Annotated in this window: 45 protein-coding genes, 1 tRNA gene and 1 other RNA gene; 34 read left to right on the top strand and 13 right to left on the bottom strand. The window is 50.2% G+C overall.

Annotated elements, in window-relative coordinates; all coding sequences use genetic code 11:
• Nucleotides 1–123: 123 nt before the first annotated feature.
• Both FH968_RS20255 and FH968_RS20250 read left to right on the top strand, forming a co-directional pair.
• Nucleotides 124–200 (top strand) — tRNA-Pro (locus tag FH968_RS20255).
• Between the two features lie 37 nt (nt 201–237).
• A non-coding RNA gene (locus FH968_RS20250) (RtT sRNA) lies at nt 238–369 on the top strand.
• A 577-nt stretch (nt 370–946) separates the two neighbouring features.
• Here the strand turns inward: FH968_RS20250 and hemY are convergent.
• The 4 genes from hemY to hemC all read right to left on the bottom strand — a co-directional run bounded on the left by hemY (nt 947) and on the right by hemC (nt 5,146).
• Nucleotides 947–2,143, bottom strand: a complete 1,197-nt coding sequence (gene hemY / locus FH968_RS20245; protein WP_139882697.1) for a protoheme IX biogenesis protein HemY — start codon at nt 2,141–2,143, stop codon at nt 947–949.
• A gap of 2 nt (nt 2,144–2,145) precedes the next feature.
• Complete coding sequence (hemX, locus tag FH968_RS20240; protein WP_139882695.1) at nt 2,146–3,321, bottom strand: uroporphyrinogen-III C-methyltransferase; 1,176 nt, start codon at nt 3,319–3,321, stop codon at nt 2,146–2,148.
• Nucleotides 3,322–3,467: 146 nt separating this feature from the next.
• Nucleotides 3,468–4,208, bottom strand: a complete 741-nt coding sequence (gene hemD / locus FH968_RS20230; RefSeq protein WP_139882693.1) for a uroporphyrinogen-III synthase — start codon at nt 4,206–4,208, stop codon at nt 3,468–3,470.
• On the bottom strand, nt 4,205–5,146 hold the full coding sequence (hemC, locus tag FH968_RS20225) for a hydroxymethylbilane synthase (RefSeq protein ID WP_139882691.1): 942 nt from the start codon (nt 5,144–5,146) through the stop codon (nt 4,205–4,207). Before hemC ends, hemD begins: the two co-directional genes overlap by 4 nt.
• A 281-nt stretch (nt 5,147–5,427) precedes the next feature.
• Between hemC and cyaA the strand changes: the two genes are divergently transcribed.
• Nucleotides 5,428–7,980, top strand: coding sequence for a class I adenylate cyclase (gene cyaA, locus FH968_RS20220; RefSeq protein WP_139882689.1), 2,553 nt, complete (start codon nt 5,428–5,430; stop codon nt 7,978–7,980).
• On the opposite strand, the gene cyaY is transcribed toward cyaA, so the two are convergent.
• Complete coding sequence (cyaY, locus tag FH968_RS20215) at nt 7,977–8,297, bottom strand: iron donor protein CyaY (protein WP_139882687.1); 321 nt, start codon at nt 8,295–8,297, stop codon at nt 7,977–7,979. The genes cyaA and cyaY overlap by 4 nt on opposite strands.
• A gap of 128 nt (nt 8,298–8,425) precedes the next feature.
• Between cyaY and FH968_RS20210 the strand changes: the two genes are divergently transcribed.
• The 8 genes from FH968_RS20210 to corA all read left to right on the top strand — a co-directional run bounded on the left by FH968_RS20210 (nt 8,426) and on the right by corA (nt 15,347).
• Nucleotides 8,426–8,635 carry a lipoprotein gene (locus FH968_RS20210; protein WP_139882684.1) on the top strand — a complete coding sequence of 70 codons (210 nt, stop codon included), beginning with the start codon at nt 8,426–8,428 and terminating at the stop codon, nt 8,633–8,635.
• A 38-nt stretch (nt 8,636–8,673) separates the two neighbouring features.
• Nucleotides 8,674–9,498, top strand: coding sequence for a diaminopimelate epimerase (gene dapF, locus FH968_RS20205; RefSeq protein ID WP_139882682.1), 825 nt, complete (start codon nt 8,674–8,676; stop codon nt 9,496–9,498).
• Complete coding sequence (locus FH968_RS20200; RefSeq protein ID WP_139882680.1) at nt 9,495–10,199, top strand: DUF484 domain-containing protein; 705 nt, start codon at nt 9,495–9,497, stop codon at nt 10,197–10,199. The genes dapF and FH968_RS20200 overlap by 4 nt, the downstream gene beginning before the upstream one ends.
• Entirely contained in the window at nt 10,196–11,101 is a 906-nt protein-coding gene (gene xerC / locus FH968_RS20195; protein ID WP_139882678.1) for a tyrosine recombinase XerC, read from the top strand. Before FH968_RS20200 ends, xerC begins: the two co-directional genes overlap by 4 nt.
• Complete coding sequence (gene yigB / locus FH968_RS20190; RefSeq protein WP_139882676.1) at nt 11,101–11,817, top strand: 5-amino-6-(5-phospho-D-ribitylamino)uracil phosphatase YigB; 717 nt, start codon at nt 11,101–11,103, stop codon at nt 11,815–11,817. The genes xerC and yigB overlap by 1 nt, the downstream gene beginning before the upstream one ends.
• A gap of 58 nt (nt 11,818–11,875) precedes the next feature.
• Nucleotides 11,876–14,038 (top strand): DNA helicase II, encoded by a 2,163-nt coding sequence (uvrD, locus tag FH968_RS20185; RefSeq protein ID WP_139882674.1) that lies wholly within the window; start codon nt 11,876–11,878, stop codon nt 14,036–14,038.
• Nucleotides 14,039–14,175: 137 nt separating this feature from the next.
• Nucleotides 14,176–14,232: a YsgD/CorL family protein gene (gene ysgD, locus FH968_RS24200; RefSeq protein ID WP_370451543.1), complete on the top strand. Its 57-nt coding sequence runs from the start codon at nt 14,176–14,178 to the stop codon at nt 14,230–14,232.
• 164 nt (nt 14,233–14,396) lie between these two features.
• The gene (corA, locus tag FH968_RS20180) at nt 14,397–15,347 is read left to right on the top strand and encodes a magnesium/cobalt transporter CorA (protein WP_139882672.1); all 951 of its coding nucleotides are present in this window, start codon (nt 14,397–14,399) and stop codon (nt 15,345–15,347) included.
• Nucleotides 15,348–15,384: 37 nt separating this feature from the next.
• Here corA and rarD read toward each other — a convergent pair whose 3' ends face one another.
• Both rarD and yigI read right to left on the bottom strand, forming a co-directional pair.
• Nucleotides 15,385–16,299: an EamA family transporter RarD gene (rarD, locus tag FH968_RS20175; RefSeq protein WP_139882670.1), complete on the bottom strand. Its 915-nt coding sequence runs from the start codon at nt 16,297–16,299 to the stop codon at nt 15,385–15,387.
• A 51-nt stretch (nt 16,300–16,350) separates the two neighbouring features.
• A complete protein-coding gene (yigI, locus tag FH968_RS20170; RefSeq protein WP_139882668.1) occupies nt 16,351–16,821 on the bottom strand; it encodes an acyl-CoA thioesterase YigI in 471 nt (156 codons plus the stop codon).
• A 172-nt stretch (nt 16,822–16,993) separates the two neighbouring features.
• Here yigI and pldA point away from each other — a divergent pair, with 172 nt between their 5' ends.
• The 3 genes from pldA (at nt 16,994) to rhtC (ending at nt 20,414) form a co-directional block, all read left to right on the top strand.
• Complete coding sequence (pldA, locus tag FH968_RS20165) at nt 16,994–17,863, top strand: phospholipase A (protein WP_139882666.1); 870 nt, start codon at nt 16,994–16,996, stop codon at nt 17,861–17,863.
• 30 nt (nt 17,864–17,893) lie between these two features.
• Nucleotides 17,894–19,723 carry an ATP-dependent DNA helicase RecQ gene (gene recQ, locus FH968_RS20160; protein ID WP_139882664.1) on the top strand — a complete coding sequence of 610 codons (1,830 nt, stop codon included), beginning with the start codon at nt 17,894–17,896 and terminating at the stop codon, nt 19,721–19,723.
• Nucleotides 19,724–19,790: 67 nt separating this feature from the next.
• The gene (gene rhtC / locus FH968_RS20155; protein ID WP_139882661.1) at nt 19,791–20,414 is read left to right on the top strand and encodes a threonine export protein RhtC; all 624 of its coding nucleotides are present in this window, start codon (nt 19,791–19,793) and stop codon (nt 20,412–20,414) included.
• Between the two features lie 15 nt (nt 20,415–20,429).
• Here the strand turns inward: rhtC and rhtB are convergent, their stop codons facing one another.
• The gene (rhtB, locus tag FH968_RS20150) at nt 20,430–21,050 is read right to left on the bottom strand and encodes a homoserine/homoserine lactone efflux protein (RefSeq protein WP_139882659.1); all 621 of its coding nucleotides are present in this window, start codon (nt 21,048–21,050) and stop codon (nt 20,430–20,432) included.
• A gap of 78 nt (nt 21,051–21,128) precedes the next feature.
• Here rhtB and pldB point away from each other — a divergent pair, with 78 nt between their 5' ends.
• The 3 genes from pldB to FH968_RS20135 all read left to right on the top strand — a co-directional run bounded on the left by pldB (nt 21,129) and on the right by FH968_RS20135 (nt 23,972).
• On the top strand, nt 21,129–22,121 hold the full coding sequence (gene pldB / locus FH968_RS20145; RefSeq protein WP_139882656.1) for a lysophospholipase L2: 993 nt from the start codon (nt 21,129–21,131) through the stop codon (nt 22,119–22,121).
• Between the two features lie 32 nt (nt 22,122–22,153).
• Complete coding sequence (gene yigL / locus FH968_RS20140; protein ID WP_139882654.1) at nt 22,154–22,960, top strand: sugar/pyridoxal phosphate phosphatase YigL; 807 nt, start codon at nt 22,154–22,156, stop codon at nt 22,958–22,960.
• A 112-nt stretch (nt 22,961–23,072) separates the two neighbouring features.
• On the top strand, nt 23,073–23,972 hold the full coding sequence (locus tag FH968_RS20135) for a carboxylate/amino acid/amine transporter (RefSeq protein ID WP_139882651.1): 900 nt from the start codon (nt 23,073–23,075) through the stop codon (nt 23,970–23,972).
• Here the strand turns inward: FH968_RS20135 and metR are convergent.
• A complete protein-coding gene (gene metR, locus FH968_RS20130) occupies nt 23,860–24,813 on the bottom strand; it encodes an HTH-type transcriptional regulator MetR (protein WP_139882649.1) in 954 nt (317 codons plus the stop codon). The genes FH968_RS20135 and metR overlap by 113 nt on opposite strands.
• A 126-nt stretch (nt 24,814–24,939) precedes the next feature.
• Here metR and metE point away from each other — a divergent pair, with 126 nt between their 5' ends.
• Nucleotides 24,940–27,201 carry a 5-methyltetrahydropteroyltriglutamate--homocysteine S-methyltransferase gene (gene metE, locus FH968_RS20125; protein WP_139882647.1) on the top strand — a complete coding sequence of 754 codons (2,262 nt, stop codon included), beginning with the start codon at nt 24,940–24,942 and terminating at the stop codon, nt 27,199–27,201.
• 143 nt (nt 27,202–27,344) lie between these two features.
• On the opposite strand, the gene FH968_RS20120 is transcribed toward metE, so the two are convergent.
• Nucleotides 27,345–28,172, bottom strand: a complete 828-nt coding sequence (locus FH968_RS20120) for a dienelactone hydrolase family protein (protein WP_139882645.1) — start codon at nt 28,170–28,172, stop codon at nt 27,345–27,347.
• A 255-nt stretch (nt 28,173–28,427) separates the two neighbouring features.
• On the opposite strand from FH968_RS20120, the gene udp reads away from it, so the two are divergent.
• The 10 genes from udp to hemB all read left to right on the top strand — a co-directional run bounded on the left by udp (nt 28,428) and on the right by hemB (nt 37,421).
• The gene (gene udp / locus FH968_RS20115; RefSeq protein ID WP_139882643.1) at nt 28,428–29,189 is read left to right on the top strand and encodes a uridine phosphorylase; all 762 of its coding nucleotides are present in this window, start codon (nt 28,428–28,430) and stop codon (nt 29,187–29,189) included.
• 135 nt (nt 29,190–29,324) lie between these two features.
• Nucleotides 29,325–30,758, top strand: a complete 1,434-nt coding sequence (gene rmuC / locus FH968_RS20110) for a DNA recombination protein RmuC (protein WP_139882641.1) — start codon at nt 29,325–29,327, stop codon at nt 30,756–30,758.
• A 92-nt stretch (nt 30,759–30,850) separates the two neighbouring features.
• The gene (gene ubiE / locus FH968_RS20105; protein ID WP_139882639.1) at nt 30,851–31,606 is read left to right on the top strand and encodes a bifunctional demethylmenaquinone methyltransferase/2-methoxy-6-polyprenyl-1,4-benzoquinol methylase UbiE; all 756 of its coding nucleotides are present in this window, start codon (nt 30,851–30,853) and stop codon (nt 31,604–31,606) included.
• A 13-nt stretch (nt 31,607–31,619) separates the two neighbouring features.
• On the top strand, nt 31,620–32,225 hold the full coding sequence (locus tag FH968_RS20100) for an SCP2 domain-containing protein (RefSeq protein WP_139882637.1): 606 nt from the start codon (nt 31,620–31,622) through the stop codon (nt 32,223–32,225).
• Entirely contained in the window at nt 32,222–33,862 is a 1,641-nt protein-coding gene (gene ubiB / locus FH968_RS20095; RefSeq protein WP_139882635.1) for a ubiquinone biosynthesis regulatory protein kinase UbiB, read from the top strand. Before FH968_RS20100 ends, ubiB begins: the two co-directional genes overlap by 4 nt.
• Before the next feature lie 83 nt (nt 33,863–33,945).
• Nucleotides 33,946–34,206: a Sec-independent protein translocase subunit TatA gene (gene tatA / locus FH968_RS20090; protein WP_139882633.1), complete on the top strand. Its 261-nt coding sequence runs from the start codon at nt 33,946–33,948 to the stop codon at nt 34,204–34,206.
• 3 nt (nt 34,207–34,209) lie between these two features.
• Nucleotides 34,210–34,767, top strand: a complete 558-nt coding sequence (gene tatB, locus FH968_RS20085) for a Sec-independent protein translocase protein TatB (RefSeq protein ID WP_139882631.1) — start codon at nt 34,210–34,212, stop codon at nt 34,765–34,767.
• Between the two features lie 2 nt (nt 34,768–34,769).
• Complete coding sequence (tatC, locus tag FH968_RS20080; RefSeq protein WP_139882629.1) at nt 34,770–35,561, top strand: Sec-independent protein translocase subunit TatC; 792 nt, start codon at nt 34,770–34,772, stop codon at nt 35,559–35,561.
• Nucleotides 35,562–35,603: 42 nt separating this feature from the next.
• The gene (gene tatD, locus FH968_RS20075) at nt 35,604–36,383 is read left to right on the top strand and encodes a 3'-5' ssDNA/RNA exonuclease TatD (RefSeq protein ID WP_139882627.1); all 780 of its coding nucleotides are present in this window, start codon (nt 35,604–35,606) and stop codon (nt 36,381–36,383) included.
• 15 nt (nt 36,384–36,398) lie between these two features.
• Nucleotides 36,399–37,421, top strand: a complete 1,023-nt coding sequence (hemB, locus tag FH968_RS20070; protein WP_139882625.1) for a porphobilinogen synthase — start codon at nt 36,399–36,401, stop codon at nt 37,419–37,421.
• Between the two features lie 41 nt (nt 37,422–37,462).
• On the opposite strand, the gene rfaH is transcribed toward hemB, so the two are convergent.
• A complete protein-coding gene (gene rfaH, locus FH968_RS20065; RefSeq protein WP_139882623.1) occupies nt 37,463–37,951 on the bottom strand; it encodes a transcription/translation regulatory transformer protein RfaH in 489 nt (162 codons plus the stop codon).
• 176 nt (nt 37,952–38,127) lie between these two features.
• On the opposite strand from rfaH, the gene ubiD reads away from it, so the two are divergent.
• Nucleotides 38,128–39,621 (top strand): 4-hydroxy-3-polyprenylbenzoate decarboxylase, encoded by a 1,494-nt coding sequence (gene ubiD, locus FH968_RS20060; RefSeq protein ID WP_189389256.1) that lies wholly within the window; start codon nt 38,128–38,130, stop codon nt 39,619–39,621.
• 47 nt (nt 39,622–39,668) lie between these two features.
• Nucleotides 39,669–40,370: an NAD(P)H-flavin reductase gene (fre, locus tag FH968_RS20055; RefSeq protein ID WP_139882619.1), complete on the top strand. Its 702-nt coding sequence runs from the start codon at nt 39,669–39,671 to the stop codon at nt 40,368–40,370.
• 99 nt (nt 40,371–40,469) lie between these two features.
• Here fre and fadA read toward each other — a convergent pair whose 3' ends face one another.
• Nucleotides 40,470–41,633: an acetyl-CoA C-acyltransferase FadA gene (fadA, locus tag FH968_RS20050; RefSeq protein WP_139882617.1), complete on the bottom strand. Its 1,164-nt coding sequence runs from the start codon at nt 41,631–41,633 to the stop codon at nt 40,470–40,472.
• Nucleotides 41,634–41,642: 9 nt separating this feature from the next.
• Entirely contained in the window at nt 41,643–43,832 is a 2,190-nt protein-coding gene (gene fadB, locus FH968_RS20045; protein ID WP_139882615.1) for a fatty acid oxidation complex subunit alpha FadB, read from the bottom strand.
• Between the two features lie 193 nt (nt 43,833–44,025).
• Between fadB and pepQ the strand changes: the two genes are divergently transcribed.
• From pepQ to hemG, 4 genes are read left to right on the top strand one after another with little or no spacing between them, the layout of a single operon-like run.
• Nucleotides 44,026–45,357: a Xaa-Pro dipeptidase gene (gene pepQ, locus FH968_RS20040; protein WP_139882613.1), complete on the top strand. Its 1,332-nt coding sequence runs from the start codon at nt 44,026–44,028 to the stop codon at nt 45,355–45,357.
• On the top strand, nt 45,357–45,971 hold the full coding sequence (locus FH968_RS20035) for an IMPACT family protein (RefSeq protein WP_139882611.1): 615 nt from the start codon (nt 45,357–45,359) through the stop codon (nt 45,969–45,971). Before pepQ ends, FH968_RS20035 begins: the two co-directional genes overlap by 1 nt.
• A gap of 41 nt (nt 45,972–46,012) precedes the next feature.
• Nucleotides 46,013–47,464 carry a Trk system potassium transporter TrkH gene (trkH, locus tag FH968_RS20030; protein ID WP_139882609.1) on the top strand — a complete coding sequence of 484 codons (1,452 nt, stop codon included), beginning with the start codon at nt 46,013–46,015 and terminating at the stop codon, nt 47,462–47,464.
• 12 nt (nt 47,465–47,476) lie between these two features.
• The gene (hemG, locus tag FH968_RS20025) at nt 47,477–48,010 is read left to right on the top strand and encodes a menaquinone-dependent protoporphyrinogen IX dehydrogenase (RefSeq protein WP_139882607.1); all 534 of its coding nucleotides are present in this window, start codon (nt 47,477–47,479) and stop codon (nt 48,008–48,010) included.
• Nucleotides 48,011–48,190 lie beyond the last annotated feature (180 nt).

Here is a 48,190-nt window from a genome sequence, read left to right as displayed (position 1 = left end):
CGAAGGTGGCGGAATTGGTAGACGCGCTAGCTTCAGGTGTTAGTGTTCTTACGGACGTGAGGGTTCAAGTCCCTCTCTTCGCACCATCTCTAGGTTAAGTAATAAGAAGTAAAAGCAGTATTTCGGCGAGTAGCGCAGCTTGGTAGCGCAACTGGTTTGGGACCAGTGGGTCGGAGGTTCGAATCCTCTCTCGCCGACCAATTTAAAGAAAGCCCGCTTATTCGCGGGCTTTTTTGCATCTGGAGTTTATTAGGTGAAGAAGCTCCGGGTGGGAGGTTTGAGCCGAGCGCAGCGAGACAGCATTGCTGTAGCAACGACCCGTAGAGGGACGTCACGCAGTAACGACGAGTTATCTTCCCTCTCCAACCACATTAGAAAAGGCCAATCTTCGGATTGGCCTTTTTGCATTTATATTTTGAACATCTCAATACTCTTTCATTACTGCTTTGTCTCTTCTTTGCGCCTTTTAGAATTTTATTGTCGCCATTGGGAGACTTATAACTACATGATAATAATATTAAAATAATAAATAGTGTTTATGTGTCGCCAATAAGAGACATTGCATCGCTTTATTTATAGTAGTGGGAAGAATCAAATTTTGCCGACAGCGGAACATCTAACGTTATGTATTTTGTGCAATTATTTATTCCGTGGAAGAATGAATTCAAAGCTGGCACACATCGTGCAATAATATATCTGTAGATGCTCATTCCACTTCTTATGTTTGCTTAGGCTTCATAAACCCAGGAATGACGGCAGAGCCGATTACGGTGCTTATCGTCCACCGACAGATGTCGTCTTTCAGACCTCATCCAACACCATGGACATAACGTTGAGTGAAGCACCACTTAGTTGTCTTACAGACCTGTTTTAACACCTGCCGTTTGGCAGGTGTTTTTTTTTGTATTGAGGAAGGAAAAAGGGCGAAGGATATCGCCCTGGGGTATTACGGGTTAGGATTGTTTTGCAGGGTTAACAGCAGACCATCACGGCGCATTAAAGCCGCTTCTTCTGGTTGATGGAGCCGATCCAGACAGTCAGCCAGCCATGCGTAATCAAAGGCATCAGGACGTTGTTTGATGGCTTCGCGGAAAGCTTCGCCTGCTTGCTGCCATTCGCCATGCTTCATCAGTAACTGGCCGAGTGTGCTATGCAACAACGGACGATCACCTTGTGTTTTAATCTGCTGGCGCAGGGCTTTCTCGAGTTGCTCCGGATTACCTGATTTCAAACGTGGCATCAGCAATATCAAACGCTCATCGTACTGGCGTTTCAGACCATCCAGAATAATTTCCTGAGCGGCATCATGATCGGCACATTCAATAAGATGCTCCGCCATGGCGACCTGTAGCACAGTCTCATGTCGCGTTTTACGGCTTTGATTCTTCCACCAGGTTTTCAGCCCATCATTACCTTGATTCGCCATCGCCTGATCCATCAGACCAATCCAGGCTTGCTGCTGAAGCTCCGCACGGTGGGCTTCATCGCCAACCTGCACTTTGTCCATTGCAGGTAAAATATCGAGTAGCGATCCCCATGCCCCGGTGCGTACATATGCCATTTCTGCAAGACGCAGCACTTCCGGGTGACGTGGTGAGGTTTCTAGTAGCTTATCCACGCCGTGGCGCGCTGCATGGTTTTCGTTACGGGCAAGTTGCAAACGCACGCGGGTAATCTCAACCGGTAACTGATCGTTATCTGCCAGCTCGGCAGCGCGTTCCAGATGCTGGTTGGCACGAATTTCGTCACCGCGCTGCTGGGCCGCTTCGGCGGCTAATAGATAGTTCACTACCGGCTGTTCTGCATGATCGGCATTCTTCAGCATCAGTTTCTCAACTTGTTGGTAATCGCCTTCAGCCAGTTTTAGCAAAGCAGCTTTAGTCTGCTTACGTGCACGGCTGCTTTTACGCCCAACAAACCAGCCACGAGTACGAGCACCTGTGCGGAAAATTCGGCGCAGTACCCATTCAATGGCAAACAACACCACCATGGTCAGGATCAGAATGATCACAAGGCCTGTGACGCTGGTTTCGACATTGTAGTTATCGGTCTGAATCAAAACATAACCCTGATGCCCGGCAAGCATCGGCCCAAGGACGATCCCGGCGATCAACAACAGAAAGAGCAATAAGACTTTAATCATGCTTATTCTCCTTGAGTCGCTGCTGGAGCCTGTTCAGGCGCGGTTTCAGCTGGGGGGTTGGCGCTTGCTGCCGGTTGAGCGAGCAAATTGCGAACTCGGGTTTGCATCAGTTTTTCCAGCAGAGGTTGGCTTTCCAGTGTCTGCGGAACATCCATATTGATGCTTTGCTGGCTGAGAGAATCCAGTTCATCAAGGAATGCTTTGGTTACGCTGTCGTTAGTGTCGTAATAAGCGCGGACCCAAGTGGAAACATTCTCCAGCGATTGCTTATAGGTTTCGTTTTGATGGCGCGGAACCGCTTGCGCGGCAACCAGCAGACGCGAACGGATATTCTCACGTAGATATACATCCTGATTCGGTGCCAGAAGCGGAACCGCAGTTTCATCACGGCGACGGATAGTAATGAAACTATCCATAAAGTTGTGCCAGCTTTTGGTCAGGTTTTGACGCCATTCAGTAACGGTGCCGGACAGCTCGCTATCGTCGGAATCCATTGGTGTGTCATCGCTGTTGTTATCCGCAAGGCGAAGATTATCAACTTGACTAGAAAGCTGATTGAGCTTGAGGATAATCCCGTCGTAGTCGACCTGAGTAATGGCGGATAGTGCAGAAATATCATCTGTCAGTGCACGGCGAACGGGAAGCAAGCTCGGGTCGTTCATATCTGCAAGGCTGGCATCAGCACTTTTCAGAAGTGCTGCAGCTGTAGTGACATCCTGATCGCTCCACAATTTTCGCCCGGCCAATTTCACCAGAAAATCGGACTGAGACAACAACCAGGTTTTCGAATCACTACCGGAAATGGTAGCGACTTTTTGCTGCACTTCATCGAGCTCACGTGCCAGATTCGCCTGTTGACGATTTGATTCATCCAGAGCGGTTGCTTGCTGCTTGATGGTCGTTTCGAGGGCAATTTGCTGTTGTTCTTGCTGTTTGTGTAAAGCCGTTAACTGCGTTGCCAATGCTTCGCTGGTGGTGTTTTGCACTGCCACCTGATGCTTACCATAACTGTAAAGACCGCCACCTAACGCAAGAGCAATAGCAATGGCTATCGCACCCAGTGCAATTCCGGCAATGCCACTACGATTTTTTTGTGGTGGTTGTTCTGGAAGCGGTGCGCTTTCCACTGCTGGTGTGGTCTCTTCAACCATGGCGGAGGTGTTCTTTTGTTCCGTCATTGTGGCATCCCATATTGTATACCCTTCATACTTCATGCCGCATGTGCATTGGCTTGCTCATTCACCCCAGTCACTTACTTGAGTAAGCTCCAGGGGATTCATTGCGTCGCCGCCTTCCTGCAACTCGAATTATTTTGGGTCAAAGTTTATTGTAACGCGCGAAGCAGCGCGTCATTGTCTGCGTTATCGGCGATCCGAATATGCTGCCAGCCCAAATCCCGGGCCAAGTCTGCCAGACGCTCACTGACAACCAGAAGCTGGCAGTGGAGTAACCAGTTTTTGCGGTACCATTCAGGAATGAGTGCATAAAGTTGTTGCAGCATTTCGCCACTCGTTACAACCAGCGTTGAAACTCCACGCTCGCGCCAGCGAAAAGCTTCTTCTGCACCATCATAAATTCTGGCACTTCTTTGATAGCATTCACAGAAAGTCACGTCAGCACCGCGTTCTGCCAGAGTTTCTCCTAACAGTTCACGGCCACCATTGCCGCGCAAAATGAGGGCTCGTTTCCCGGCAACTTTCTGTAATTCAGGTAATTGTAGCAAGACTTCAGTGGTTTCCCGATCTTGTGGATAGAGAATCGGAATATGGCTTACTGTGTGAAACGCTAATGCAGTTGTACGCCCAATAGCAAACCAGGCAAGATTAGCAGGCCAGGCTATACCATTCTGTTTTAATTGCGGGTGGGCATAATGTATGACGTGCTGCGATAGCACGAATACCAGATCGCCTTCAGATAGGCTTGTCAGCATCTGAGGCAGTTTGTCCAACTGCCTACCGGGGGAAAACTCAATGAGTGGGAAACTATACGCCACCTGTCCTAGTGCGCGTAGTCTGCTCACTAATTCATCTCCTGCTGGGGAAGGACGGGTGACAAGTATGGTCATGCCGGAGCATCCCCGTCATAAACCGCAGCCAGAATTTCACGAGCGCCTTTATCTAAAAGCTCTTCAGCAAGGGAAATACCCATACTGACTGCATTTTCTGGTTTACCCCGACGCTCACCGCGAACCAGAACAGAACCATCTGGTGCCCCGACTAATGCGCGTAGCCACAGTTCGCCATTATTCAGCTCCGCATAGCTGCCGATCGGCACCTGGCATCCACCTTCAAGACGCATATTCATGGCGCGTTCGGCGCTAACACGGATTGCTGTTTCGTCATGGTTAAGCGAAGCGAGCAATGCTTGAGTTTGTTCGTCGTCAAGACGGCACTCGATTCCCACAGCACCCTGGCCTACTGCTGGCAAAGAAACTTCTGCGGGTAGGGCGAAACGTATGCGCTCTTGCAAACCAAGACGGTTAAGTCCGGCAACAGCGAGAATTATCGCGTCGTAGTCACCGTTATCGAGCTTGCCCAAACGGGTGCCAACGTTGCCACGCAATGATCGAATGACAAGGTCCGGGCGACGCTCAGCAATCTGGCACTGGCGGCGGAGGCTTGATGTGCCTACTACGCTGCCTGCTGGCAAATCATCCAGGCTTGCGAAATTGTTGGAGACAAAAGCATCGCGCGGATCGTCACGCTCGCAAATAGTCACCAGGCCCAGGCCTTCAGGAAACTCTACCGGCACATCTTTCATGGAATGCACGGCGATATCTGCTCGTCCTTCAAGAAGGGCGAGTTCTAACTCTTTGACAAACAATCCCTTGCCACCGACTTTCGCCAACGGTGTATCAAGAATGATGTCGCCACGCGTAACCATGGGCACCAGTTCAACCGTGAGCTGGGGATGGCACGCCTCCAGGCGCTGTTTGACATAATGTGCTTGCCAAAGTGCTAATGGACTTTGGCGAGTGGCAATTCTTAATACATTGTCTAACATTGCTTGTTACCGTAATTATCGTCCCTGACCATCCTACCACTCTTCACGGAAGGCTGTCAGTTTCAACGGTTTTGCGGAAAAGAGGGACATGTTTCGTATTATGGAAGATAAAGCGGGTAGGCGTAGCGGAAGTTGTTGAGTAGCGCATCTTTCTTTACGGTCAACCAGCAAGGTGTTAAATTGATCACGTTTCCAGCAATTCTTTGCCTTGTCGTTTATAATAGAGGCAACAACCGGGAAACGGGTTTTTTCGAAATACTGAAACCATCAGGCGATATGTCTTGTACCTCTATATTGAGACTCTTAAACAGAGACTGGATGCCATTAACCAACTGCGTGTAGATCGCGCACTTGCTGCCATGGGGCCTGCTTTTCAACAGGTCTACAGTCTTCTGCCAACATTGTTACATTATCATCACCCGCTGATGCCAGGTTACCTTGAGGGTAACGTTCCACATGGCATTTGCATCTACACGCCTGATGAAACACAACGTCACTATCTTAACGAACTCGAATTGATGCGCGGCATGCCGCCGCAAAAAACAGATCCAGGTGAATTGCCGATTACTGGCCTCTATTCCATGGGAAGTACCTCTTCTGTTGGGCAGAGTTGTTCATCCGATTTGGATATTTGGGTTTGTCACCAGTCATGGCTCGATAACGACGAGCGTCAACTGCTGCAACGTAAATGCAGCGTGCTGGAAAGCTGGGCTGCTTCGCTTGGCGTTGAGGTCAGCTTCTTCCTGATCGACGAAAACCGCTTCCGTCATAATGAAAGCGGCAGTCTGGGCGGCGAAGATTGTGGTTCTACCCAACACATCCTGCTGTTGGATGAATTTTATCGCTCCGCTGTGCGCCTGGCCGGTAAACGTATTCTGTGGAGTATGGTGCCAGGTGATGAAGAAGATCATTACGACGATTATGTGATGACACTTTATGCACAAGGTGTGCTCACGCCTAACGAATGGTTGGATCTCGGTGGTCTAAGCTCACTGTCAGCGGAAGAATACTTTGGAGCCAGCCTGTGGCAGCTCTATAAAAGTATCGATTCGCCTTATAAAGCCGTATTGAAAACTCTGCTGCTAGAAGCCTATTCCTGGGAATATCCGAACACTCGCTTACTGGCAAAAGATATTAAACAGCGTTTGCATGATGGTGAGATAGTCTCTTTTGGGCTTGATCCGTACTGCATGATGCTGGAGCGTGTGACTCACTACCTCACGCAAATCGAAGATATCGCGCGACTGGATTTAGTACGTCGTTGCTTCTATCTCAAAGTCTGCGAAAAACTTTCCCGTGAACGCGCCTGTGTAGGCTGGCGTCGTGAAGTATTAAGCCAATTGGTCAAAGATTGGGGCTGGGATGAACCACGTCTGGCTATGCTGGATAACCGTGCCAACTGGAAAATTGACCAGGTTCGCGATGCGCACAACGAACTTCTTGATGCGATGATGCAAAGCTATCGCAACCTGATTCGTTTTGCTCGCCGCAATAACTTGAGCGTTAGCGCAAGCCCGCAAGATATCGGTGTTTTGACCCGTAAACTGTACGCGGCGTTTGAAGCACTGCCTGGCAAAGTTACGTTGGTTAACCCGCAGATTTCTCCTGATTTGTCAGAACCTAATCTGACCTTTATCTATGTTCCGCCGGGCCGTGCCAACCGTTCAGGTTGGTATCTCTACAACCGTGCGCCAAACATGGATTCCATCATCAGCCATCAACCGCTGGAATATAACCGTTATCTTAATAAGCTGGTGGCATGGGCCTACTTCAACGGCCTACTGACCTCGCGCACCCGCCTGTTTATTAAGGGCAACGGTATTTGTGATTTACCAAAATTGCAGGAAATGGTTGCTGATGTTTCGCACCACTTCCCGCTGCGTTTGCCTGCGCCAACCGCAAAAGCGTTGTATAGCCCATGTGAAATTCGCCATCTGTCTATCATCGTGAACCTTGAATACGACCCGACGGCGGCATTCCGCAATCAGGTCGTTCACTTCGATTTCCGTAAGCTGGATGTGTTCAGCTTCGGGCAGCAGCAGCAGTGCCTGGTAGGAAGCGTTGACTTGCTTTACCGCAACTCCTGGAATGAAGTGCGTACTTTGCATTTCAACGGCGAACAATCAATGATTGAAGCGCTTAAAACGATTCTGGGTAAAATGCACCAGGATGCCGCGCCACCTGATAGCGTTGAAGTTTTCTGCTATAGCCAGCATTTGCGTGGTCTTATTCGCACCCGAGTTCAGCAACTGGTTTCCGAATGTATCGACTTCCGTTTGTCCAGCACTCGCCAAGAACCGGGTCGCTTTAAAGCGCTGCGAATTTCTGGCCAAACGTGGGGGCTGTTCTTTGAGCGCCTGAGCGTATCAGTGCAGAAACTGGAGAATGCGGTTGAGTTCTACGGTGCAATTTCGCATAACAAACTGCACGGTTTGTCAGTGCAGGTTGAAACCAATCAGGTTCAACTTCCGTCAGTGGTAGATGGTTTCGCCAGCGAAGGCATCATTCAATTCTTCTTTGAAGAAGCGAACGAGGACCAGGGGTTCAACATCTATATTCTGGATGAGACTAACCGGGCAGAGGTATATCACCACTGTGAAGGAAGCAAAGAAGATCTGGTACGTGATGTCAGCCGTTTCTACTCGTCTTCGCACGACCGCTTTACTTATGGTTCAAGCTTTATCAACTTCAACCTGCCGCAGTTCTATCAGATTGTGAAAGTTGATGGGCGCTCGCAGGTTATCCCGTTCCGCACCCAAACTATCACAGCAGCGACGCCAGCTAATCATGACGATAGCAGTACGCCGCTACTTCAGCAGTACAGCAACAGTTAACGGAAGCTAACCGGCTCACCAGCTTGCTGTGTGCAGGCTTCTTCAAGTAATTGCCAGAACTCCGCATCACTACGATCACAAATCCATTTATCTCCTTTCAGGTTAAAATGGTAACCGCCACTTTTGGTAGCAAGCCAGACCTGATGCAAAGGCTCCTGGCGATTGATAATAATCTTGCTGCGGTTCTCAAAGCTCAGGCTCAGCACACCGCCATTGATTTCGCAGTCAATATCGCTGTCACCATCCCAGTCATCCAGGCGTTCTTCGATTGTTGACCACAAGCCGTCACAGATGCGATGAAATTCACTGTCGTTCATATCTTTTTCTCAGTTGTTCGTCTTCACGGCAGTATAAAAGCAACACCCGCGAATAGAAAAGAGTATTGCTTTTCAGGGATCACCTGCGATGATAGACGGTAGAATATTGGATTACAGGCATCTCAATAATGAAGAAAATTTTCTGCCCATTAGCACTTATGTTGGCACTTTTCAGCCTTTCTGGCTGCGGCCTTAAAGGGCCTTTGTATTTTCCTCCAGCCGATGGCAAAACGACGCCTACAACTCAGAGCGTGACGCCTGAGAAAAAGCCGCAATCAGCCACGCCGGATCGCAACAACCGTGGAACTGATAACGCACCGACTCAGGTTATCTACTAGCAAATTATCGATAAGTAGCCGCGTATATGGAGCAGAAGATGCAGTTTTCGAAGATGCATGGCCTTGGCAATGACTTTATGGTCGTCGACGCGGTGACTCAAAACGTCTATTTCTCCCCTGAGCTTATCCGCCGCCTGGCCGACAGGCATTTGGGAGTGGGTTTCGACCAATTGCTGGTAGTAGAACCCCCTTACGACCCCGATCTGGATTTCCATTACCGTATTTTCAACGCCGATGGCAGCGAAGTTTCCCAATGTGGCAATGGCGCGCGTTGCTTTGCGCGCTTTGTGCGTCTGAAAGGGTTGACCAACAAACGCGATATTCGCGTCAGCACCGCTAATGGCCGCATGGTTCTCAGCGTGACGGAAGATGAGCTGGTATGCGTGAACATGGGCGAACCGAATTTCGAGCCATCTGCAGTGCCGTTCCGCGCAAACAAAGCGGAAAAGACCTATATTATGCGTGCCGCTGAACAGACCATTATGTGTGGCGTCGTGTCGATGGGTAACCCACATTGCGTTATTCAGGTTGATGATGTGGCAACGGCCGATGTGGAAATGCTAGGGCCAGTAATGGAAAACCATGATCGTTTCCCTGAACGTGCGAACATTGGTTTTATGCAGGTCGTTACCAAAGAACATATCCGCCTGCGCGTTTATGAACGAGGTGCCGGGGAAACTCAAGCTTGTGGCAGTGGCGCTTGTGGCGCGGTTGCCGTGGGTATCTTGCAAGGAATACTTGCGGAACAGGTTCGCGTAGAGCTGCCTGGTGGCCGTCTTGATATCGCCTGGAAAGGGCCCGGAAACCCGCTATTTATGACCGGCCCGGCGGCCCACGTCTATGATGGATTTATACATCTATGAAGAACGCCGAAGAACAGCAAGAAGCCGTACTGGAACTGGATGACCGCATGGTGGCGGAATATCTGCTACGTCATCCCGATTTCTTTATTCGGAACGCCCAGCATGTAGAACAGATGCAAGTCCCGCATCCGATACGTGGCACGGTTTCGTTGGTTGAGTGGCATATGGCGCGTAGCCGTAACCATATCAATTTTCTTGAAGAAAACATGACTCTGTTGATGGAACAGGCGAGTGTTAACGAAGGGTTGTTCTACCGTTTGCTGAAGTTGCAAGGTCGCTTGGCTTCTGCCACCAGTTTGCAGGAAATGTTGAATCGCCTGCACCGCTGGGCGCGTGAAATGGGGCTGGCTGGCGCGAATGTGCGCCTTTTTGCCGATCGTTGGCGGATTGGTGCGCCTTCAGATTTCACGCATCTGGCGCTGAACTGCCAGGCTTTCGAGCCGCTACGCATTCAACGCTTAGGTGACAGACAACATTATCTGGGGCCGCTAAATGGCCCTGAACTACTGGTTGTTTTACCCCAGGCTAAAGCCATTGGTTCAGTTGCACTTTCTCTGATGGGGAGTGATGCGGATTTAGGTGTTCTTGTCTTCAGTAGCCGTGACGCTCAGCATTACCAGGAAGGCCAGGGCACGCAATTACTGCACGAACTGGCACTGATGCTGCCAGACCTGCTGGAGCGCTGGGTAGAACGAGTATGACAACCTTGACGCTGCAAACCTTAGTGGATGGCTTTTTGCGCTATCTGAAGGTGGAGCGCCAGTTAAGCCCGCTGACATTGCTCAATTATAATCGCCAGCTTAGTGCGATAATTGGTCTTGCAGGTGAGATGAAATTGAGCTCCTGGCAGCAATGTGATGCCGCAGCGGTTCGCTCTATTACCGTTCGTAGCCGTAAGGCTGGCCTTGGGCCATCCAGCCTTGCACTGCGTCTTTCTGCACTACGAAGTTTTTTTGACTGGTGTGTCAGCCAGGGCGAACTCAAAGCCAACCCCGCAAAAGGTATTACAACACCGAAAGCCGGTCGCCACCTGCCAAAAAATATCGACGTTGACGACGTCAATCGTTTACTGGATATCGACATTAACGACCCGCTTGCTGTGCGTGACCGTGCGATGCTTGAAGTGATGTATGGTGCCGGGCTGCGTCTTTCCGAACTGGTTAATATGGATTGTCGCCACATCGACCTGTCGACAGGCGAAGTGTGGGTGATGGGTAAAGGTAGTAAAGAGCGCCGAGTGCCAGTTGGGAAATCTGCTGTCACCTGGGTTGAGCATTGGCTCGACTTACGCGAACTTTTTGGCCCGGACGACGACGCGCTGTTTCTCTCAAAACAAGGGAAGCGTATTTCTACGCGTAATGTCCAAAAACGTTTTAGCGAGTGGGGGATAAAACAGGGGCTAAACAGCCATGTTCATCCACACAAACTGCGTCACTCATTTGCCACGCACATGCTGGAGTCCAGCGGGGATCTACGCGGTGTGCAGGAATTATTAGGCCATGCCAACCTTTCCACGACGCAAATCTATACCCATCTCGACTTCCAACACTTAGCCTCAGTTTATGATGCTGCGCATCCGCGCGCTAAACGAGGGAAATCGTAATGCATTTTTACCGCCCGCTTGGGCCTATTGCCGCACTCACGTTTGATCTCGACGATACGTTGTACGACAACCGTGAGGTGATTATACGCACCGAACGCGAATCAATGAGTTTTGTGCAGAATTACCATTCGAAGCTTAATCACCTGCAACGTCCTGATTTTTTGCGTATTCGACATGCCTTGCGCCTCGCAGAACCTGAAATTTACCATGATGTCACCGAATGGCGCCGCCGTGCAGTTGAGCAGGCCATGTTAGACGTGGGTTTATCAGCGGAAGAAGCAGCGGCTGGCGCACAAGCTTCGATGGCGAATTTCGCTCACTGGCGCAGCCAAATCGTGGTGCCGCAAGAAACTCACGACACATTAGCGGCTCTTGCTGAAAAATGGCCGCTGGTGGCGATTACCAACGGTAACGCCGAACCGCACCTTTTTGGCCTCGATAAATACTTTAAATTTGTACTGCGTGCTGGCCCTCATGGGCGATCTAAGCCATTTAACGACATGTATCATCTGGCAGCAGAGAAACTGGATGTTCCGCGCGAACATATCCTGCACATTGGTGATGATCTGACGACCGATGTTGCAGGGGCAGTTCGCTGCGGGTTGCAAGCTTGCTGGATAAACCTGCGCGATGGCGACCTGATGCACATTGATGACAGCCGTTTATTGCCACATCTGGAAATTTCGCGGTTGGCATCTCTCACCGCGCTGATATAATCTGAATAGTTCTGTATAAAACCACAGTATATTTTTATCTCCTCACGCGGCGGTGCCAATGGACGTTTCTTACCTGCTCGATAGCCTCAATGATAAACAGCGCGAAGCCGTCGCGGCCACGCGCAGCAACATGCTGGTGCTGGCAGGGGCAGGCAGCGGTAAAACACGCGTTTTGGTACATCGCATAGCGTGGTTGATTAGCGTGGAAAACTGCTCACCGTACTCCATTATGGCGGTGACGTTTACCAACAAAGCGGCGGCAGAAATGCGCCATCGTATCAGCCAGTTGATGGGGACTAGCCAGGGTGGCATGTGGGTTGGTACTTTCCATGGTCTCGCACACCGCTTGCTGCGTGCGCACCATATGGACGCTAACTTGCCGCAGGATTTTCAAATCCTCGACAGTGAAGATCAGCTGCGCTTGTTAAAGCGTCTGATTAAAGCCATGAATCTCGACGAGAAACAGTGGCCAGCGCGCCAGGCAATGTGGTTTATCAACGGCAAGAAAGACGAAGGGTTGCGTCCGCATCACATTGAAAGTTATGGCAATCCAGTAGAGCAAACCTGGCAAAAAGTTTATCAGGCCTATCAAGAAGCGTGTGACCGGGCGGGTTTGTTGGATTTTGCCGAGCTGCTGCTGCGCGCCCATGAACTCTGGCTGAACAAACCCCATATTCTGAATCACTACCGCGAACGTTTTACCAATATCCTGGTGGACGAATTCCAGGATACCAACAGCATTCAGTATGCGTGGATTCGTATGCTGGCGGGCGATACCGGCAAAGTGATGATCGTGGGCGACGATGACCAGTCAATTTATGGCTGGCGCGGTGCGCAGGTCGAGAACATTCAACGATTCCTGACGGATTTCCCTGGCGCGCAAACTATCCGCCTTGAGCAAAACTACCGCTCAACCAACAACATTTTGAATGCTGCCAACGCCCTGATCGCAAATAACTCAGGCCGCCTGGGTAAAGAGCTTTGGACTGACGGCAGTGATGGCGAGCCCATCTCACTTTATTGTGCTTTTAACGAGCTGGACGAAGCGCGCTTCGTGGTTAATCGCATCAAAACGTGGCAGGAAAATGGCGGTGCGCTTGAGCAATGCGCCATTTTGTATCGCAGCAACGCCCAATCACGTGTGCTGGAAGAAGCATTATTGCAGGTCAGTATGCCGTACCGTATTTACGGTGGTATGCGCTTCTTCGAACGCCAGGAAATCAAAGATGCGCTTTCGTATTTGCGCCTGATTGCCAACCGTAATGATGACGCGGCGTTTGAACGTGTCGTCAACACGCCAACGCGTGGTATCGGCGATCGCACATTAGATGTGGTACGTCAGACCTCCCGCGACAAACAACTGACATTGTGGCAAGCCTGTCGTTTGCTACTTCAGGAAAAAGCGCTGGCAGGGCGTGCGGCATCTGCACTGCAACGCTTTATGGAACTTATCGACGCGCTGGCACACGAAACCATCGATATGCCGCTGCACGTACAAACCGACCGGGTTATCAAAGACTCAGGCTTGATGATGATGTATGAGCAGGAAAAAGGCGAGAAAGGCCAGACGCGTATAGAGAACTTAGAAGAACTGGTCACGGCAACGCGCCAGTTTAGCTATCAGGATGAAGATGAAGATCTAATGCCTCTGCAAGCATTTTTGTCTCATGCGGCTCTTGAAGCGGGTGAGGGGCAAGCGGATACCTGGCAAGATGCGGTGCAACTGATGACACTGCACTCAGCAAAAGGGCTGGAATTCCCACAAGTCTTTATTGTCGGAATGGAGGAAGGCATGTTCCCAAGCCAGATGTCGCTTGATGAAGGTGGGCGCCTGGAGGAAGAGCGCCGTCTGGCATACGTCGGTGTTACGCGCGCGATGCAAAAACTCACGCTCACTTACGCAGAAACGCGTCGCTTGTACGGTAAAGAGGTTTATCACCGTCCGTCTCGTTTCATTGGCGAACTGCCTGAGAACTGTGTGGAAGAAGTCCGTTTACGAGCGAGTATCAGCCGCCCGGTGAGCCATCAACGAATGGGCACTCCTATCTCCGAGAATGATTCTGGCTTTAAACTTGGGCAGCGTGTTCGCCATGAAAAATTTGGTGAAGGTACGGTTGTTAATCTGGAAGGTAGCGGGGAACATAGTCGAGTTCAGGTGGCATTTCCGGGCCAGGGAATTAAGTGGTTAGTTGCCGCTTATGCACGCCTTGAAACGGTGTAACTCATAGAAAAAACTTAGAGTTTTTTCCACTACAAACATCACGGGAATTTATTAGTCCATGGTGTCCCGTTGCGTGTTGACGCCATATAGGTGGTGGCGTAACATGCGCGCACGATTACGCTAAGAGGACACTCGCCTTGGACACACCCAGTAAATACTGGCTCAATTACCTGTCATCCAGGTACAACTTCTAAGGCTATCCTCTTATGCTGATAGCCTTAGTGGTTGTCGGCGACCTCATATCTCGTATATCCCGTCGCAATGAGTCAGACTTTTTAATGGTCTGAAACCTGTATCGTTTCTGTCTGTGTGCCAACCGAACTGTCCCTGATATTTTTTTGCATTGGGAGTACCGGTCATGCTGAGCGCATTTCAACTGGAAAACAATCGTCTGTGCCGTCTCGAACTAGATGAGGCCGATAACCTTAGCAATTCCGTCTGGGTTGATTTGGTCGAGCCTGAAGAGAGCGAGCGGCAGCGCGTGCAAACGGAACTTGGCCAAAGCCTGGCAACCCGCCCGGAACTGGAAGACATCGAAGCATCCGCGCGTTTCTTTGAAGACGAAGACGGTTTGCACATTCACTCATTTTTCTTTTATGAAGACGCCGACGATCACGCGGGTAACAGCACCGTGGCATTCACCATTCGTGAAGGCCGCCTGTTTACGCTACGTGAACGTGAATTACCGGCGTTTCGCCTCTATCGTATGCGCGCCCGCAGCCAGAACATGGTGGACGGCAACGCCTACGAATTACTGCTCGACCTGTTTGAAACCAAAATCGAACAGCTGGCAGACGAAATCGAAAACATCTATAGCGACCTGGAAAAACTCAGCCGTGTGATCATGGAAGGGCATCAGGGCGATGAATATGACGCAGCACTTTCCACACTTGCTGAACTTGAAGATATCGGTTGGAAAGTCCGCTTGTGTTTGATGGATACCCAACGTGCACTGAACTTCCTGGTACGCAAAGCACGTTTGCCGAGTGGGCAGCTTGAGCAGGCACGTGAAATCCTGCGAGATATCGAGTCCCTGCTGCCACATAACGAATCACTGTTCCAGAAAGTAAACTTCCTGATGCAGGCAGCGATGGGCTTTATCAACATCGAGCAGAACCGCATCATCAAGATCTTCTCGGTGGTATCGGTTGTGTTCCTGCCGCCAACGCTTGTGGCTTCCAGCTACGGTATGAACTTCGAGTTTATGCCTGAACTGAAACTGAGCTTCGGCTATCCTGCCGCGATTATCGTGATGATTCTTGCCGGGCTTGCGCCATATCTTTACTTCAAGCGTAAGAATTGGTTGTGAGATGAAATGAGAAGGGAGCCCAATGGCTCCCTTTTTGTTATTTAGTTATCGCCGTTCGCGCAGCAATTCGCGAATTACGTTGCGTATAAACCGCATCCAAAATAAACAATGCCAGTGCGGCCCAGATAAACCCGAAGGTCAGCAGCTTATCTTTGCCCACCACTTCTCCGTAGAACGTCACGGCCAGCAGGAACATTAACGTAGGGCCAATATACTGGAAGAAACCCAGCGTCGAGAGGCGCAAGCGTGTCGCTGCTGCGGTGAAGCATAACAGTGGAATGGTTGTTACAACACCTGCGGCAATTAACATCAAGTTCAGCGACATTGGGTTTTGCCCCATATGGCTGGTCGAACTGTCTGCAATGCCAAATAAGTAGATAGCGGCAATCGGCAGTAGCCACAGCGTTTCAACCAACATGCCGGTTTGCGCATCGACAGCAATTTTCTTACGCACCAGCCCGTAAAACGCAAAACTGAATGCCAGGCCGAGGGCGATGATTGGCAGCGAGCCGAATGTCCACAGCTGAACCAAAACGCCACAGGCTGCGAGTGCTACGGCGACCCACTGCATTCTGCGGAATCGCTCGCCGAGGAAAATCATCCCCAAGACTACGTTAACAAGCGGGTTGATAAAATAGCCCAGGCTTGCTTCCAGCATGTGATTGTTATTCACCGCCCAGATAAATAGCAGCCAGTTACCGCCAATCAGTACCGCCGAAAGCGCCATGGCAAAAACCTTTTTGCGGTTCTTACAGGCTTTTTTCACCTGTGGCCACTGACGGCTCAGGCTAATCAGCACCACCATAAAGAAGAATGACCAAATCACGCGGTGAGTCAGAATTTCATCAGCTGGAACGTAGTGGATTAATTTGAAATATGCAGGCGCGATGCCCCAAATAAAATACGCCGCCAGCGCAAGTAATACGCCCTGGCGGGTCTGTTTCGCATCCATGAAAAGAACTCGTTGATGAATAGTGTCCTAATTGTATCAGCTATAACGACTTCACCCCACCATGTAGGTCGCTGTCGCGCTGGCGATATGCAGTTGTTCTTCGTTGTGTAATTCCACGCGAGCAACCGCCACTTTGTTCCCTGCGCGTAAGAGGCTGCTGCTAGCGGTAAAACGCTGCCCACGACCAGGTCGCAGATAATCAACTCGTAAATCGATAGTACCCATTTTCGATAACCGCTGGCGCAGCTCTTCTTCGCTAATACTGTCGTGGCGAGTGAGCGTACTCCCTACGCAAACCAACCCCGCAGCGACATCCAGCGAAGAGGCAATCACACCACCGTGCAAAATACTCTGCGCCCAGTTCCCCACCATCATTGGCTGATTATTAAAACTGAGCTCGGCGTAGTTTTTCTCATACCGGATAAGCTCCAGACCCAGCGCACGGTTGAATGGCATATGATAGACAAAAATTTCACCGACCAGTTGTAGAGCGGCTTCAGGGGTCAAAAATGGGGTAGACATGGATCATCCTCGATCAAAACAAAATCACAATGTTAAGCAATTGTTTATTTTATGCTTCGTAACCGTTGATTGCCACTTTAAGAAAGGTTGACCGAGCGTGCACATTCAGAACTATGTAGAATGTGTCCGTAATAATAATTTGAAACCTTTTTTGTTCAGGAGAATGTTGCCAATGCGCAAGTTTCTGGGATGGTTAGTGGCGGCAGGACTGTTGCCTCTGACTGCTTACGCACAGGAAGCCACAATTAAAGAAGTACATGATAAACCGGCGGTTCGCGGTAGTATCATCGCCAATATGCTTCTGGAACATGACAACCCGTTCACCCTCTATCCGTATGAAACCAACTATGTGATTTATACGGTGACTGACGACCTGAACAAAGAAGCGATCAGTTCTTATAACTGGTCTGATAATGCCCGCAAAGATGAAGTGAAGTTTCAGCTTAGTCTCGCGTTTCCGTTGTGGCGCGGTATTTTAGGGCCGAATTCCGTATTGGGCGGTTCGTATACTCAAAAATCCTGGTGGCAGCTTTCTAATAGCGGTGAATCCGCCCCGTTCCGTGAAACTAACTATGAGCCACAGCTCTTCCTTGGCTTTGCCACCGATGAAAGCTTCGCTGGTTGGACATTACGCGATGTTGAGTTCGGTTATAACCATGACTCCAACGGCCGATCAGACCCCACTTCCCGCAGTTGGAACCGCTTATACACGCGTTTGATGGCAGAACACGGAAACTGGATGGTTGAAGTGAAGCCGTGGTATGTGCTGGGCAGTACCGATGACAATCCGGATATCACCAAATACATGGGTTATTACCAGTTGCGAGTCGGCTATGAGTTTGGCGATGCAATTTTGAGTATGAAAGGGCAGTACAACTGGAATACAGGTTACGGTGGCGCTGAATTAGGCTTTAGTTATCCGGTCACTAAACATGTACGCCTTTATACCCAGCTTTACAGCGGTTATGGTGAGTCATTAATTGATTACAACTTTAACCAGACACGCTTTGGTGTCGGCGTTATGCTTAACGATCTGTTTTAAGAAATTGGTGGTTTTAGTGGTGGGAAAAGCGTGACACAGGCGGAAGTCATTAATCAGGCAGTGCTGGCCAGACAGATTTTGCAAGATACCTTTGGCTATCAACAGTTCCGCCCGGGTCAGGAAACCATCATCGACACGGTGCTGGAAGGGCGTGACTGCCTGGTTGTCATGCCGACTGGCGGTGGCAAATCACTGTGCTATCAAATTCCAGCTCTGGTATTTGGTGGGTTGACGGTTGTTGTCTCGCCGCTGATTTCCCTGATGAAAGACCAGGTTGATCAACTGCTCGCAAACGGTGTTGCGGCGGCATGTCTTAACTCGACACAAAGCCGTGAGCAGCAGCAAGAAGTGCTTGCGGGTTGCCGTACCGGCCAAATTCGCCTGCTTTATATCGCCCCTGAACGATTGATGATGGATAACTTCATCGATCAAATCAGCCACTGGCATCTTTCGATGGTGGCTGTTGATGAGGCGCACTGCATTTCTCAATGGGGCCACGATTTCCGTCCCGAATACGCAGCGCTTGGCCAACTGCGCCAACGCCTACCTGCGGTTCCGTTTATCGCGCTTACTGCGACGGCAGATGACACCACTCGTGCTGATATTGCTCGCCTTTTAGGTTTGCAAGACCCGTTAATCCAGGTCAGCAGCTTTGATCGCCCGAATATTCGCTACATGCTGATGGAGAAGTTTAAACCTCTCGATCAGCTGATGCGTTACGTGCAAGAACAGCGTGGGAAATCCGGCATTATTTACTGCAACAGCCGCGCCAAAGTGGAAGACACTGCTGCGCGCCTGCAAAGTAAAGGTATCAGCGCCGGAGCTTATCACGCCGGGCTTGAGCACCAGGTGCGTGCCGAAGTACAAGAAAAATTCCAGCGCGATGATTTGCAAATTGTCGTTGCGACAGTAGCCTTCGGTATGGGTATCAACAAACCCAACGTCCGTTTTGTGGCGCACTTCGATATCCCGCGTAATATCGAATCTTACTACCAGGAAACAGGGCGTGCGGGGCGTGACGGCCTGCCTGCGGAAGCAATGTTATTTTACGATCCGGCTGATATGGCGTGGTTGCGTAAATGTCTCGAGGAAAAACCGGTCGGGCAATTGCAGGATATCGAACGCCACAAACTCAATGCGATGGGCGCGTTTGCAGAAGCGCAAACCTGTCGCCGCCTGGTATTACTGAATTACTTCGGTGAGGGTCGCCAACAATCTTGCAGCAACTGTGATATTTGCCTCGATCCGCCGCGCCGCTATGATGGACTGGTGGATGCGCAAAAAGCATTGTCCTGCATCTATCGCGTCAATCAGCGCTTTGGCATGGGTTATGTTGTGGAAGTGCTGCGGGGCGCCAATAATCAACGTATTCGCGATTTGCAGCACGACAAATTACCCGTCTACGGCATTGGCCGCGACCAGACACACGAGCATTGGGTCAGCGTCATCCGCCAGTTGATCCACCTCGGCGTAGTGACGCAAAACATTGCCCAACACTCCGCATTGCAGCTCACTGAAGCCGCTCGTCCGTTCTTGCGTGGTGAAGAACCTTTAATGCTCGCGGTGCCGCGAGTGGTGGCCATTAAATCGCGCAGTACCAGCCAGAAAGCGTTCGGCGGCAATTATGACCGCAAGCTGTTTGCCAAACTGCGCAAGCTGCGTAAAGCCATTGCCGATGAAGAAAACATTCCACCCTATGTGGTGTTTAACGATGCCACGCTGATTGAAATGGCCGAACAAATGCCGCTGTCGCCGGGAGAAATGCTGGGCGTTAACGGTGTTGGCACGCGCAAACTGGAACGTTTTGGACGCGAGTTTATGGCACTAATTCGCAGCCATGTCGATGGCGAAGATGAGTAGTAGCCAGTCCTGCCCGAACGTGGCAGGATGAAAGTTCACTGAATAATTATCCCGCGAGTTATTTACTATGTTGATGCTATTCCTCACGGTGGCGGTTCTGCATATCGTCGCACTGATTACCCCTGGCCCGGATTTCTTTTTTGTCTCGCAGACAGCTGTAAGCCGTTCCCGTAAAGAAGCCATGATGGGTGTGCTGGGTATTACCGGTGGCGTGATGGTCTGGTCCGGTGTGGCGCTACTCGGCCTTAACCTGATCCTCGAAAAAATGGCGTGGCTGCACAACATTATTATGGTCGGTGGCGGCCTGTATCTGTGCTGGATGGGTTACCAAATGCTGCGTAGTGCGTTGAAAAAAGAAACGGCTAAGCCGACAGAAGAGGTCAGTGTTGAACTGGCTCGCGGCGGGCGTAGCTTCCTGAAGGGCCTGCTGACTAACCTCTCGAATCCTAAAGCCATTATTTATTTCGGCAGCGTGTTTTCACTGTTTGTCAGTAATGATGTTGGCAGCGCCGAGCGTTGGGGGTTATTTGTAATGATTGCCCTGGAAACCTTTGCCTGGTTCACCGTCGTAGCCAGCTTGTTCGCATTACCGCAAATGCGCCGAGGTTATCAGCGCCTTGCTAAGTGGATTGACGGTGTAGCAGGTGCTTTGTTTGCCGGATTCGGCATCCACCTGATCATTTCCCGCTAACTTTTCGCTCAAAAATCACGCCTGGCGTGCTCCAGCAAGGAGTGCGCCTACCAACATAAACAGTGAACCAAAAATGCGGTTCAGTGCTTTCATCTGACGTGGCCCTTTAATCCAGCCTGCTATCCGCGTCGCCAGCGTTGCATAGCCAATCATAACAATAATATCTACCACTACCGTCGTGACACCGAGCACTAAATACTGCGCAGCCTGTGGCTGATGCGGTGCGATAAACTGTGGGAAAAGTGCTGCCAGAAAGACAATGCTTTTGGGATTGGTGAGATTCACAAAAACCGCGCGTTTAAATAGGCGGCTACGCGGTTGACTGGTGGCAAGCGTGTTTAAATCAATTGCACCAGCGGCACGCCATTGTTGAATACCCAGCCAGATAAGGTACGCAACACCCGCCCATTTCAGAATTTCAAAAGCCAGCAACGAGCTTGAAAACAGTGCGCCCAGACCAATTCCCACCAGTACGATATGAATCGCCAGCCCGGTTTGTAGCCCGGCAATAGATGCGGCAGCACCCCGATAGCCATGGCTGATAGCGGTGGTCATGGTATTAATTGCCCCGGAACCGGGTGAGAGACTCAGAATTATTGTGGTTACGAGATAGGTTAGCCACCACTCAACGCTCATGTGAAATTCCCTGATCGAACACTTTTATGCCACAATACGCTATTGTTGATGAGCGTGCTACGAATCACAAAAAGCGATATGACTCAGCATAAAAATGGATGGTTAAACAGGGAAAATGCCTTTGCTGCCTTCACCACAGGCCCATTGATGGACTTCTGGCGTCAGCGCGAAGAGTGTGAATTTTCAGGCGTCGACGAAGTGCCGGTACGCTACGTACGGTTTCGCTCGCAAAATCACGACAGGGTTATTGTTGTTTGCCCAGGTCGTATCGAAAGCTACGTTAAATATGCTGAATTGGCGTATGACTTGTTCCATTGCGGATTCGACATTTTAATTATCGATCACCGTGGGCAAGGGCGTTCAGGCCGAATGCTTTCAGATACGCACCGTGGCCATGTGGCAAGATTTAGCGACTACGTGGACGATTTTGACCGCTTTTACCAGCACGAAGTCGCAAACGGCCCATGGAGAAAACGCTACGCATTAGCGCATTCCATGGGTGGTGCAATCATCACTCTGTGGCTTGAGAAAAATTCACAATGCTTTGATGCGGTTGCGCTGTGCGCACCGATGTTTGGTATTGCCTTGCGTTGGCCGGACTGGATGGTTCGCCATATTCTTGATTGGGCAGAAGGTCATCAACGTTTTCGCGAAGGATATGCAATCGGAACAGGCCGCTGGCGCGCATTACCATTTAGCGTTAATGTCCTGACCCATAGCCGTGAACGTTACCGGCGCAACCTGCGTTTTTATGCTGACGAGCCAGCATTGCGGGTGGGCGGGCCAACGAATCACTGGGTAAGAGAAGGGATACTCGCAGGAGAACAGGTAATAGCCGGGGCCACTGCTATCACCACGCCGATATTTATCCTGCAAGCAGAAGAAGAACGTGTTGTTGATAATCGCGCACATGACCAATTCTGCGAACTTAGAGCCGCGGCGGGCAACCCTTGTGAGGGGGAAAAACCTTACGTCATAAACGGTGCGTATCATGAGATCCTGTTCGAAAAGGACGATATGCGAACCGAAGCGCTGAATGCCGTCATCACATTTTTTGATAGGCATAATTAATCTGAATTCAACACCAGAGGTTTACAAATCCTATGTACCATGTCGTTGCGTCTGACTTAGATGGCACGTTGCTGTCCCCCGATCACCTTCTTACTCCGTACGCTAAAGAAACGCTGAAACTGCTCACAGCCGAAGGTGTTCACTTCGTTTTCGCAACAGGACGCCATCATATTGATGTGGGGCAAATCCGCGATAATCTCGAAATCAAAGCCTACATGATCACTTCTAACGGTGCGCGTGTACATGATACTGATGGCAACCTGGTATTTAGTCACGACCTTGATCATGACATCGCCCAGGACCTGTTTGGTGTGGTGCATTCCAGCCAGGATATCGTGACCAACGTCTATCGCGGCGACCAATGGTTTATGAACCGTCACCGCCCTGAAGAAATGAAATATTTCAAGGAGGCGGTGTTTAATTACAGCCTTTTTGAACCCGGTCTGCTGGAAGCCGATGGCGTCAGCAAAGTCTTCTTCACCTGTGATTCCCACGAAAAATTGCTGCCGCTGGAGCAAGCGTTAATCGCCCGTTGGGGTGATCGTGTGAACGTTAGTTTCTCAACGCTTACCTGCCTGGAAGTTATGGCGGGTGGTGTGTCCAAAGGCCACGCGCTGGAAGCGGTATCAAAAGCGATGGGCTATAGCCTGAAAGAATGCATCGCATTTGGCGACGGTATGAACGACCAGGAAATGCTGTCCATGGCCGGCAAAGGCTGCATCATGGAGAATGCCCATCAGCGCCTGAAAGACCTGTTGCCAGAGCTGGAAGTGATTGGCAGTAACGCTGATAACGCCGTTCCGCATTACTTGCGTAAAATGTTCCTCGGCAAAGATTAATTTCCTGTCATTGAGTGGCGAATAAATCGCCACTCGTCAACCAAATAAATAAACTCCTGCCAACCACCTTCGCTACAATGGTGAATAAATTGCCTGTTGTAGAGATCTCATCGTGCCGTTACTTATTATCACCACTATTCTGTGGGCATTCTCTTTTAGCCTGATTGGCGAATACCTTGCCGGCCATGTGGACAGCTATTTTTCCGTGCTGATGCGCGTGGGATTAGCGGCACTGGTGTTCCTACCGTTCCTGCGTTTTAAAGGCTACAGCCTAAAAACATTGCTGCTGTATATGTTGGTGGGCGCATTGCAACTTGGCGTGATGTACCTGTTTAGCTTCCAGGCGTACCTCTACCTGACGGTGTCGGAATTCCTGCTGTTCACGGTGATGACGCCCCTGTACGTCACGTTGATTTACGACCTGCTGAGCGGCAATAAACTGCGCTGGGGTTATGCATTAAGCGCGGGGCTGGCGGTGATTGGTGCGGCAATTATTCGTTACGACAAAGTCAGCGATCACTTCTGGATTGGCCTGCTGCTGGTGCAAGCGGCAAATATCTGTTTTGCCATCGGCATGGTGGGTTACAAGCGCCTGATGGAAACGCGCCCGATGCCGCAGCATTGCGCATTTTCATGGTTTTATCTCGGCGCATTAATCGTGGCACTAACTGCCTGGTTTGCGCTGGGAAATCCGCAAAAACTTCCGACGACCAACCTGCAATGGGGAATTCTGGTGTGGCTTGGCGTAGTGGCTTCCGGGCTGGGTTACTTCATGTGGAACTATGGCGCAACGCAGGTGGATGCGGGAACGCTTGGTATCATGAACAACATGCATGTTCCGGCGGGGCTGCTGGTTAATCTCGCCATCTGGCAAGAGCAGCCCCACTGGCCGAGTTTCATCATTGGTGGGACTGTGATAGTGGCCTCGTTATGGGTGCATCGCCGTTGGGTCGCTCCGCGTTCTTCACAAACGGTAGATGCTCGCAAGCGTGTGAACGCGTCGAACGAATAAACGCTTCCGTCACCGGTTGGCGCTGCTCGCCATCGCGCACCGCAGCGTACAGCCGGCTCCACAACCCTTCGCCCAGGGTTTTTGTGACGACCAGACCCTGGCGCTCAACATTCTCTACTACCCAATGCGGCAGCGCGGCAATTCCCATGCGTGCCGACACCATCTGAATCAACAGCAACGTGTTATCCACACTTTTCAGCGACGGGCTCACACCTGCCGGTTGCAAGAAGTGACGCCAGATATCCAGGCGCTGGCGCTGTACCGGATAAATCAACAATGTTTCGCTGCTCAAATCTTCCGGATCAATCCGTGTTTTGTTCGCTAACGGATGGTCCGTTGCCAGCACCAGGCGCACTTCATAATCAAACATCGGTGAATAGTGCAAACTGCTGCGCGGCAGAATGTCGGAGGTCAACACGATATCCAGCTCACTTTGCTGCAACGCGGGCTGCGGGTCGAACGTCACGCCAGATTTGAAATCCAGATCGACCTGCGGCCAGGTTTTGTGAAAGTTTTCAAGTGCCGGGGTTAGCCACTGAATACAGCTATGGCATTCGATGGCGATGCGCAACGTGGTCTGATGCGGTTCGTTGCAGGCCTGAAGCGCGCGGGTTATCTGTGGCAGTACTTGTTCCGCCAGTTGTAACAGCACTTCGCCCTGTGGAGTAAAGCGCAGCGGCTGACTTTTACGGACAAACAGGCGGAACCCAAGCCGTTGCTCCAGATCGCTGAACTGATGGGAGAGGGCAGATTGGGTTTGATGCAACGCGGCGGCAGCGGCGGCTAATGAGCCGCAATTTCGTAACGCCTGTAGCGTCCGCAGGTGTTTTATCTCGATCATGAAAGTCCTTCACTTCGGCATGAACAAATTGCGCTTGAGGAATATACAGTACCTGCTGATTATAGATGTGTAAACATCTGGATGGCTAGATACCTCTGGATCTCATAAATTAAAGAGGCAGAAAAAATGACTATTAAAAATCATACCCTCGGTTTCCCTCGTGTTGGCCTGCGTCGCGAACTGAAAAAAGCGCAAGAAAGTTACTGGGCAGGCAGCTCCTCTCAGGAAGAATTACTGGCGGTAGGCCGCGAACTGCGTGCTCGCCACTGGGACCAACAAAAACAGGCTGGCGTTGAATTACTGCCAGTGGGTGATTTCGCCTGGTATGATCACGTTCTGACCACCAGCTTGCTGCTTGGCAATGTGCCGGCTCGTCATCAGAACGCGGACGCAAGTGTGGACATTGATACTCTGTTCCGTATTGGCCGTGGCCGTGCACCAACCGGCGAACCAGCCGCAGCTGCTGAAATGACTAAATGGTTTAACACCAACTATCACTACATGGTGCCGGAATTCACTAAAGGCCAGCAGTTCAAACTGACCTGGACGCAGCTTCTGGATGAAGTGGACGAAGCGTTGGCACTAGGCCACACCGTGAAACCTGTCCTGCTTGGCCCAATAACTTATCTCTGGCTTGGCAAAGTCAAAGGTAAGCAGTTTGACCGCCTGAGCTTGCTCAAAGACATTCTTCCGGTTTACCAGCAGGTGCTGGCTGAACTGGCTAACCGCGGTATCGAGTGGGTACAAATCGACGAGCCTGTACTGGTGCTGGAGTTGCCACAGGAATGGCTGGATGCGTTTAAACCGGCTTACGAAGCGCTTGCTGGCAACGTTAAACTGCTGCTGACAACTTATTTTGAAGGCGTGACGCCAAACCTGAACACCATCACAGCACTGCCAGTACAGGGGCTGCATGTTGACTTCGTACACGGTAAAGATGATATCAACGCGCTGCATCAGCAACTTCCCGCTAACTGGCTGCTGTCAGCGGGTGTGATTAACGGTCGTAACGTTTGGCGTGCTGACCTGACTGAGAAATATGCTCAGCTTAAAGACTTGGTTGGTAAACGTGATTTATGGGTGGCGTCTTCTTGCTCATTGCTGCACAGCCCAATTGACCTGAGTGTGGAAACCCGTCTGGATACAGAAGTGAAGAGCTGGTTTGCCTTCGCGTTGCAAAAATGTGCCGAGTTGTCTTTGCTGACCGAGGCGTTAAACAGCAGCAATATTGAGAAACTGGTTGAATGGAGCGCACCTATTCAGGCACGTCGCCACTCGCAACGAGTGCATAACGAGGCAGTCGGTAAGCGCCTGGCGACTATCACTGCGCAAGACAGCCAACGCCTGAGTGCTTACACCGAACGTGCCAACGCCCAGCGCCAACGTTTTAACCTACCAGCATGGCCGACCACCACCATTGGCTCATTCCCGCAAACCACCGAAATCCGCGGCCTGCGGCTGGACTTCAAAAAGGGCAATCTGGACGTCAATAACTATCGCACTGGCATCGCTGAGCATATCAAGCAGGCTGTTGTTGAGCAGGAACGTCTGGGGCTGGACGTGCTGGTTCACGGTGAAGCTGAGCGTAACGACATGGTGGAATACTTCGGTGAACACCTCGATGGTTTCGTCTTTACCCAAAATGGCTGGGTACAGAGTTACGGTTCTCGCTGCGTGAAACCACCGGTTGTTATTGGTGACATCAGCCGCCCGGAAGCGATTACGGTGGAATGGGCGAAATACGCGCAATCCCTGACTGACAAACCAGTCAAAGGCATGCTGACAGGCCCGGTCACGATTCTGTGCTGGTCATTCCCGCGTGAAGATGTGAGCCGCGAAACTATCGCTAAGCAAATTGCTCTGGCGTTGCGTGATGAAGTGGCAGATCTGGAAGCAGCTGGCATCGGTATCATTCAGATAGACGAACCTGCCCTGCGCGAAGGTTTACCACTGCGCCGTTCCGACTGGCAAGCGTACCTGGAATGGGGTGTGGAAGCCTTTCGCCTGAACGCCGCCGTAGTGCGCGATGACACACAGATCCACACCCACATGTGTTATTGCGAATTCAACGACATCATGGATTCCATCGCTGCTCTGGATGCAGACGTGATCACCATCGAAACCTCACGTTCGGATATGGACTTGCTGGAGTCGTTTAAAGAGTTTGAATATCCAAACGAAATCGGGCCGGGCGTGTATGACATCCACTCGCCGAACGTACCGAGTGTGGAATGGATTGAAGCGCTTTTAAAGAAAGCAGCAGAAAGTGTTCCGGCAGATCGTTTGTGGGTAAATCCAGACTGCGGCCTGAAAACTCGCGGCTGGCCAGAAACCCGACAGGCTTTGGCTAACATGGTTAAAGCTGCACAGAATTTGCGTAACGCTTAATTTTTTGGCCCTCTCCCAGAAAAGGGGAGGGCAAGAGTACGGTGGTGTTACTGCAAAAAATTGATGTAAAAACCAGCCGGTAACGAAAAAATTGTCGTCATATTGTGAGCCTGGCTGGCTTTATCATTGCTCAAGTGTGAACGTTATTTCTTGGCTGCAAACCGCTCAAACCAGGCCAGCATCCGTTGCCAGCCATCTCTGGCTGAATCTGCATGATAGCTCGGGCGGTAATCTGCATTAAATGCGTGGCCTGCTTCCGGGTAGACAATGATATCCGCGTTGGCATTCGCAGCGCGCAGCGCATGGCGCATAGTTTCCACGCTTTCCAGTGAAATCCCCGTATCTTGTCCGCCATAAAGCCCAAGTACTGGCGCATTCAGATTGATGGCAATATCGACAGGATGACGTGGGGAGTTTAGAGATTTCTCCCCCACCAGTTTGCCGTACCAGGCCACCGCTGCTTTCAACTGCGGATTATGTGCTGCGTACAGCCAGGTAATTCGCCCGCCCCAACAAAAGCCAGTCATCATTAGTCGATGTGCATCACCGCCGTTTCTTGCCGCCCAATTGGCTACGTGGTCCAGATCCGCAAGAACTTGTGCATCGGGAACTTTCGACACCAATTCGCTGAATAGAGTAGGGATATCAGCAAAATCATTCGGATCGCCCTGACGGAAATAGAGCTCTGGTGCGATTGCCAGGTATCCTTCAAGCGCCAACCGGCGGCAAATATCGCGAATATGTTCATGTACGCCGAAAATTTCCTGCACTACTAATACGATAGGCAAGGAACCTTCAACGTTTTTTGGTCGCGCGTGATAAGCAGGCATGTTTTCACCCTGCGTAGGTATCGATGTTTCTCCCGCTAAAATTGCGTCGTCTGGTGTATGCAGTACTGTTGAAGCTAGAGGGGATGCCGCTGGCGCAAAAGTCAAGCCCGGCAATTTACTTGTAGGTTGTTCTTCTTTCATTGGCAATCTCCTTACCAGAATTAGCGCAGTGCGATAACTATAGCCAGGATTAACCACAGCTCCATAGAGTAGAAAATGTTCGCGGTGAGTGAAAAATGCTCAGACGCTTCATTTAATGTGATATTTGTCACTAATTAATGTTGAGGCAATGTAATTTGTTTCATTCAAAGTGAAATACGTCACGAAATTTTTTGCGGGGGTTCTGTAAAGTACCACTTTGCCATCCCAGCAACCCATTAAACAGAGGAGTCTGTTATGTCCAAGTCTGATGTTTTTCACCTCGGCCTCACTAAAAGCGATCTACAGGGGGCAACACTTGCCATTGTTCCTGGTGATCCTGAGCGAGTTGAAAAAATCGCTGTGCTGATGGACAAGCCGGTCAAACTGGCTGCCCACCGTGAATTTACCACCTGGCGTGCTGAGCTAGACGGCAAACCAGTTATCGTGTGCTCTACCGGTATTGGTGGCCCGTCTACTTCTATAGCCGTGGAAGAATTGGCACAGTTGGGTATTCGTACTTTCCTGCGTATCGGGACGACCGGTGCGATTCAACCACATATCAATGTTGGTGATGTTCTGGTGACCACTGCTTCTGTGCGCCTTGATGGTGCCAGCCTGCACTTCGCACCGTTAGAATATCCTGCGGTTGCTGATTTTGCGTGTACCACTGCGTTGGTGGAAGCCGCTAAATCTATCGGCGCGACCACCCACATTGGTGTGACAGCATCTTCTGATACTTTCTATCCAGGCCAGGAGCGTTATGACACCTTCTCAGGCCGCGTAGTTAGCCGCTATAAAGGTTCAATGGAAGAGTGGCAGCAGATGGGCGTGATGAACTATGAGATGGAATCCGCCACACTTCTGACTATGTGCGCAAGCCAGGGTCTGCGTGCGGGCATGGTTGCCGGTGTGATTGTAAACCGCACTCAGCAAGAAATTCCGAATGCTGAAACCATGAAGAAAACAGAAAGCCATGCGGTACAAATCGTTGTGGAAGCGGCTCGTCGCTTAATCTAATCCCCCTTAAGCCGGTGTAAACCGGCTTAATTTTTACGCTTTGCGTAACGCCTCGCAGGAAATCCCTTTTCATCTGGACATTTATACAGCAGAATTTTATTTTGCTGATGTTTAGCATGGCTTGCAGGAGTGACTGTGGATCTTTCTATTTTATTCGGAATCGGTATTGCACTGATTGGTGTTCTGACTGGCTGGTTGCTGGCAAGTTTGCGGGCAGCGCAGCGGCAATCCGCACTGTATGAAGAACAACGAGAAATCTACGGCGAACTGACTGCCACTCGGCAGGAGTTGCAGCAAAACCAACACTGGAAAGAAGAGTGCGAGCAGCTTAATCGTGAATTGCGCACGCAACTTGAGATTAACAGCGCGCAGGAAGCGGATATCCGCGAATTATCCACGCTGCTGGAGCAAACCCGCCTTAATGCCGATGACAAACATCGCCAGATGCTCAACAGTGAACAGCGTCTAAGTGAACAGTTTGAAAACCTCGCCAACCGAATCTTTGAACAAAGTGGCCGCAAAGTTGAAGAACAAAACCGCCAAAGTCTGAACGGTTTGCTATCCCCTTTGCGTGAACAACTTGATGGTTTTCGCCGGCAGGTGCAGGAAAGCTTTGGCCAGGAAGCGCGTGAGCGACACACCCTAACTCACGAAATTCGTAATCTTCAGCAGCTAAATGCCCAAATGGCTCAAGAGGCTCTGAATCTCACCAAAGCCCTGAAAGGGGATAACAAAACGCAGGGTAACTGGGGTGAGGTTGTTTTAACGCGGGTGCTGGAAGCATCTGGTTTGCGCGAAGGCTATGAATACGAAACGCAGGTGAATATCCAGCTCGAAAATAATAGCCGCATGCAGCCTGATGTCATCGTACGTTTGCCGCAGGGGAAAGATGTCGTTATCGACGCCAAAATGACGCTGGTGGCTTATGAGCGTTATTACAATAGTGATGATGAGTTGACCCGCGAAAGTGCGCTCAACGAACATATTGCGGCTGTGCGTAACCACATCAGAATGCTGGGTCGCAAAGATTATCAGCAGTTACCAGGGCTTCGTTCCCTTGATTACGTATTAATGTTTATCCCCGTCGAACCCGCTTTTTTATTGGCTATCGACCGACAGCCAGAATTGATCAGTGAAGCACTCAGAAATAACATCATGCTGGTTAGCCCTACTACATTGCTGGTGGCCTTAAGGACGGTTGCCAATTTGTGGCGTTATGAGCACCAGAGCCGAAATGCGCAACAAATTGCCGAACGCGCCAGTCGACTGTATGACAAAATGCGCCTCTTTGTTGATGATATGTCGGCGATGGGTCAAAGCCTGGATAAGGCGCAGGATAACTACCGACAGGCAATGAAAAAGCTTTCTTCGGGGCGCGGCAATATTCTCATCCTGGCCGATGCGTTTCGTAGCCTGGGTGTCGAAGTTAAACGTGAGATTAATCCAGATTTAGTCGAGCAGGCCAGGCTTGAAGATGATGAGAATATCGAGCGCCAGGATCATGAAAATGACGAAGATAATAATACGAGCAGCAGTTTAGAAAACCGACGTATCGTCGGTGAGCGTTAAGCATTGGTCAACGCTCGCGAGCTTGAAGCATAGGGCTTTAGGCCTCATTCTGTTACACTTCACGAACATTTTTTCGATAAGCAGGCATTGAGATGGTTGAAGAATCCCAGGAAACAACACACTTTGGCTTCCGCACTGTAGCGAAGGAACAAAAGGCCGATATGGTCGCTCATGTGTTCCACTCTGTGGCCGCAAAATACGACGTGATGAATGACCTGATGTCATTCGGCATCCATCGTTTATGGAAACGTTTCACTATTGATTGCAGTGGTGTTCGTCGTGGTCAGCGAGTGCTGGACTTAGCGGGAGGCACTGGTGATTTAACGGCTAAATTCTCCCGACTAGTTGGCGAAACGGGTGAAGTGGTTCTGGCTGACATCAACGATTCAATGCTGAAAATGGGGCGCGAAAAACTACGCAACATTGGCGTGGTGGGTAACGTGAACTATGTTCAGGCTAACGCCGAAGCCCTGCCTTTCCCGGATAACTTCTTCGATTGCATCACTATTTCTTTCGGTCTGCGTAACGTGACGGATAAAGAGAAAGCGCTGCGCTCAATGTATCGCGTATTAAAGCCAGGTGGTCGCTTGCTGGTTCTGGAATTCTCCAAACCGATTATCGAACCACTGAGCAAGGCATACGACGCGTACTCATTCCACATTCTGCCGCGTATTGGTGAGTTTGTTGCGCAGGATGCTGAAAGCTATCGTTATCTGGCTGAATCTATTCGTATGCACCCTGATCAAGACACGTTGAAAGCGATGATGGAAGATGCAGGTTTTGAAAATACGACCTACTTCAACCTGACTGCGGGCGTAGTTGCGCTGCACCGTGGCTATAAATTCTGACAGGGAGTTCGTGATGCCATTTACACCGCTGATGACTGCCGGAATAGAAAATATCCTTAATACATTTCTCTGGCGTGACCGAGGTTTGAAAGCGGCGCGTCAGCGCTTAGTGGGTAAGGTATTGCGTGTTGAACTCAAAGAATTTTCTTCGCCAATCGTTTTGGTCTTTAGCGAACAGCAACTTGATGTGTTAGCCCAGTGGGAAGGTGAAGCTGATTGTCTGGTAACGACAGGGCTTGGCACATTGCCAAAATTGCGTGACAGGCAGCAGCTTACGGCGCTTATTCGCAGCGGTGAATTAGAAGTACAAGGCGATCTGCAGGTGGTTCAGAATTGGGTTGCCTTGATGGATCTTGCCGAATTTGATCCTGCCGAATTGTTAGCTCCGTATATCGGAGATATTGCCGCTGAAGGCATCAGCAAGGTAATTCGTGGTAGCGGAAAGTTGTTCAAAAAAGGCTTTGCCCGTAACCAGCAATACTTGTCAGAAGCAATTACTGAAGAGTGGAAGATGGCACCAGGTTCGCTTGAAGTAGCGTGGTTTGCCGAGGAAACGGCAGCAGTCGAACGCAAGGTTGACGCACTGGTTGCGCGACTGGACAAACTGGAGAACAAATGACGCCTGGAGAAATTCGTCGCCTCTATTTCATTATCCGCACTTTTCTCAGCTATGGTCTGGATGAGTTGATCCCTCGGGTTCGTATTACGCTGCCATTACGCATCTGGCGGCGCATGCTTTTCTGGATGCCAAACCGCCATAAAGAAAAACCCCTTGGTGAACGTTTACGTCTGGCATTGCAGGAACTAGGACCGGTATGGATTAAGTTTGGGCAAATGCTCTCAACACGCCGTGACCTGTTCCCACCGCAAATTGCCGATCAACTAGCGATGTTGCAGGACCGTGTAGCTCCTTTTGACGGTGCGTTAGCTAAGAAACAAATTGAACAAGCGATGGGCGGATTGTCCGTCGAAGCCTGGTTTGACGATTTCGAAATCCAACCGTTGGCATCGGCTTCAATTGCTCAGGTTCATACCGCTCGCCTGAAAGAAAATGGGCGAGAGGTGGTTATCAAGGTTATTCGTCCGGATATTTTGCCCATCATCAAAGCGGATATGAAACTCATTTATCGTCTCGCACGATGGGTGCCACGCTTGATGCCAGATGGCCGTCGTTTACGTCCACTAGAAGTGGTGCGGGAATATGAAAAGACGTTAATTGACGAGCTGAACCTGCTGCGTGAATCAGCAAATGCCATCCAGTTACGCCGCAATTTTGAAGATAGCCCAATGCTATATGTGCCTGAAGTATTCTCTGATTATTGCAGCCAGGACATGATGGTTATGGAGCGAATCTACGGTATTCCGGTTTCTGATATTGCGATGCTTCATAAGCAGGGCACCAACATGAAACTGTTGGCAGAGCGCGGCGTGCAGGTGTTCTTCACTCAGGTCTTTCGCGACAGTTTCTTCCATGCAGACATGCACCCGGGCAATATTTTTGTCAGCTTCGAACACCCAGAAGATCCGCAATACATTGGCATCGACTGCGGTATTGTTGGTTCGCTCAATAAAGAAGATAAGCGCTATCTGGCAGAAAATTTTATCGCCTTCTTTAACCGCGACTATCGCAAAGTAGCTGAGCTGCACGTTGATTCAGGCTGGGTGCCACCGGATACGAATGTTGAAGATTTTGAGTTCGCCATTCGTACTGTGTGCGAACCAATTTTTGAAAAACCACTGGCGGAAATTTCTTTTGGCCATGTATTACTGAATCTGTTTAACACGGCGCGACGCTTTAATATGGAAGTGCAGCCGCAGCTAGTTTTGCTGCAAAAAACACTACTTTACGTTGAAGGCCTTGGAAGGCAGCTTTATCCGCAGTTAGATTTGTGGAAAACAGCCAAACCTTTCCTGGAGGATTGGATCAAAGATCAGGTTGGTATTCCTGCGCTTATACGTTCTTTCAAAGAAAAAGCGCCGTTCTGGATAGAAAAAATGCCAGAACTTCCGGAACTGATGTACGACAGTTTGCGCCAGGGTAAACAATTGCAGCACAGTGTTGATAAAATAACCCGTGATTTACAACGAAATCAGGTGCGTCAGGCGCAATCACGTTATCTGTTCGGCATTGGCGCCACACTGCTGTTAAGCGGTACTTTGCTGTTGATTAATAAGTCAGAATGGGAATTTATGCCCGCCTGGTTAATGGCAGGTGGCATTGTCACCTGGTTGATCGGCTGGCGGCGCTCGGCCTGAGTCGTTTTTAATCGTTTTTAACGGACAACGTGCGGTACAATACAGGCCGTTATCTATTCATCACTGTGATTTGAGGCAACATTATGGGTGGTATCAGTATTTGGCAATTAGTGATCATTGCTGTCATCGTGGTTCTGCTTTTCGGCACTAAGAAACTGGGTTCTATCGGTTCTGATTTAGGCGCATCCATCAAAGGCTTTAAAAAAGCGATGGGTGACGATGAAGACAAAGAGAAAGATAAATCCGTTCAGGATGCTGATTTCACGGCGAAAACGCTGGCAGATAAGCAACCAGCCGATGTGAAGAAAGACGAAGCAAAGAGCAACGATAAAGAGCAGGTGTAAACCGTGTTCGATATTGGTTTCAGTGAACTGCTACTGGTATTCGTGATTGGCCTGATTGTTCTCGGGCCACAGCGTTTGCCTGTGGCTGTTAAAACGGTTGTTGGTTGGGTGCGTGCCTTACGCTCACTTGCAGCGACCGTGCAAAATGAACTGGTTCAGGAGCTGAAAATCCAGGAGCTGCAAGACAGCCTGAAGAAGGTTGAAAAGGCGAGCATGGATAACCTCACTCCGGAGCTGAAAGCATCAATGGATGAGCTGCGTCAGGCAGCAGAATCAATGAAGCGTTCATACACTCAAGAACCTGAAAAGGCGAATGACGAGGCGCATACCATTCATAATCCGCTGGTGAAAGATGCCCAGGAAAGCCATGATGGCGTGACGCCAGCAACGGCGGCGCATCAAGCAAGTGCGCCTGGCAAGGCTCCTGAAGCTGAAACAGAAACAGTTCCTGTTGCTACATCCACAGAGGGCTCTGAAGAGTTAATTCAGCCTCAGATTAAACCCGTAGCAGAGCCAGTCAAAACTCCAGCTTCTCCTCAACCTTCGAGTGATAAACAGTAAACATGGCCGTTGAAGATACCCAACCGCTTATCAGCCATCTGATAGAGCTGCGCAAGCGACTGTTAAATAGCATTATCGCTGTGCTGGTGATTTTCCTGGCACTGGTTTACTTTGCCAATGACATTTATCAGATAGTTTCAGCACCGCTGATTAAACAGATGCCGATTGGCTCAACGATGATTGCCACCGATGTGGCGTCACCGTTTTTTGCTCCAATTAAACTGACGATTTATGTCTCGGTGTTCTTGTCTGCACCGGTCATTCTTTATCAAATCTGGGCGTTTATCGCGCCTGCGCTTTATAAACATGAGCGCAAACTAGTGATGCCGCTGCTGTTCTCCAGCACGCTGCTGTTTTATATCGGTATCGCTTTTGCCTATTTTGTTGTTTTCCCATTAGCATTCGGTTTCTTGACCAAAACAGCGCCGATAGGGGTTGTGATGTCGACAGACATCACCAAGTACCTCGATTTTGTCATGGCATTGTTTATGGCGTTTGGTGTGGCATTTGAAGTGCCGGTGGCGATTATTCTATTGTGCTGGATGGGTGTCACAAGCCCAGAAGCCCTCAAGAAAAAACGGCCATACATTCTGGTTGGTGCGTTTGTCGTTGGCATGTTGTTAACCCCGCCTGACGTATTCTCGCAAACGCTGCTGGCGATTCCGATGTACTGCCTGTTCGAAGTCGGTGTATTTTTCTCACGCTTCTATGTCGGTAAAGGCCGCAGAAGAGGTGAGGAAGATCCGGAAGTCGCTCCAGAAGCAGAAGACGAAACCTCTCATAAAGAGTCATAATTTCAGACCGCCCATCAGGGCGGTCGTTGTTTGGAAGACGCTATGTTTGATATCGGTGTAAATCTTACCAGCTCTCAGTTTGCTAAAGACCATGCAGATGTTGTCGCTCGCGCAAAGCTTGTGGGAGTCACCGGCATGTTGTTGACAGGAACTAACCTCCACGAAAGTCAGCAGGCACTTTTACTTGCTCAACAGTATCAAGGGTGCTGGTCCACGGCAGGTGTTCACCCTCATGATGCCAGCCAGTGGCAAGACGAAATGGCAGATGCCATTCGTGCGCTTGCGGGTGCCTCTGAAGTGGTGGCGATAGGTGAGTGTGGGCTGGATTTCAACCGTAACTTCTCAACGCCCGCCGAACAGGAACGAGCTTTTACCGCACAACTGGCCCTTGCGGCTGACCTGATGATGCCGGTATTTTTGCACTGCCGTGAGGCCCACGAACGCTTTATTGCGCTGCTTGATCCTTGGCTCGATAAATTACCGGGTGTGGTTCTGCACTGTTTTACCGGAACAGAAAATGAAGCCCGAGAATGTTTGGCGCGCGGGCTTTTTATCGGCATAACGGGCTGGGTATGTGATGAACGCCGTGGCCTTGAATTACGTGAGTTGCTATCGATGATTCCAGCGCATCAGTTGTTGCTGGAAACAGATGCCCCTTATTTGCTACCACGTGATCTTAAACCAAAACCTGCCTCTCGTCGGAACGAACCCTGCTACTTGCCTCATATCCTGAGTAAGGTAGCCGAATGGCGTGGGGAAGACCCCACCTGGCTTGCGCAAGTAATAGATGACAATGCCCGCCGCCTTTTCCGGCTGGCTTAAATCAGGAGAAAGTTAATGAGCTATGCATTTCCCGGTACGTTTCCTGGTCGCCGTATGCGCCGCGTTCGTCGTCACGATTTCAGTCGCCGTCTCGTCGCCGAAAATCAGTTAACGGTTAATGACCTTATTTACCCCGTGTTTGTGATGGAAGGCCAGAACCGCCAGGAAGAAGTGGCGTCAATGCCGGGTGTTTACCGCATGACTATCGACCTCCTTCTCAAAGAAGCGGAAGCCGTTGCGAAACTGGGTGTGCCGGTATTGTCACTGTTCCCGGTCATTGAGAGCGCAGGTAAATCGCTGCATGCAGAAGAAGCCTATAACCCTAATGGGCTGGTACAGCGAGCGGTTCGCGCTCTGAAAGATGCCGTTCCAGAACTGGGTTTACTGACCGATGTTGCGCTTGATCCGTATACCACGCACGGCCAGGATGGCGTTATCGACGAAGATGGTTACGTCATCAATGACATTACGCGTGAGATTCTGGTGCGCCAGGCGCTATCTCATGCGGAAGCCGGGGCTGAAATCATAGCACCAAGCGATATGATGGATGGCCGTATCGGTGCAATTCGCGATCAGCTTGAAATTGATGGTTTCGTGAATACCCAGATAATGTCTTATGCTGCTAAATACGCGTCCTGCTATTACGGACCATTCCGTGATGCAATTGGTTCATCGAGCAATCTGAAAGGTGGCAACAAGAAAACCTATCAGATGGACCCTGCCAATGGCGATGAAGCGTTGCAAGAAGTCGCACAAGATCTGCAAGAAGGCGCGGATATGGTAATGGTGAAACCAGGCATGCCGTATCTGGATGTGGTTCGTCGCGTGAAAGACACCTTCGGCGTGCCAACTTTCGCATACCAGGTTTCTGGTGAGTATGCGATGCACATGGCTGCTATCCAGAACGGATGGCTGGCGGAAAAACCTGCCATCATGGAATCGCTGTTGTGCTTTAAACGCGCAGGGGCAGATGGCGTGTTGACGTACTTCTCGAAGCGAGTCGCGCAGTGGTTGCACGATGAGCAAATGCAGCGCTAGGTGCTGAATAAAATGAGAGGCCAGCAATTGCTGGCCTTTTTTTATGTCTTTTTGAAATCGGTATTCTTCACACTCTGCATCACTTGTTTATTCAAGAGATTAAGCAGCAGCATGGAGCGGGCTTCACCGTCTGGCTCGCTAAAAATAGCTTCCAGACCTTCGAATGCCCCTTCAGTTATCACCACACGATCGCCAGCGTAAGGCGTATCTGGGTCGGTGATATTCTCTGGTTTGTGGCTGATGAGTTGTTCAATCACGTCACCCGGCACGGTGGCAGGAAGACTGCCGAAACGCACGAAATGGCTGACGCCACGTGTTGAATTTATTGTCGTGGTATGAATTGATTCAGGATCAAATTTGACGAACATGTAATTCGGGAACAAGGGCTCATCGACCGCAGTGCGTTTGCCTCGAACGATTTTTTCGATTTTGATCATCGGGGTGAGGCAATTCACTTCCTGGCGCTCAAGATGCTCTTGCGCCCGCAGTATTTGGCCCCGCTTGCAGTACAACAGATACCAGGATTCCATAAAATCTCTTTTTCCTAATTAACCGATGAAGGATAGCAAAAGGTCGTTATTAGGGATAGACAGCGCAAGTATAACCAATCACCGATTGGTTATCAGATAAGCATTTACGCGTTATTAACAAAAATACAGCATGCAGTGCATGAAGCCCGTATAATGACCGCAAAATCCTGACTACGATTAATTGCATGAAATACCACGACCTACGCGATTTCCTGGAACTACTCGAACAACGCGGTGAGCTAAAGCGTATCGCAATGCCCGTCGATCCATATCTGGAAATGACTGAAATTGCCGATCGTACTTTACGAGCTAATGGCCCAGCCCTGCTGTTTGAGAACCCGAAAGGGTACGATATGCCAGTGCTTTGCAACCTGTTCGGCACTCCGAAACGTGTTGCCATGGGAATGGGACAGGAAGATGTTTCTGCACTACGCGAAGTCGGCAAGCTTTTGGCTTTCCTGAAAGAACCTGAACCACCAAAGGGTTTCCGCGATTTGTTCGATAAACTGCCACAGTTTAAACAAGTCCTGAATATGCCCACTAAGCGGTTACGTAATGCCCCTTGCCAGGAGCAAATCTGGGAAGGTGATGAAGTCGATTTATCCCGCATCCCTATCATGCAATGCTGGCCTGAAGATGCCGCTCCGCTGATTACCTGGGGTCTTACGGTAACGCGTGGGCCGCACAAAGAGCGGCAGAATCTTGGTATTTATCGCCAACAACTTATCGGTAAAAACAAACTGATTATGCGTTGGCTGTCGCATCGTGGCGGCGCGCTTGATTTCCAGGAATGGTGTGCGGAACATCCGGGTGAACGTTTCCCTGTTTCTGTTGCGTTGGGTGCTGACCCTGCAACTATTCTCGGCGCGGTAACACCAGTACCTGATACCCTTTCTGAATATGCTTTCGCGGGGTTATTACGCGGTACGAAAACGGAAGTGGTGAAGTGTATTTCTAACGATCTCGAAGTGCCAGCCAGCGCAGAAATTGTACTGGAAGGGTATATCGAACCGGGAGAAATGGCACCGGAAGGCCCATATGGTGACCATACGGGCTACTACAATGAAGTAGATGATTTCCCGGTATTTACCGTTACGCATATTACTCAGCGTCAGAATGCGATTTATCATTCAACCTATACCGGGCGCCCACCGGATGAACCAGCGGTTCTCGGTGTTGCACTCAATGAAGTGTTCGTGCCAATTTTGCAGAAGCAATTCCCAGAAATTGTTGATTTTTATCTGCCGCCGGAAGGCTGTTCCTATCGCCTTGCGGTTGTCACCATCAAGAAGCAATATGCCGGCCACGCTAAACGCGTGATGATGGGCGTCTGGTCTTTCCTGCGGCAGTTTATGTACACCAAGTTTGTTATCGTGTGCGATGACGATATCAACGCGCGTGACTGGAACGATGTGATTTGGGCCATCACCACGCGAATGGACCCGGCGCGCGATACTGTACTGGTAGAAAACACACCGATTGATTACCTGGATTTTGCCTCGCCGGTTTCCGGCCTTGGTTCAAAAATGGGACTGGATGCCACTAATAAATGGCCAGGGGAAACTCAGCGCGAGTGGGGTCGTCCTATCAAGAAAGATGCGGAAGTATGCGCACGTATTGATGCTATTTGGGATGAACTGGCTATTTTCGATGACAGTAAAAACGCCTGAGGGGTGGATTTTACCGTTTTGCATTATTGACCCGACAGAGGGGAAGCATGACAACCTTAAGCTGTAAAGTGACCTCGGTAGAAGCGATAACCGACACGGTGTATCGCGTTCGATTACTGCCGGAAGCGAAATTTTCCTTTCAGGCCGGGCAGTATTTGATGGTGGTGATGGATGAGCGCGACAAACGCCCGTTCTCCATGGCATCCACGCCGAGCGACCATGAGTTTATAGAACTGCATATTGGAGCGTCAGATATCAATCTGTACGCCATGGCGGTGATGGACCGAATTCTGAAAGAAAAAGAAATCGTTGTTGATATTCCCCATGGCGATGCCTGGTTGCGTGATGACGAAGAACGTCCACTGATTCTGATTGCGGGCGGTACAGGTTTCTCATATGTGCGTTCGATTTTGCTGACTGCGTTGGCGCGTAATCCACAACGTGAAATCGCAATTTACTGGGGCGGCCGTGAAGATAAACATCTTTATGATCTGTCTGAGCTAGAAGCGCTGTCTGTGGTTCATCCAAACCTGCGCGTTGAGGCAGTTGTGGAACAACCAGAAACAGGCTGGCGTGGCCGTACTGGCACCGTGTTAACTGCTGTAATGCAGGATTACGGAACGCTTGCCGGACATGACATCTATATTGCTGGGCGTTTTGAAATGGCGAAGATTGCGCGTGACCTGTTCTGTAATGAACGTGGTGCGAACGTCGATCGCATGTTCGGTGATGCTTTCGCGTTTATTTGAGAGCGAATCGAGCATACAGGCCACCGCATAGTCGGTGGCTTTTGTTTTTGAGCGAAATAGATAAAAAAACCCGCCCCTGACAGGCGGGAACAACAGCAACTAAACTCGTTCAATAACAGTGGCAATACCTTGACCTAATCCGATGCACATGGTGGCGAGGCCAAACTGAGCATCGCGACTTTCCATCAGATTTAACAACGTGGTGCTAATGCGAGTACCGGAACAACCGAGCGGGTGACCTAACGCAATCGCACCGCCATTCAGGTTAATCTTTTCATCGATCTTATCCATTAAGCCCAGATCTTTAATGCATGGCAGGATCTGTGCGGCAAAGGCTTCGTTCATCTCAAACAGGTCGATATCGGCGACACTCAGTCCCGCTTTTTTCAACGCCATTTTTGATGCTGGAACCGGGCCGTAACCCATAATCGAAGGATCGCAGCCAACAACCGCCATAGAACGTACGTAAGCGCGAATCTTCAGACCCAACTCTTTGGCGCGGCTCTCGCTCATCAGCAACATTGCGGATGCGCCATCTGAAAGAGCAGAAGAGCTGCCTGCCGTAACGGTGCCGTTTACCGGATCAAACGCAGGTTTCAGTGCGGCAAGACCTTCAACGGTTGTTTCCGGACGAATCACTTCATCATAATCAAAACGTTTGAGTACCCCGTCTGCGTCATGGCCACTGGTTGGCAGAATTTCAGCTTTGAAATGACCTGCTTCTGTAGCCGCCCACGCTCGCTGGTGTGAACGAGCCGCAAACTGATCCTGCATCTCACGGCTAATACCATGCATACGGGACAGCATCTCGGCGGTTAATCCCATCATGCCGGCAGCTTTTGCGACGTTGCGGCTCAGGCCTGGATGGAAATCAACACCGTGGTTCATTGGCACATGGCCCATATGTTCCACGCCGCCAATCAAACAAGCGTGCGCATCGCCGGTCTGAATCATACGAGCAGCATCGTGTAATGCCTGCATGGAAGAACCACACAAGCGGTTCACTGTGACTGCCGGTACGGAATGTGGGATTTCGGCCAGCAGTGCGGCATTTCGCGCAATGTTAAAACCTTGCTCCAGAGTCTGCTGTACGCAGCCCCAATAAATGTCATCTAGCGCTGCCGGGTCTAGTGCTGGGTTACGAGACAGAATTCCACGCATCAGATGAGCAGAAAGATCTTCTGCCCGCAGATTTCGGTACGCTCCACCTTTTGAGCGGCCCATCGGGGTGCGGATGGCATCAACAATTACAACCTTTTCCATAATCACTCCTCAGGCACTTTTCAGGTCACTGGATGGGCGTGCTGGCTCAACCGGTGGATAGTAAGGTTCGTTACGGGACGCTTTCGCACGCAAACCGTCCGGCACTTGATAGAGCGGGCCCAGGTGTTCGTACTGCTGAGCCATATCGAGATATTTTGCGCTGCCGATGGTATCTAACCAGCGGAATGCGCCGCCGTGGAACGGAGGGAATCCCAGACCGTAAACCAGTGCCATATCTGCTTCTGCTGGGCTTGCAATAATGCCTTCTTCCAGGCAACGCACAACTTCGTTGACCATCGGAATCATCATACGAGTGATGATTTCTTCGTCGCTGAAGTTGTGGTGCGGTTTGCTAACATCAGCAAGCAGGCCATCAGTGGCTTCATCTTGCTCTTTGCGCGGTTTGCCTTTGCTGTCTTGTTTGTAGCGATAGAAACCCTGTTGAGTTTTCTGGCCGTAGCGTCCTGCATCGAACATCGCATCAACTACATCACGATAATCTTTCTGCATACGTTGTGGGAAACCAGCGGCCATTACTGCCTGGGCGTGGTGTGCTGTATCAATGCCGACAACGTCGAGTAGATACGCAGGTCCCATTGGCCAGCCAAATTGCTTTTCCATCACTTTGTCGATCTGTCGGAAATCGGCACCGTCACGCATCAGCTGGCTAAAACCTGCAAAGTACGGGAACAGTACGCGGTTCACAAAGAAGCCTGGGCAGTCGTTTACCACGATTGGCGTTTTGCCCATTTTGCTGGCCCACGCCACGACTTTTGCGATAGTTTGCTCAGACGTTTTCTCGCCGCGAATCACTTCGACCAGAGGCATACGATGCACTGGGTTAAAGAAGTGCATACCGCAGAAGTTTTCTGGGCGTTTCAGGCTATTTGCCAGTTCGCCGATGGGAATGGTCGATGTGTTTGATGCCAGTACCGTGTCTGGACGTACTTTATCTTCCACTTCTGCCAGAACTGCTTTCTTCACTTTCGGGTTTTCAACAACTGCTTCAACGACTACGTCGACACGCTCAAAACCGGCGTAATCCAGCGTTGGATGAATAGTGGCAATCACGCTGGCCAGCTTCATGCCATCGATCTTGCCGCGTTCCAGCTGTTTGTTCAGTAGCTTGCTGGCTTCATTAATACCCAGTTCCAGCGACTTCTCATTAATATCCTTCATTAATACCGGCACGCCTTTCCAGGCTGACTGGTAAGCAATACCTCCCCCCATGATCCCAGCACCAAGAACGGCGGCCTGTTTCGGGGTTTCGGTATTTTTGGTCAGCTTTTTCGCCTGACCTTTTATGTATTGGTCGTTAAGGAAAATCCCGACCAGCGCACGGGCTTCATTGGAACGCGCCAACGGCACGAAACTTTGAGTCTCCAGTTGTAATGCTTCGTCGCGGCCCATTCTTGCCGCAGCTTCGATAGTTTTTACCGCTGTCATTGGGGCAGGGTAGTGCTTGCCCGCTATCTGCATCACCATGCTTTTCGCAATCGTGAAGCTCATGGTGGCTTCAGTCTTGTTCAGCTTCAGAGGTTGCAGTTTCGGTGCGCGTTTGGCTTTCCAGTCCAGATCGCCGTTTATCGCCTGGCGCAGTACCATCAATGCGCCATCACGTAATTTTTCAGTTTTAACAATGCCATCAACCAAACCGATTTTTTGTGCTTCAACCGCACTGACATCTTTCCCGGCAGTGATGATCTCCAGAGCGCTATCTGCACCCAGCAAACGCGGAAGACGCACGGAACCGCCGAAGCCAGGCATAATACCCAGTTTGGTTTCTGGCAGGCCAATACGGGTATCCGGTGTAGCCAGGCGGTAATCTGTTGCCAGTACACATTCGCAACCGCCGCCAAGGGCGTAACCATTTACGGCAGCAATGGTTGGGACCGGGAGATCTTCCAGTCGATTGAATACGCTGTTGGCAAATTGCAGCCAGTGAGTCAGTTGCTCCGCAGGAACAAGGAACAGTGACAGGAACTCGGTAATGTCAGCCCCGACGATAAATGCGGCTTTGTTGGAACTCAGCAACAGGCCTTTCAGGTTGGGCTGTTTTTCCAGCACATCCAGCGCATGACCGAGACTGGCTACGGTCGCGGTGTCGAGTTTGTTCACTGAACCGGGCGCATCGAATACCAATTCTGCGATGCCATCTTCCAGCCAGTCGAGATGTAAGGTTTCACCTTGGTAGAGCATGTCAGTCTCCTGAATCCAGCAATGGGATCTGGTCGTACCAGATGGGAAGGAGTGTGGAATTGATGTTAATGAAATGCAAATAACTCTTTAAATATTTGCAAAGATGATCACAGCCGCTGGAAATAAGTTCGAGAACTTTGCGGTGTGCTAAGATGCGTGGCGTTCAGTTTCTAAAAAAACAGAAGGGTAAATCATGGATTCACTGGCCTCACTTTATAAAGATCATGTGGCAACTTTGCAGGAACGTACCCGCAATGTTCTGGCGCGCTTCAACCTTGACGCGCTGTTGATTCACTCGGGCGAGCTGTTCAACGTTTTCCTCGATGATCATCCATATCCGTTCAAAGTTAACCCACAATTCAAAGCCTGGGTTCCGGTGACGCAAGTGCCAAATTGCTGGTTGCTGGTCGATGGCGTGAACGAACCGAAATTATGGTTCTACCTGCCTGTTGATTACTGGCACAACGTGGAACCGCTACCAGAATCCTTCTGGACTGACGAAATAGATGTTATTGCTTTGCCAAAAGCCGACGGTATTGGCAGCCAACTGCCTGCTGCGCGCGGCAATATTGGCTACATCGGCCCGGTGCCAGAGCGTGCTGTGCAGCTTGAAATCCAGGGTGCAAATATCAACCCGAAAGGGGTGATTGATTATCTGCATTATCATCGTGCCTATAAAACTGATTATGAACTGGCATGCATGCGTGAAGCACAGAAAACTGCCGTAGTTGGCCATCAGGCTGCTCACGAAGCATTTCTGTCTGGAATGAGCGAATTTGATATTAACCAAGCTTATCTGACTGCAACCGGCCACCGCGATACCGACGTGCCATACGGCAATATTGTGGCACTCAACGAGCACGCAGCAGTTCTGCATTACACCAAACTTGATAACCGTGCGCCTGCCGAAATACGCAGTTTCCTTTTGGATGCTGGTGCGGAATACAACGGTTACGCGGCTGATTTAACACGTACCTGGTCGGCCAATAGTGACAACGATTATGCTCAATTGGTGAAAGACGTTAACACCGAGCAACTTGCGCTGATTGATACCCTGAAAGCGGGCGTGCGCTATACCGATTACCACATCCAGTTCCATCAGCGCATTGCGAAGCTGTTGAACCGCCATAATCTGGTAACGGGCATTAGCGAAGAGGCGATGGTTGAAACCGGTATTACCGGGCCATTCATGCCTCACGGCTTGGGCCACCCATTGGGCTTACAGGTACATGATGTTGCAGGTTTTATGCAAGATGATACTGGTACGCACCTTGCAGCGCCTTCTCAATATCCATACCTGCGCTGCACTCGTATTCTGGAGCCGCGTATGGTTCTGACCATCGAGCCGGGCATTTATTTCATTGAATCTTTGCTTGCACCGTGGCGCGAAGGGCAGTACAGCAAACACTTTGACTGGCAACGCATTGAAGCAATGAAACCTTTCGGTGGTGTTCGTATTGAAGACAATGTGATTGTTCATGAAAACAGCATTGAAAATATGACGCGTGACCTGAAACTGGCGTAATGGACAGTTGGCTGATCCCTGCTGAATCTGTCACGGTCAGTGAGGAAATCAAAAAAAGTCGCTTTATTACGCTGGTTGCTCATACGACTGGCGTAGTAGCGGCGAAAGAGTTTCTTGAGAAAGTGCGTTCTGAACACCCTGCTGCCCGGCATCATTGCTGGGCTTGGGTGGCTGGTGCGCCAGACGACTCGCAGCAATTAGGATTTTCTGATGATGGTGAGCCCGCAGGAACTGCCGGAAAGCCAATGCTTGCCCAGCTTATGGGAAGTGGTATTGGTGAAATTACCGCTATAGTGGTGCGCTACTCTGGGGGGATCAAACTCGGAACGGGTGGCCTGGTGAAAGCCTATGGTGGTGGAGTGCAGACAGCATTAAATCAATTGCCTACGGTGCTCAAAGTGCCGTTAACCGAATATACTTTGCAGTGTGACTATGCGCAGCTTGCGGGAATTGAAGCGTTGCTCAAACAGTGCAATGGCGTTCTCATGCAAAGTGATTTTCAAGCGTTTGTATCATTACGTATCGCGCTACCACACGCGAAACTCGCTGACTTTTCAGTCAGACTTGCTGATTTTAGCCGCGGTGCATTGCATTTATTGCCGGCTGAACAATAATTCCCTCTCGTTATTTATTGATAGTTAAGGAAGCGGCTGAAATGCATTTTCGCGCCATAACCCGAATCGTTGGTCTGTTAGTCATTCTTTTTTCCGTGACCATGATTATCCCAGGGTTAGTAGCTTTAATTTATCGCGATGGTGCTGGCCGTGCTTTTACCCAGACTTTCTTCGTCGCATTGCTCATTGGTTCGTTTCTGTGGTGGCCTAATCGGCGGCAAAAGAGTGAACTCAAACCACGGGAAGGATTTTTAATCGTCGTATTGTTCTGGACGGTGCTGGGGAGTGTGGGGGCGTTACCCTTTATCTTCGCGGAACAGCCGAACCTGACTATCACCGATGCATTTTTTGAGTCGTTTTCAGGTTTAACGACTACGGGCGCGACGACCCTTGTTGGGTTGGATACGCTTCCTCATGCCATTCTGTTTTATCGGCAAATGTTGCAGTGGTTTGGCGGCATGGGGATCATTGTGCTGGCGGTGGCCATTTTGCCGATTTTGGGTGTAGGCGGGATGCAGTTATATCGAGCGGAAATGCCGGGACCCCTTAAAGACAATAAAATGCGTCCACGCATTGCTGATACAGCTAAAACCCTATGGCTAATCTATGTTTTGCTAACTGTTGCATGCGCGTTGGCTCTTTGGTTTGCCGGTATGCCAGCGTTTGATGCGATAGGCCACAGCTTTGCGACGATTGCGATTGGTGGATTTTCTACTCATGACGCCAGCATCGGTTATTTCGATAGCCCAACGATTAATACGATTATCGCCATCTTCCTGCTGATCTCTGGTTGTAACTATGGCCTGCACTTCTCTTTATTAAGCGGGCGCAATTTAAAAGTTTACTGGCGTGACCCAGAGTTCCGCATGTTTATTGGTGTGCAGTTGACTCTGGTGATTATCTGCACTCTGGTACTGTGGTTTCACAACACTTACCAGTCGGCGTTGCTAACGGTGAACCAGGCATTCTTCCAGGTTGTCTCGATGGCGACGACGGCAGGGTTCACCACAGATAGTATTGCGCGTTGGCCATTATTCTTACCGGTGTTATTGCTCTGTTCTGCTTTTATAGGCGGTTGTGCGGGTTCAACCGGTGGTGGGCTGAAGGTCATCCGTATCCTTCTATTGTTCAAACAGGGTAACCGAGAACTTAAACGTCTTGTGCACCCTAACGCGGTATATAGCATCAAGCTTGGGAACCGCGCGCTACCTGAACGTATTCTCGAAGCGGTTTGGGGATTTTTCTCTGCCTATGCGCTGGTCTTTATTATCAGCATGCTCGCCATCATTGCGACGGGTGTGGATGATTTTTCGGCTTTTGCTTCCGTTGCGGCAACGCTGAATAACCTTGGCCCTGGTTTAGGGGTTGTGGCAGATAACTTCGCCAGCATGAATCCAGTGGCGAAATGGATATTGATAGCCAACATGTTGTTTGGCCGTCTTGAAGTATTTACTTTACTCGTATTGTTTACGCCAACTTTCTGGCGAGAGTAACCGGAGCCTGTAGTGAGAACTTTGATTCTATTTTCAACCCGCGATGGGCAAACCCGTGAGATCGCTTCTTATATAGCATCTGAGCTTAACGAGCTGGGCGTTGAGAGTGATGTCGTTAACTTGCATCGCAGTGAAGATATTGCCTGGGAAAATTACGAGCGCGTTGTTATTGGTGCATCTATTCGTTATGGACACTTCCATTCCTCGGTTGCTGCATTTGTGAAGAAGCACCAGCAAGCATTGAATAAGATCCCAAGTGCTTTCTTTTCAGTAAACCTGGTCGCGCGTAAGCCTGAGAAACGTTCTCCACAAACCAACTCTTATACACGTAAGTTTTTGCTGACCTCTCCATGGCAGCCAAATCATTGTGCAGTATTCGCTGGAGCGCTTCGTTATCCACGTTATCACTGGTACGACCGCGTTATGATCCGTTTGATTATGAAGATGACAGGTGGCGAAACAGATATCAGTAAAGAAGTTGTCTATACCGATTGGCCGCAAGTGGCGCGTTTCGCCCAGGAAATTGTGCACTTAAACAGCAAATAGTGTCTAAAACATCCACTTTGATGAAAAAAAGCGTGAATTGTCATTTTTTTGCAATAAACGCTTGTCAGCTTCCAGAAAATCCCTATACTGCGGCTCCACTGACACGGCACAACGGCTTACAAACCGGCCCGTCAGCCAGATGAAAAGCGAAAATAAACGCTTGACTCTGAAAGAGGAAAG

The sequence above is a fragment of the Buttiauxella sp. B2 genome, assembly GCF_006376615.1.
In the GTDB taxonomy this organism is placed as follows: domain Bacteria; phylum Pseudomonadota; class Gammaproteobacteria; order Enterobacterales; family Enterobacteriaceae; genus Buttiauxella.
This window is presented reverse-complemented; position numbering and strand designations above follow the sequence as displayed.

Coding starts and splice junctions, on each gene's coding strand:
- hemY (WP_139882697.1), bottom strand. CDS start 2,143: ATGATTAAAGTCTTATTGCTCTTTCTGTTGTTGATCGCCGGGATCGTC.
- hemX (WP_139882695.1), bottom strand. CDS start 3,321: ATGACGGAACAAAAGAACACCTCCGCCATGGTTGAAGAGACCACACCA.
- hemD (WP_139882693.1), bottom strand. CDS start 4,208: ATGACCATACTTGTCACCCGTCCTTCCCCAGCAGGAGATGAATTAGTG.
- hemC (WP_139882691.1), bottom strand. CDS start 5,146: ATGTTAGACAATGTATTAAGAATTGCCACTCGCCAAAGTCCATTAGCA.
- cyaY (WP_139882687.1), bottom strand. CDS start 8,297: ATGAACGACAGTGAATTTCATCGCATCTGTGACGGCTTGTGGTCAACA.
- FH968_RS20210 (WP_139882684.1), top strand. CDS start 8,426: ATGAAGAAAATTTTCTGCCCATTAGCACTTATGTTGGCACTTTTCAGC.
- dapF (WP_139882682.1), top strand. CDS start 8,674: ATGCAGTTTTCGAAGATGCATGGCCTTGGCAATGACTTTATGGTCGTC.
- FH968_RS20200 (WP_139882680.1), top strand. CDS start 9,495: ATGAAGAACGCCGAAGAACAGCAAGAAGCCGTACTGGAACTGGATGAC.
- xerC (WP_139882678.1), top strand. CDS start 10,196: ATGACAACCTTGACGCTGCAAACCTTAGTGGATGGCTTTTTGCGCTAT.
- yigB (WP_139882676.1), top strand. CDS start 11,101: ATGCATTTTTACCGCCCGCTTGGGCCTATTGCCGCACTCACGTTTGAT.
- uvrD (WP_139882674.1), top strand. CDS start 11,876: ATGGACGTTTCTTACCTGCTCGATAGCCTCAATGATAAACAGCGCGAA.
- corA (WP_139882672.1), top strand. CDS start 14,397: ATGCTGAGCGCATTTCAACTGGAAAACAATCGTCTGTGCCGTCTCGAA.
- rarD (WP_139882670.1), bottom strand. CDS start 16,299: ATGGATGCGAAACAGACCCGCCAGGGCGTATTACTTGCGCTGGCGGCG.
- yigI (WP_139882668.1), bottom strand. CDS start 16,821: ATGTCTACCCCATTTTTGACCCCTGAAGCCGCTCTACAACTGGTCGGT.
- pldA (WP_139882666.1), top strand. CDS start 16,994: ATGCGCAAGTTTCTGGGATGGTTAGTGGCGGCAGGACTGTTGCCTCTG.
- rhtC (WP_139882661.1), top strand. CDS start 19,791: ATGTTGATGCTATTCCTCACGGTGGCGGTTCTGCATATCGTCGCACTG.
- rhtB (WP_139882659.1), bottom strand. CDS start 21,050: ATGAGCGTTGAGTGGTGGCTAACCTATCTCGTAACCACAATAATTCTG.
- pldB (WP_139882656.1), top strand. CDS start 21,129: ATGACTCAGCATAAAAATGGATGGTTAAACAGGGAAAATGCCTTTGCT.
- yigL (WP_139882654.1), top strand. CDS start 22,154: ATGTACCATGTCGTTGCGTCTGACTTAGATGGCACGTTGCTGTCCCCC.
- metR (WP_139882649.1), bottom strand. CDS start 24,813: ATGATCGAGATAAAACACCTGCGGACGCTACAGGCGTTACGAAATTGC.
- metE (WP_139882647.1), top strand. CDS start 24,940: ATGACTATTAAAAATCATACCCTCGGTTTCCCTCGTGTTGGCCTGCGT.
- FH968_RS20120 (WP_139882645.1), bottom strand. CDS start 28,172: ATGAAAGAAGAACAACCTACAAGTAAATTGCCGGGCTTGACTTTTGCG.
- udp (WP_139882643.1), top strand. CDS start 28,428: ATGTCCAAGTCTGATGTTTTTCACCTCGGCCTCACTAAAAGCGATCTA.
- ubiE (WP_139882639.1), top strand. CDS start 30,851: ATGGTTGAAGAATCCCAGGAAACAACACACTTTGGCTTCCGCACTGTA.
- FH968_RS20100 (WP_139882637.1), top strand. CDS start 31,620: ATGCCATTTACACCGCTGATGACTGCCGGAATAGAAAATATCCTTAAT.
- ubiB (WP_139882635.1), top strand. CDS start 32,222: ATGACGCCTGGAGAAATTCGTCGCCTCTATTTCATTATCCGCACTTTT.
- tatA (WP_139882633.1), top strand. CDS start 33,946: ATGGGTGGTATCAGTATTTGGCAATTAGTGATCATTGCTGTCATCGTG.
- tatC (WP_139882629.1), top strand. CDS start 34,770: ATGGCCGTTGAAGATACCCAACCGCTTATCAGCCATCTGATAGAGCTG.
- tatD (WP_139882627.1), top strand. CDS start 35,604: ATGTTTGATATCGGTGTAAATCTTACCAGCTCTCAGTTTGCTAAAGAC.
- hemB (WP_139882625.1), top strand. CDS start 36,399: ATGAGCTATGCATTTCCCGGTACGTTTCCTGGTCGCCGTATGCGCCGC.
- rfaH (WP_139882623.1), bottom strand. CDS start 37,951: ATGGAATCCTGGTATCTGTTGTACTGCAAGCGGGGCCAAATACTGCGG.
- fre (WP_139882619.1), top strand. CDS start 39,669: ATGACAACCTTAAGCTGTAAAGTGACCTCGGTAGAAGCGATAACCGAC.
- fadA (WP_139882617.1), bottom strand. CDS start 41,633: ATGGAAAAGGTTGTAATTGTTGATGCCATCCGCACCCCGATGGGCCGC.
- fadB (WP_139882615.1), bottom strand. CDS start 43,832: ATGCTCTACCAAGGTGAAACCTTACATCTCGACTGGCTGGAAGATGGC.
- pepQ (WP_139882613.1), top strand. CDS start 44,026: ATGGATTCACTGGCCTCACTTTATAAAGATCATGTGGCAACTTTGCAG.
- FH968_RS20035 (WP_139882611.1), top strand. CDS start 45,357: ATGGACAGTTGGCTGATCCCTGCTGAATCTGTCACGGTCAGTGAGGAA.
- trkH (WP_139882609.1), top strand. CDS start 46,013: ATGCATTTTCGCGCCATAACCCGAATCGTTGGTCTGTTAGTCATTCTT.